Annotated in this window: 45 protein-coding genes (1 of these 45 running past the window's edge); 25 read left to right on the plus strand and 20 right to left on the minus strand. The window is 61.5% G+C overall.

Annotation, left to right across the window (positions count from 1 at the left end):
• On the minus strand, positions 1-327 hold a 327-nt coding region (locus VGL22_RS03580), incomplete at its 3' end, for a hypothetical protein (protein ID WP_465265511.1).
• Between the two features lie 627 nt (positions 328-954).
• Positions 955-2,349 (minus strand): nucleotide sugar dehydrogenase, encoded by a 1,395-nt coding sequence (locus VGL22_RS03585; protein WP_465265512.1) that lies wholly within the window; start codon positions 2,347-2,349, stop codon positions 955-957.
• 226 nt (positions 2,350-2,575) lie between these two features.
• On the opposite strand from VGL22_RS03585, the gene VGL22_RS03590 reads away from it, so the two are divergent.
• Positions 2,576-3,964, plus strand: a complete 1,389-nt coding sequence (locus VGL22_RS03590; protein ID WP_465265513.1) for a polysaccharide deacetylase family protein — start codon at positions 2,576-2,578, stop codon at positions 3,962-3,964.
• Between the two features lie 312 nt (positions 3,965-4,276).
• A complete protein-coding gene (locus tag VGL22_RS03595; protein WP_465265514.1) occupies positions 4,277-6,334 on the plus strand; it encodes a hypothetical protein in 2,058 nt (685 codons plus the stop codon).
• 84 nt (positions 6,335-6,418) lie between these two features.
• Here VGL22_RS03595 and VGL22_RS03600 read toward each other — a convergent pair whose 3' ends face one another.
• The gene (locus VGL22_RS03600) at positions 6,419-7,009 is read right to left on the minus strand and encodes a helix-turn-helix domain-containing protein (protein WP_465265515.1); all 591 of its coding nucleotides are present in this window, start codon (positions 7,007-7,009) and stop codon (positions 6,419-6,421) included.
• 252 nt (positions 7,010-7,261) lie between these two features.
• Here VGL22_RS03600 and VGL22_RS03605 point away from each other — a divergent pair, with 252 nt between their 5' ends.
• The 6 genes from VGL22_RS03605 (at position 7,262) to VGL22_RS03630 (ending at position 16,987) form a co-directional block, all read left to right on the plus strand.
• On the plus strand, positions 7,262-8,443 hold the full coding sequence (locus tag VGL22_RS03605; RefSeq protein WP_465265516.1) for a DUF481 domain-containing protein: 1,182 nt from the start codon (positions 7,262-7,264) through the stop codon (positions 8,441-8,443).
• Between the two features lie 467 nt (positions 8,444-8,910).
• Positions 8,911-10,578 (plus strand): winged helix-turn-helix domain-containing protein, encoded by a 1,668-nt coding sequence (locus VGL22_RS03610; protein WP_465265517.1) that lies wholly within the window; start codon positions 8,911-8,913, stop codon positions 10,576-10,578.
• 171 nt (positions 10,579-10,749) lie between these two features.
• Complete coding sequence (locus VGL22_RS03615) at positions 10,750-13,470, plus strand: glycoside hydrolase family 3 C-terminal domain-containing protein (protein WP_465265518.1); 2,721 nt, start codon at positions 10,750-10,752, stop codon at positions 13,468-13,470.
• Positions 13,471-13,887: 417 nt separating this feature from the next.
• Positions 13,888-15,036, plus strand: a complete 1,149-nt coding sequence (locus VGL22_RS03620) for an NAD(P) transhydrogenase subunit alpha (RefSeq protein WP_465265519.1) — start codon at positions 13,888-13,890, stop codon at positions 15,034-15,036.
• Positions 15,037-15,278: 242 nt separating this feature from the next.
• Positions 15,279-15,596, plus strand: a complete 318-nt coding sequence (locus VGL22_RS03625; protein WP_465265520.1) for an NAD(P) transhydrogenase subunit alpha part 2 — start codon at positions 15,279-15,281, stop codon at positions 15,594-15,596.
• Positions 15,593-16,987: an NAD(P)(+) transhydrogenase (Re/Si-specific) subunit beta gene (locus tag VGL22_RS03630; RefSeq protein WP_465265521.1), complete on the plus strand. Its 1,395-nt coding sequence runs from the start codon at positions 15,593-15,595 to the stop codon at positions 16,985-16,987. The genes VGL22_RS03625 and VGL22_RS03630 overlap by 4 nt, the downstream gene beginning before the upstream one ends.
• A gap of 302 nt (positions 16,988-17,289) precedes the next feature.
• Here VGL22_RS03630 and VGL22_RS03635 read toward each other — a convergent pair whose 3' ends face one another.
• The 5 genes from VGL22_RS03635 to VGL22_RS03655 all read right to left on the minus strand — a co-directional run bounded on the left by VGL22_RS03635 (position 17,290) and on the right by VGL22_RS03655 (position 21,594).
• Entirely contained in the window at positions 17,290-18,555 is a 1,266-nt protein-coding gene (locus VGL22_RS03635) for a flagellin N-terminal helical domain-containing protein (RefSeq protein ID WP_465265522.1), read from the minus strand.
• A gap of 392 nt (positions 18,556-18,947) precedes the next feature.
• A complete protein-coding gene (locus VGL22_RS03640; RefSeq protein ID WP_465265523.1) occupies positions 18,948-19,511 on the minus strand; it encodes a J domain-containing protein in 564 nt (187 codons plus the stop codon).
• Between the two features lie 329 nt (positions 19,512-19,840).
• Complete coding sequence (locus tag VGL22_RS03645; protein ID WP_465265524.1) at positions 19,841-20,446, minus strand: Spy/CpxP family protein refolding chaperone; 606 nt, start codon at positions 20,444-20,446, stop codon at positions 19,841-19,843.
• A gap of 177 nt (positions 20,447-20,623) precedes the next feature.
• Positions 20,624-21,037 (minus strand): hypothetical protein, encoded by a 414-nt coding sequence (locus VGL22_RS03650; protein WP_465265525.1) that lies wholly within the window; start codon positions 21,035-21,037, stop codon positions 20,624-20,626.
• 8 nt (positions 21,038-21,045) lie between these two features.
• Positions 21,046-21,594: an RNA polymerase sigma factor gene (locus VGL22_RS03655; RefSeq protein ID WP_465265526.1), complete on the minus strand. Its 549-nt coding sequence runs from the start codon at positions 21,592-21,594 to the stop codon at positions 21,046-21,048.
• A gap of 250 nt (positions 21,595-21,844) precedes the next feature.
• On the opposite strand from VGL22_RS03655, the gene VGL22_RS03660 reads away from it, so the two are divergent.
• The 4 genes from VGL22_RS03660 to VGL22_RS03675 all read left to right on the plus strand — a co-directional run bounded on the left by VGL22_RS03660 (position 21,845) and on the right by VGL22_RS03675 (position 28,330).
• Complete coding sequence (locus tag VGL22_RS03660; RefSeq protein WP_465265527.1) at positions 21,845-22,948, plus strand: AI-2E family transporter; 1,104 nt, start codon at positions 21,845-21,847, stop codon at positions 22,946-22,948.
• A gap of 51 nt (positions 22,949-22,999) precedes the next feature.
• Positions 23,000-23,710: an L-ribulose-5-phosphate 4-epimerase AraD gene (araD, locus tag VGL22_RS03665; RefSeq protein WP_465265528.1), complete on the plus strand. Its 711-nt coding sequence runs from the start codon at positions 23,000-23,002 to the stop codon at positions 23,708-23,710.
• Between the two features lie 293 nt (positions 23,711-24,003).
• Positions 24,004-26,898, plus strand: coding sequence for an ATP-binding protein (locus tag VGL22_RS03670; RefSeq protein WP_465265529.1), 2,895 nt, complete (start codon positions 24,004-24,006; stop codon positions 26,896-26,898).
• Positions 26,891-28,330, plus strand: coding sequence for a sigma-54-dependent transcriptional regulator (locus VGL22_RS03675; protein WP_465265530.1), 1,440 nt, complete (start codon positions 26,891-26,893; stop codon positions 28,328-28,330). The genes VGL22_RS03670 and VGL22_RS03675 overlap by 8 nt, the downstream gene beginning before the upstream one ends.
• Before the next feature lie 93 nt (positions 28,331-28,423).
• Here VGL22_RS03675 and otsB read toward each other — a convergent pair whose 3' ends face one another.
• Complete coding sequence (gene otsB, locus VGL22_RS03680; RefSeq protein WP_465265531.1) at positions 28,424-29,281, minus strand: trehalose-phosphatase; 858 nt, start codon at positions 29,279-29,281, stop codon at positions 28,424-28,426.
• Positions 29,282-29,332: 51 nt separating this feature from the next.
• Positions 29,333-31,636, minus strand: a complete 2,304-nt coding sequence (locus tag VGL22_RS03685; RefSeq protein WP_465265532.1) for an alpha,alpha-trehalose-phosphate synthase (UDP-forming) — start codon at positions 31,634-31,636, stop codon at positions 29,333-29,335.
• A 69-nt stretch (positions 31,637-31,705) separates the two neighbouring features.
• Between VGL22_RS03685 and VGL22_RS03690 the strand changes: the two genes are divergently transcribed.
• The 8 genes from VGL22_RS03690 to VGL22_RS03725 all read left to right on the plus strand — a co-directional run bounded on the left by VGL22_RS03690 (position 31,706) and on the right by VGL22_RS03725 (position 40,897).
• Positions 31,706-32,629 (plus strand): MlaE family ABC transporter permease, encoded by a 924-nt coding sequence (locus VGL22_RS03690; RefSeq protein WP_465265533.1) that lies wholly within the window; start codon positions 31,706-31,708, stop codon positions 32,627-32,629.
• Positions 32,626-33,459 (plus strand): ABC transporter ATP-binding protein, encoded by an 834-nt coding sequence (locus VGL22_RS03695; protein ID WP_465265534.1) that lies wholly within the window; start codon positions 32,626-32,628, stop codon positions 33,457-33,459. Before VGL22_RS03690 ends, VGL22_RS03695 begins: the two co-directional genes overlap by 4 nt.
• Positions 33,460-33,515: 56 nt before the next feature.
• Complete coding sequence (locus tag VGL22_RS03700) at positions 33,516-34,190, plus strand: alpha/beta hydrolase family protein (RefSeq protein ID WP_465265535.1); 675 nt, start codon at positions 33,516-33,518, stop codon at positions 34,188-34,190.
• 96 nt (positions 34,191-34,286) lie between these two features.
• Positions 34,287-35,357: a DNA topoisomerase IB gene (locus VGL22_RS03705; RefSeq protein ID WP_465265536.1), complete on the plus strand. Its 1,071-nt coding sequence runs from the start codon at positions 34,287-34,289 to the stop codon at positions 35,355-35,357.
• Between the two features lie 309 nt (positions 35,358-35,666).
• Positions 35,667-36,845, plus strand: a complete 1,179-nt coding sequence (locus VGL22_RS03710; protein ID WP_465265537.1) for an acyl-CoA dehydrogenase family protein — start codon at positions 35,667-35,669, stop codon at positions 36,843-36,845.
• A 213-nt stretch (positions 36,846-37,058) separates the two neighbouring features.
• Positions 37,059-38,822, plus strand: coding sequence for a CHASE3 domain-containing protein (locus VGL22_RS03715; RefSeq protein ID WP_465265538.1), 1,764 nt, complete (start codon positions 37,059-37,061; stop codon positions 38,820-38,822).
• A gap of 48 nt (positions 38,823-38,870) precedes the next feature.
• Entirely contained in the window at positions 38,871-40,190 is a 1,320-nt protein-coding gene (locus VGL22_RS03720; protein ID WP_465265539.1) for an amidohydrolase family protein, read from the plus strand.
• A 434-nt stretch (positions 40,191-40,624) separates the two neighbouring features.
• The gene (locus tag VGL22_RS03725; protein ID WP_465265540.1) at positions 40,625-40,897 is read left to right on the plus strand and encodes a hypothetical protein; all 273 of its coding nucleotides are present in this window, start codon (positions 40,625-40,627) and stop codon (positions 40,895-40,897) included.
• Here the strand turns inward: VGL22_RS03725 and VGL22_RS03730 are convergent.
• The 6 genes from VGL22_RS03730 to VGL22_RS03755 all read right to left on the minus strand — a co-directional run bounded on the left by VGL22_RS03730 (position 40,894) and on the right by VGL22_RS03755 (position 48,206).
• Positions 40,894-41,103, minus strand: a complete 210-nt coding sequence (locus tag VGL22_RS03730; RefSeq protein ID WP_465265541.1) for a hypothetical protein — start codon at positions 41,101-41,103, stop codon at positions 40,894-40,896. The genes VGL22_RS03725 and VGL22_RS03730 overlap by 4 nt on opposite strands.
• 15 nt (positions 41,104-41,118) lie before the next feature.
• Positions 41,119-42,267: an aminofutalosine synthase MqnE gene (mqnE, locus tag VGL22_RS03735; protein WP_465265542.1), complete on the minus strand. Its 1,149-nt coding sequence runs from the start codon at positions 42,265-42,267 to the stop codon at positions 41,119-41,121.
• 318 nt (positions 42,268-42,585) lie between these two features.
• Complete coding sequence (locus VGL22_RS03740; protein WP_465265543.1) at positions 42,586-44,538, minus strand: WD40/YVTN/BNR-like repeat-containing protein; 1,953 nt, start codon at positions 44,536-44,538, stop codon at positions 42,586-42,588.
• Positions 44,539-44,785: 247 nt separating this feature from the next.
• Positions 44,786-46,513, minus strand: a complete 1,728-nt coding sequence (locus VGL22_RS03745; RefSeq protein WP_465265544.1) for an OmpA family protein — start codon at positions 46,511-46,513, stop codon at positions 44,786-44,788.
• Between the two features lie 286 nt (positions 46,514-46,799).
• Positions 46,800-47,375, minus strand: coding sequence for an NADH-quinone oxidoreductase subunit B (locus VGL22_RS03750; RefSeq protein ID WP_465265545.1), 576 nt, complete (start codon positions 47,373-47,375; stop codon positions 46,800-46,802).
• 87 nt (positions 47,376-47,462) lie between these two features.
• Positions 47,463-48,206, minus strand: a complete 744-nt coding sequence (locus tag VGL22_RS03755; protein ID WP_465265546.1) for a hypothetical protein — start codon at positions 48,204-48,206, stop codon at positions 47,463-47,465.
• 396 nt (positions 48,207-48,602) lie between these two features.
• Here VGL22_RS03755 and VGL22_RS03760 point away from each other — a divergent pair, with 396 nt between their 5' ends.
• The 4 genes from VGL22_RS03760 to VGL22_RS03775 all read left to right on the plus strand — a co-directional run bounded on the left by VGL22_RS03760 (position 48,603) and on the right by VGL22_RS03775 (position 53,911).
• Entirely contained in the window at positions 48,603-49,970 is a 1,368-nt protein-coding gene (locus tag VGL22_RS03760) for an ammonium transporter (RefSeq protein WP_465265571.1), read from the plus strand.
• An 82-nt stretch (positions 49,971-50,052) separates the two neighbouring features.
• On the plus strand, positions 50,053-50,391 hold the full coding sequence (locus VGL22_RS03765) for a P-II family nitrogen regulator (RefSeq protein WP_465265547.1): 339 nt from the start codon (positions 50,053-50,055) through the stop codon (positions 50,389-50,391).
• A gap of 210 nt (positions 50,392-50,601) precedes the next feature.
• Positions 50,602-53,211 (plus strand): [protein-PII] uridylyltransferase family protein, encoded by a 2,610-nt coding sequence (locus tag VGL22_RS03770; protein ID WP_465265548.1) that lies wholly within the window; start codon positions 50,602-50,604, stop codon positions 53,209-53,211.
• Positions 53,212-53,398: 187 nt separating this feature from the next.
• Positions 53,399-53,911, plus strand: coding sequence for a YciE/YciF ferroxidase family protein (locus VGL22_RS03775; RefSeq protein ID WP_465265549.1), 513 nt, complete (start codon positions 53,399-53,401; stop codon positions 53,909-53,911).
• Between the two features lie 45 nt (positions 53,912-53,956).
• Here VGL22_RS03775 and VGL22_RS03780 read toward each other — a convergent pair whose 3' ends face one another.
• Together VGL22_RS03780 and VGL22_RS03785 are read right to left on the minus strand one after the other, a co-directional pair.
• Positions 53,957-54,235 (minus strand): hypothetical protein, encoded by a 279-nt coding sequence (locus tag VGL22_RS03780; RefSeq protein ID WP_465265550.1) that lies wholly within the window; start codon positions 54,233-54,235, stop codon positions 53,957-53,959.
• 98 nt (positions 54,236-54,333) lie between these two features.
• Entirely contained in the window at positions 54,334-55,560 is a 1,227-nt protein-coding gene (locus tag VGL22_RS03785) for a hypothetical protein (RefSeq protein ID WP_465265551.1), read from the minus strand.
• Between the two features lie 96 nt (positions 55,561-55,656).
• Here VGL22_RS03785 and VGL22_RS03790 point away from each other — a divergent pair, with 96 nt between their 5' ends.
• Positions 55,657-55,905 (plus strand): carbohydrate porin, encoded by a 249-nt coding sequence (locus tag VGL22_RS03790; protein WP_465265572.1) that lies wholly within the window; start codon positions 55,657-55,659, stop codon positions 55,903-55,905.
• A gap of 59 nt (positions 55,906-55,964) precedes the next feature.
• Here VGL22_RS03790 and VGL22_RS03795 read toward each other — a convergent pair whose 3' ends face one another.
• Together VGL22_RS03795 and VGL22_RS03800 are read right to left on the minus strand one after the other, a co-directional pair.
• On the minus strand, positions 55,965-56,360 hold the full coding sequence (locus VGL22_RS03795; protein ID WP_465265552.1) for an FtsB family cell division protein: 396 nt from the start codon (positions 56,358-56,360) through the stop codon (positions 55,965-55,967).
• A 36-nt stretch (positions 56,361-56,396) separates the two neighbouring features.
• Positions 56,397-57,671: the 3' portion of a phosphoglucomutase/phosphomannomutase family protein gene (locus VGL22_RS03800; protein ID WP_465265553.1), read on the minus strand. Its footprint extends 135 nt past the window's final position; only the last 1,275 of its 1,410 coding nucleotides appear in the window; its start codon lies off the right edge, out of view; it ends in the stop codon at positions 56,397-56,399.

The raw sequence follows: 57,671 nt of genomic DNA on the forward strand, positions 1-57,671 counted from the left end.
TTGGGCGCGGAGGGCTTCGGTGCGGGCGCGGCGGGAGCCGATGGCGGTCTGGGCGGCGTAGAGGAGTTTGGAGGTTTCGGCAGGGGTGAAGACTTCAAGGATCATGCCGTGGGTGACGCAGGCGATGAAGGCGTCGATGGCGTCGGGGTCAGATGTGAGGAAGGGCATGGCTTCGCGCCAGATCCAGCGTGTGCCTTGGAGCGATTCGGGGCTGTAGTCGTTGCGGGCGTCGTCGTGGGCGCAGGCCTTCAGGTAAGCGTCAAGGCAGCGTTGGACGGCGGATTCGGGGGTGGGGGTGGGGGTGGAGGTGGGTGTGGGGGTGGACATGAGGGGTTCCTTTCTTAGCGGGTTAGCGAGTTGGCGGGTTAGCAGGTTGGCGGGGCGTTAGCGGGTGCGCGGGGGTTCGTGGCGGAGTGGGGTTCCATCGCGCCCTGGGAGAGCCAGGACGGGGCATTCCAGCTTCCCCGCAGCTTCCGCGCGCCTGCCTGCGCCTGATTGAGAGGGCAAAAGGAAGGCCCGCCGGTTTTGGGCCGGCGGGCCGTGGTTTTTCTGGTTAATTCAAGTATGGCAGAATGCGTGAGTACTTTGACACGTTTTCTGGATTTATTTGGCGTTCATTCTGAAGGGGGTTAGGGCGGTTTTGGCGGGGGTGGGGGGCTTGACAGGTTTTTGGCTTGGGGACGAGAACAGCGGGTCCTTCGCCTGCGGCTCAGGATGACAAGTTGTGGGGATGGGAGGGTGGCGGAGAGCAGATTCCCTTCGGGGATGACCAGAAAGAGAAGCAAGGGCAGGAACAGAAAGAAAGTCGAGGGCAAGAGCAAAGCGGGTCCTTCGCCTGCGGCTCAGGATGACAAGTTGTGGGGAGGCGGAGAGTGGCGGAAAGCAGATTCCCTTCGGGAATGACAGAAAGAGAAGCAAGGGCAGGGACAGAAAGAGAAGCAAGGGCAAGAACTTTTAGCAGCGGACGATTTTGTCGGAATGGATGCCTTTGGTGGCGTTGCGGGTGTCGACGACGAGCTGGGCGCGGTTGACGATGTCCTTGTAGTCATAGGTGGAGTGGTCAGTAACGATGAGGACGGCGTCGAATTGCTCGATGTGGTCGAGGGGGGTGTTCACCATGTTGAGGTCGTAATGGCGGCCGTGGCCCACGCGGGGGAAGAAGGGGTCGTTATAGGAGACTTCAGCGCCCTTCTGGCGGAGCAGTTCGATGATGGTGAGCGAGGGCGACTCGCGGAGGTCGTCAATGTCCTTCTTATAGGAGAGGCCGAGGACGAGGATTTTTGAGCCGTTCATGGCTTTGCGCCGGTCGTTGAGGGCGGCGGCCGTCTGCTCCAGGACGAAGTAGGGCATGCCGATGTTGACTTCGCCGGCGAGCTCGATGAACTTCGTCCGGAAGTCGTATTCCTTGGCCTTCCAGGAGAGATAGAAGGGGTCGATGGGGATGCAGTGGCCGCCGAGACCGGGGCCTGGATAGAAGGCCTGGAAGCCGAAGGGCTTGGTTTTGGCGGCGTCGATGACCTCGTGCATGTCAATGCCCATGCGCATGCAGAGCTGTTTGAGCTCGTTGACCAGGGCGATGTTGACGCAGCGATAGATGTTTTCGAGGAGCTTGGTCATCTCAGCCACGGCGGGCGAGGAGACGGGCACGACACGGCGGAAGATGGAGCCATACATTGCGGAGGCGAGCTCGACGGCGACGGGATCGCAGGCGCCGACGACCTTGGGGATATCGTGGCGGGCGACGGTGTCGTTGCCGGGATCTTCGCGTTCGGGGGAGAAAGCGACGTGCAGTCCACCTGCGGTGGAGCCCACTGCGCCACCTGCGGTGGCGCCAACTGCGGCTTCGCCGCCATTCTCAGTGCGGAGGACCTTCAGGCCGGCGCGATTGCCTTTTTCGAGCAGGGGGACGACGATTTCTTCGGTGGTGCCGGGGTAGGTGGTGCTTTCGAGGACGATGAGCTGGCCGTCGTGGACGTGCGGAGCGATGGACTGGACGGTGCCGGTGACGTAGCTCAGATCGGGCTCATGGTACTCGTTGAGCGGGGTGGGGACGCAGATGATGACGGCGTCCATGTTGGCGATTTCTGAGTAGTCGGCGGTAGCGCGGAAGCCGGCTTTGCGGGCTTCCTGAATTTCTTCCGGAGAGATGCGAACGATGTAGGATCCACCGGCATTGAGGGTCTCGACTTTGCTCTGGGCGATGTCAAAGCCGGTGATGCGGAAGCGCTCATTGGAGAAGAGCAGGGCGAGGGGCAAGCCGACATAACCCATGCCGACGATGCCAATGCGGGCTTCGCGAGACTCAATGCGCTGCTTGAGGTCAGGCAGCGAGGAGATGGTGGTGGACATAGCGATATTGTAAATCGTGTTGAATTACGCGGTGATCACGCTTTGGTGGGAGTGGGGGGAGATTAGAGTGGGACTGATGGGCGAGGGGTGGAGCGGGGACGCGGGAACAGCGGATTCCCTTCGGGAGAGACCGAGAGGATCGCAAGAGAAGAGCAGGTCTTTGGCTCCGCTCAGGATGACAAGTTTGCAGGTGCGGAAGGCGCCCCGGGTTTGTGGTGAGGCGAGGATGGGATTGACGGTTTCAGGGGAGGCGCGGCGGTATGGGTTGGAGGAGCTGTGCCGGCGGGCGGGGCTGCGCGCGGCCGACTGGCGGCGGTGGCGGATTGAGGCGCGGGCGGATGGGCTGGAGCTGCGGCGGCTGGAAGGAGGAGGAAGGATTGTCTTTCCCGCGGCGAAGGGCGCGTTGTGCCAGGACCGGATGGTGCGCAAGGGATGGCTTGGGCAGGGGCCGGCTACGGCGAACGGGGCGGTGACGGATTTTGTGGTGCCGTTCGCTACCGGGGACTCGGCGGAAGGCGAGCCGTTGTTTGTGGAGACGGCGCTGAGGGAGTATCGCTGCACGGAGGATCTGGCGGCGAGCGCGGTGCTGGTGCTGTCGCGCTATGAGGAGATGGGGAGCGAGCTCCGGGATGAGCATGGGCGGTTTCCCGCGGACGCGAGCGTGGCGGTGCGCGATGGATATATGGAGCGGCCCATCGTGGATGAATGGGGGCTGGCGCTGGAGCAGGTGATCGCAGCGCTGGAGCCGGGGTTCCGGGCAGAGCGCCGGCTGCGGGTGATGGTGAGTCACGACATCGACGTGATCGGGATTCCATTTGGGCTGCGGGAGCCGGCGGTGCAGTTGATGAAGCATCGTAAGGCAGGCGTAGCGATGCGGGATTTGCTGAGCGGCTTTACGGGGGTGCTGCCGGGTTCGCTGGGGCAGGTGATGGAGATTTGCCGGGAGACGGCGGCGCGGGGACTGAAGTCGGCGGTGTACTGGAAGGCTTCAGCAAAGACGCGGTTTGACAGCGGGTATGACATTGGCGATGCGCGGGTGGCGCGGGTGATGGACTGGGTGCGGTCAGAAGGCGGGGAGATGGGCGTGCACCCGGGGTACTACACGTTTGGAAATTTTGCGGAGCTGGCGGCGGAGGTGGAACGCTGCCGGGAGGCGATGGGGGAGCGGTATGTGGGCGGGCGGCAGCATTATTTGCGCTGGCGGCCGGAGACCTGGGAGGAGTGGGAGCGGCTGGGGCTGGCGTATGACAGCTCGGTGGGGTTTGCGGGTCGAGTAGGATTTCGCGCGGGCACGTGCTGGCCGTATGCGCCGTGGCTATGGAAGGAGAACCGGCGGGCGCGGCTGCTGGAGATTCCGCTGATTGCGATGGAGGGGTCGATGATCAGTCCGTTGTATATGGGGCTGGAGCCCGACGCCGCGGTGGCGGCGGTGCGGGATCTGCTGCGGAAGTGTGCGCAGGCAGGGGGCGTGTTTACGCTGCTGTGGCATAACAACCGGTTTGGAAGGCCGTATGAGGCGTATCTGGGGCGGATCTTTAATGAGCTGGCGGGGATGGGGAATTATGAGTGGCGGGATGAGGTGGCGGGGTGGCCGGGTGGAGAAGTGGCCGGGTGATCAGGTGAGTGAGTGAGTGAGTGAGTGAGTGAGTGAACAAAAGCGGGTTCTTCGCTTCGCTCAGAATGACAAGTTTGTTTGGTTGGGAAACGTGTTTCGGTGCTTCGATATTTACTCTTTTGCTGCTCGCTGTTTCACTATTTTGTCTTCGTTGCTCCGTGTTTCGGCCGTTCCCTGTTTCACTCCTTTACCGCTCGCATGGGGGCGGGGAGGATGGGAGGGCGACTGGTGAAAGTTCGAGTGCCTGGTGGGGTGGAAAGCTGAGAGGCTTTTCTTTTAGAGCTGTGCGATGGCCGCGATGAGGTGGCCGCGATGAGCGTTTCAGAGGCTGTGCGCAGCCGGGATCTCGTCCTGGGCTCGTTTGCCGCGGAGGTTCGCACGGACTCCGCGGTGCAGTCGCTCGCGCAGGGGATGGGGAGATTCCTGGACGCAAAGGAGCTGACTGAGCGGCTGGATGGCTTTGCCGCGCTGGCGGCGTGGATTGCAAGCGGCGGGCGGATGCCGGGGGCGGGAGACGGGTCGCGGCTGCACGGATTTCTGACGCTGCTTGAAGGCAACGCGGAGCTGCGGACGGCGGTCCATGCGGCGGTGCGCCAGGTTTTCGGCCAGATGCGTTCGGTGGAGTTGTTTGCCGAGGCGGGGCTGCAGCCGCGCGGGGGTCTTGGGTCAGAGGCGATCCGGAGAATCACGCAGAGGATTTTGCCATCGGCGCGCAGGGAATCCGATCTGGGCGGGCTGATTGCGAGGCTGTATCCGGATTCGAAGGCGATTGACCGGTTGCTGAACGTGCCTGACGAGGAATTTGAGCGACTGGCGAGGGCGCTGTGTCCGGTAGAGGATGCGGGGGCGTGGACGACGCAGCGGTCAGATTTGCGGCAGGCGTTTCAGCTGCTGGCGGTGCATGTGGCGGGGATCGGGTTGTCGCCGGGAATGCGCGAGCGCAGTTTTCCGAATGCGATCGAGGATTCGCCGTATTACCGGCTGCAGCAGGCGACGGCGGAGGTGGTGGGGCGGGATGGGGACGCGGAGGCACGGGCTGCGTGGCGAGAGCAGATCCACCGTATCCGCACGGAGCTGGAGCACGCGCATCTACGCATGGAAGATGCGGGGGTGAGCACGGCGCTGGTTTTCGACCTGCTGACGATTGAGCGCGCCATCAACCGCATGGTGTGCATTGCGGTGGTGCTGTTTGTGGCGGAGGCGCACGAGTCGATTGCGGCGGTGAAGCTGCTTTTGGACGACGTGATGAACGCGCGCCGCGACGAGATGAGCGTACGCGGGTTGTTCCGCGAGAACACGGGGCTGCTGGCGCGGAAGATTGTGGAGCGCACGGGGAAGGCCGGCGAACACTACATTGCAAATTCGCGGAAGGAATATCGGGGGATCTGGTGGGCGTCTCTGGGCGGCGGGCTGCTGACGGTGATGACGGCGGCGATCAAGATGCGGATCGCGGAGGCTCATCTGCCGCCTTTTGTGGAGTTCATGGCTGCGGGGACGAATTATGCAGTGAGCTTTATCGCGCTGCAGCACTTGCACCTGGCGCTGGCGACCAAGCAGCCCTCGGTGACGGCCGCGACTTTCGCGGGGATTGTGCGCACGTCGCGAGGCAAGGAGCGCGAGGACCGGGTGGCGGATTTTGTCAGCCGCATCACGCGGAGCCAGCTGGCCTCAGCGGCGGCCAACCTGATTGCGGTGGGGGCGGGGTGCGTGGGGTTCGCGGAGCTGTGGTTCTGGTTGTTTTCGCGGCCGTACCTGGAAGTTCAAAGCGCGGAGCATGTCTACCAGACGCTGGATCCGGTGGCGTCAGGAACGATTATTTACGCGATCCTGACGGGTGTGATCCTTTGGGTTTCGGCGCTGGCGGGGGGATGGGTGGAGAACTTCTCGACGTTTAATTCGATACCGCTGGCGATTGCGCAGCATCCGCTGGGGCACACGGTGGGGCAGGAGCGGATGAAGCGGCTGGCGAACTTTGTGGACGCGAATATCTCGGGATGGGTGACGTGCATTGTGCTGGGATACCTGCTGGGGTTTGTGCCGGCGCTGGGAAAGTTTTTCGGAGTGCCGCTGGATGTGCGGCACGTGACTCTGTCGACGGGAACGCTGGCGCTGGCGGCGGCGAGTTTTGGGCGCGACTGGCTGTATCGGGGATGGTTTGTGCACACGATGTACGGCATTGCGGTGACGTTTGTGCTGAATCTCACGGTGAGTTTTTCGATTGCGGCATCGGTGGCGCTGCGGGCGTATGGAGTGATGCGGCAGGATCAGTTGAAGCTGCTGCGGTATACGCTGAAGAGCTTTGTGCGCTCGCCGCGGAGATTTTTGTTTCCTCCGCGTGAGGAAGCGCTGGACGCGGGGCGGGTGCTGTAGGGCGTGGGCGCTGCTTCGCAGCGTGGCGGGTTAGCAAGTTAGCCCGGCGATGCAGTCCGCAGGAGGTTCTGACCGCGAGGTCTGTCAGGCGGGATTGTCGCCGGGGCGCACGACGAGGATGCGGGAGGGGGATTTGCCGTCGGAGGCCCAGGCCAGGGACATGGTGCTTTCGAGGTAGGCGCAGTCCCCTGCATCGAGAACCTCTTCCATGCCTCCGGCGGAGAGGTGGAGGCGACCGTCGATGACGTAGTAGAGGGCGCAGGTTTCGTCGTTCGGCTCGGTGAGGGCAACGGGCGCGGCGGCGGTGACTTCAATCATTTCGGCGCGCAGCCGAATGCCTTTGCCGGGGGTGGTGAGGGGAATGACGCGGGCCTGCTCGGCGTGGCGAGTGGTTCCTTCAAGATGTGCTTTGCGGGTGATGGAGAGGGTGTGGCGCTCCGGCTCGCAGAAGAAATAACTGAGGCCGACGCCATAGACGCGGCAGATGGTGGCGAGCGTGGGCAGAGTGGGAATCATGCGATCGGTTTCGAGCTTGGAGAGCAGAGCCGTGGACATGCCTGTTTCCGCCGCGAGCCGCGAGAGGGTGAGCTTTTTTTTGGTTCTGAGAGCGCGCAGTTTCATGCCCAGGGCGTAGTGCTGGAGCAGCCATGCCGCATAGGAAACGGATTTGGGCATATCGGCAGGCGCCTCCGCGTGAATCGAGCATGCACTGAAAGCGGGGGGAAATTCTGGAGGAAAGCCGGAAGAATGTCTGCGCATCCTGACAGTTCTCCTTTAGCCGGCCGGATTGCGAACTTAGAATCAGGGAAAGCGGGCCGCAGCCGGAGCGAAGCCGTGGATTGCAACGGCTGCGCGCTGGTGATGCATCCAACTGGACGTATCCATTCGTCCCTAAATTTTCTTTATGGTCTTGTGAGGAGTACGCCTATGAATTCCCCGTTCAAGGTTTGCAGTGCCGGCAGTGTCTCGAAGGCAGTGATGGTGCTGCTGGGTGCGGTTGTGTTGTCGGTTGCATGCAGGGGCGCAGAGCCCGCGCCTGCGGCCGCAGCGAGCGATGTGCTGGTGTTGAGCAACGGCGACACGCTGCACGGCACGCTGGTGAAGGCCGGCGGCGGCAAGCTCACGTTTCACACCGACGCCCTGGGCGACGTGGATGTGAGCTGGGACCACGTGAAGGAGCTGCACGCGGCGGAGAGCTTTGGGGTTCTCAAGAATGGCCTGAAGATGAGCAAGAAAGAGGCGGTGGCGCAGATCCCGGTGGGTCCGGTGGAGATGTCGGAGCAATCGCTCACGGTGAAGAGCGTGAATGCCGCGCCCGCGGTGGTGCCGTTGAAGGAAACGGCCTACGTGGTGGATGCGGCCACGCTGGACAAGCAGCTCCACCGTCGGCCGGGGTTTTTTGCGGGCTGGAATGGAGCCGCGACGGCGGGAGCGACGCTGGTGCAGGCGACCCAGAATCAGTACACCGTTGCAGCCGGGCTGGCGCTGGTGCGAGTGGTGCCGACCGTGCCGTGGCTCGATCCCCGCAACCGCACCATGGCGGACTTCACCGGATCGTATGGAAAGATCACGGAGCCGGGCGTGGCCACCACCAAGTCGTCGATCTTTCACGCCGATGCGGAGCGCGATGAGTACTTTTCGCCGCGCGTTTACGCGCTTGCGCAGATCGCTTACGATCACAACTTTGCGCAGAACCTGCAGCTGCAGCAGATTTATGGCGGCGGCCTGGGGTGGACGGTGTTCAGTACGCCGCGCCAGGAGTTCGACGTGAAGGGCACAGCGCAATACGAGAGACAGCAGTTCATCGCGGGCACATCCGGCACCACTCTCAACCTGATCGGTTCGACGTTTGCAGCCAGTTACATCCTGCACACCAAACCGTTCACCTATTCGCAGGAGCTGGCTTATATTCCGGCGTACAACGAGCCGCGCGCCTATTCTGCGAACGAGACGAACACGGTAGCGTTCACGGCGTATAAAAACTTTGGTTTTTCATTTGGGACACTGGATAGTTACCTGAATAACCCGCCGGCTACGGTACCTGCGACTAAGCGCAACTCGTTCCAGTTCACGATGGGACTTACTTACGCGATCAAGTCTAAGTACTGAAGGTAACTTCGGCGGAATAACTTGATCGACGAAGTGATATAGATCACCCATCCAGATACCCTTTAAGTCATGAGGGTATCTGGACGTGATCTTAGTCACGCCTCATCGAATCAATTTTCATAGCGCTGATACCCGCATGTTATGGTGTTGATCCGGGACATTGCATGCGGAGAAAATTACTCCCGTGATGCTTGATTTCATCTGAAGTGGATCATAATAGCAGCGCGACAGACATGGGTCCGACGCGCAGCTTGAATTTGGGGGAGGTGCGTGGCCAGGGCCCTCAGCCAAAAGGTTTGCCAGCGATTCAGCACGATTTCGTTCCGAGGTGATGGAGCGACCTCAATCGCGGGAGTGGATCTTTGGAATGCGTGATTGGAATGAATGCGTCTGCGGTGAATTCTGCGCTGCCCCGCGGCCGGAAGTTGAGGTTCGGGGAATATCTACTGGAACCTGACGGCACACTATTGCACCATCAGAAGAGTGTCCACCTGGCGGCCAAGGAACTGGCTGCCCTGCGCCTGCTGCTGGAGAATGCGGGGCGCATCGTTACGGCGCAACAACTCAAGGATGCGTTGTGGGGGAATGTGCATGTGACCTCCGACAGCGTGCCGAGGTGCATCTCGTCGTTGCGCGCGCGGCTGGAGAATGACGAATGCATTCAGACTGTCTACAAGCAGGGATACCGGCTGACGTCGGCGGTGGCGTATGACGTGGAGACACCGGCGGCACGACTGCCGCGGCTGGCGATTGTGCCGTTCCGTTGCGGGCCGTACGTGGCGGAGCACATGGGGAGCGCGGTGGCCGAGGATGCAACGTCTCGATTGACGGCCGCGCGGCCGCCGATTTTCTCAATGCTGGCGAGGGACTCAGCTTTTGCGTTGACGGCGCGGGGCAACAGCGCGCACGAGGTGGGCAAGGCACTGGCCGCGGATCTGGTAATGACAGGCGCGGTGCAGCGGGTGGGAGCGCAATACCGGCTGCGGGTAGAGATGATCCGCGTGGAGGATGGAACACAGATTTGGGTAGAGGATTGGATGGTGCCGCAGGAGCGCGCGGCGGCGCTGCAGGCCAAGGTGGTGGAGCGGCTTGCCTTCAGGATGGGAGTGGGTCCGGGGCGTGGGGAAGACGAGGGAATGACCACGGACGCGCGGGCGTTTGACGCGTTTTTGCGCGGCCGCCACGAGTGGCAGTCGCTGGAGCGGCATCGCATGCAAGACGGTGTCCGGCTTCTGCACCAGGCGGCGGAAGCGCAGCCGGCGTGGGTGCAGGCACGCGAGCACGCCGTTCGGGCCACCGTGGCGCAGGAGCTGCTGGGGTACATCGCACCGGGTACGGCTGCGGACGAGGTGCGGCGGGTTGCAGCGATGACGGAGGGGCAGACGGAGGCGGCCCGAGTGATTCTGCCGGCGCTGGGATGGATGAAGTTCCACGTGGACCGCGACCTGGCGGAGGCGCAAACGACGCTGGAGGACGTGGAGGGAGAGCCGCTGGACCCGTGGCTTACGCGGCTGCGCGCGTTATTCGCGGCGAGCCGCCATCGTTTTGACGAGGCAGCGCAATTGCTGCGAACGGGGATGGAGAGGGACCCCTACTCGCCCTGGATGAATGCAGCGCTGGCGTGGACCTATCATCTGGCCGGCGAGCGGGAGCAGAGCGCGCAGCAGGTGGAACGGTACCTGGAGCTGATTCCCGATCATCCGGCGACGCGGCTGTTTGGAGGAATGATTCTGGCCTACCAGGGCGAGTTGGATCGCGCACTTGCGTTGACGGGCGAACTGGTACAGGAGAGGCCCTATTTCGATCTGGGGAGCGCTGCCCATGCGTATGCGCTGGCATGCCGGGGCGACCGGGAGCGCGCGGAGGAGTTTTTGGAGCGGCTGCAGTGGGCGGGGCGGGAGCGGTATGTGGCGCGGTCATTTACGGCGGCGGCCTATGTGGCACTGGGGAACGCGGAGGCGGCGATGGCGGAACTGAGGGCCGCCGACGAGGACCGGTGCCCGTGGTTCTTCGAGACGCTGGCGGATCCACGGCTCGAGGATTTGCGCGCAATGCCGGAGTTTGAGGCAATGGGGGCGAGGCTCGGGGAGATGGAGGCTGCGGCCGTGCAGGGCCCCAACCCGGCTCTCAATTGAAGTAAAGCGATAAAGCTAGTCAGAAACAAGCTCGTTCCGGTAGAGTTCTGAGGTCTGCCCTTCGCACATGGGAGACGCGGCTGGTCCGCGCGGGTAAGCTCATGGGCGCGGAGGGACGACTTGCAGGTCCGCTGCAGCTCCCGAACCTAGGAAAAAACAGGAAGGATTCCAATGTCACATCGCCCCTGGCTGTGTGTAGTGCCTATTGTGTTGTGCCTGGCGGCCGGGAGTTTGCCGGCCCAGGAAGTGAAGGACAAGCCATGGCTGGACAGCAAGCTCTCAGCCCAGCAGCGCGCGCATGCGCTGGTGAGCCAGATGACGCTGGAAGAGAAGGCCGAGCAGCTGGAGGACTGGGCGACGGCGATCCCGCGGCTGGGGGTGCCTGACTACCAGACGTGGAACGAGTCTCTGCATGGAGTGGCGCGGGCGGGGTATGCCACGGTGTTTCCGCAGGCGATTGGGATGGCGGCGACGTGGGACACCAGCATGGTGCAGCAGATGGGACACGTGATCAGCGAAGAGGCGCGGTCGAAGTACAACGAGGCGCAGCGGGAGGGCAACCATCGCATTTTTTATGGGCTGACGTTCTGGTCGCCGAACATCAACATCTTTCGCGATCCGCGGTGGGGACGGGGGCAGGAGACGTACGGGGAGGATCCTTTCCTGACGGGGCGGCTGGGGATTGCCTTCATCGGCGGCGTGCAGGGCGATGACCTGAATCATCTGCGGGCGGTGGCGACGAGCAAGCACTTCGCAGTGCATTCGGGGCCGGAAAGTCTGCGCCATGGGTTCAACGTGGACCCGAGCAACCATGATCTCGAAGACACGTTTCTGCCGGCGTTCCGGGCGACGGTGACGGAGGGCCACGTGCAGAGCGTGATGTGCGCGTATAACTCGATTGACAAAGCCGCGGCCTGCACGAACGAGATGCTGCTGAAGGAGCATCTGCGCGATGCCTGGGGGTTCAAGGGGTTTGTGGTTTCAGACTGCGGCGCGATTGTGGATGTGTTTCAAGGACACAAGCAGCAGGCGGATATCGAGCATGCTTCAGCGGCTTCACTGAAGGCGGGGACGGATCTGTCATGCAGCATCTGGACGCCGGGGTTCAATTCGCTGGCCAAGGCAGTGAAGGATGGGCTGGTGAGCGAGGACCTGGTGACGCAGGCGGCGGAGCGGCTGTACACGGCGCGGGTGCAACTGGGGCTTTTCGATCCGCAGGGCGCGAACCCGCTGGACAAGATTCCGTTTTCGGAGACGGGCAGTGAGGCGAACCGCACGGCGGCACGGAAGGCGGCGGAAGAAAGCATCGTGCTGCTGAAGAACGCGGGCGTACTGCCGTTGAAGAAACCGATGGGGCACATCGCGGTGGTGGGGCCGACGGCCGATTCCCTGCCCTCGATTCTGGGCAACTATGTGGGAACGCCGGTGCGGCCGGTGACGCCGCTGGAGGGGATTGCGCAGCAGTTCAAGACGACGCCGATTGTGTATGCGCAGGGTTCGACGCTGGCGGAGGGTGTGGGGGTGCCGGTGCCGCGGACGGCGTTCCGTATGGACAAGGGATTGAAGGCGGAGTTTTTTGCGACTTCCGACTGGACGGGACGGCCGGTGGCAACGAAGACCGAACCGCTGATCCAGGCGGACTGGGAGAATGCGCTGCCGGTGCCCGAGGTGCAGACGACGAACTATTCGGTGCGCTGGACGGGGACGATTGCGGCGCCGGCGGCTGGGCATTACGTGTTCAGCGTGGAGGCGGCGGACAGCTTTCCGTACTCGCCGGCCGAGAGCTACAGGATGATTGTGGACGGCAAGGTGCTGGGCGAAGGCAGCCTGCGCAAGGGGCATGACCTGGCGCAGATGGGGAACTTCCATGCAGCTCCGGGGGCTTCTCCTACGGCCCCGCCGGTGGAGACGTTTGCGCAGACGCCGAAGATCGAGTTTGATTTTGCGGATACGAATCCGCATGAGTTCACGTTTGAGTATGCGCACTCGGCCGATCGGGCGGGTGGAGGGGTGACGCTGAAGTGGGTGGCTCCGGCGCAGGCGCAGTTGGATGAGGCGGTGGCGCGGGCGAAGGAAGCCGATGTGGTGGTGGCGTTCGTGGGTTTGTCGCCGCAGCTTGAGGGCGAGGAGATGCCGATCAAGATTCCCGGGTTCAACGGCGGCGACCGGACGAGCCTGGATCTTCCGGCGCCGCAGCAGAAGCTGCTGGAGGCGGTGGCCGCCACGGGCAAGCCGCTGATTGTGGTTCTGCAGAGCGGCAGCGCGGTGGCGCTGAACTGGGCCAACGAGCATGCAGGGGCGGTTCTGGAGGCGTGGTATCCGGGAGTGGAGGGCGGAACGGCGATTGCGCGCACGCTGGCGGGGGAGAACAATCCCGCGGGACGGCTGCCGGTGACGTTCTATGCGGGCACAGATGGGCTGCCGGACTTTACGGACTACAGCATGAAGAACCGGACGTATCGGTACTTCACGGGCAAGCCGCTGTGGGGATTTGGGTACGGACTGAGCTACACGAAGTTCAAGTATGGGGCGGTGAAGTTGTCGGCACAGTCTTTGAAAGCCGGAGACCCGATTACGGCGACTGTGACGGTGACGAACGCGGGGGCGGTGGCGGGCGATGAGGTTGTCGAGGCTTATGTGAAGTCACCGGCGGAGGGGGCTCCGATCCAGGCGCTGGCGGGGTTTGAGCGCGTGCACCTGGCGGCGGGAGCGAGCAAGGAAGTGACGCTGAAGATTGCGGCGCGGTCGCTGTCGGTGGTGGATGCGGATGGGAACCGGTCGATTGGGCCGGGGAAATATTCGCTGACGCTGGGGGGTGCGCAGCCGCAGGAGACCGAGGCGAAGGCAGAGGCTGGGTTCACGGTGACGGGGACGGAGAAGCTGCCGAAGTAAGTCTGAAGGGCGAATCGGAGTGCGCATGTTTCGGATCGAGGCGTGCGCACTCCCTCTCAGACTGGTGTTCTCCTGAATGCAGAGCGTGTCCCGCCGTTTGCCGGCATCGATCGCCATCGCGCCATTTTTCACACAGAGCAGCGTGCGGTCGTGCCTGTCGACTGGTTATTTCCGCCGCAGCAATGGTGCCCTGACACAAAACTGTTCGAAGTTGGCGATGACCGCCAAGGATGACCGCCCGGCGCGAAGCAAGCCGATCGCCTGCGCTTCTCTCCTTCTTGCTACGCGGTGACCAACATCACACCTGCGGCGGCGTGCGCTGCTCAATAATTCGTGTAAACAATCATGGACATTGCCCCCTGGTGGTGGTAACTGTCTGTACATTCCTCATTTCCCGGTTCGTTGTGGAGGCCACAAGTGCTTTTGGGGATTCTGAAGGAGACATCTCCCGGGGAGACACGTGTCGCACTGCTGCCTGAGAGCCTGAAAGGGCTGCTGGCGCAGGGGATAGAGATTGCCGTGGAGGCGGGCGCGGGCGTGGCTGCGGGCGCTCCCGATGCGGCCTACGAAGAGGTGGGCGCACGGGTTGCTGCGGACCGCGATGGGCTGCTGGCGAGCGCCGATGTGCTGCCTATGGTGAGCACGCTGGATGCGGCCGACCAGGCGCGGCTGAAGACGGGCGCGGTGGTGATCGGTTTCATGCGGCCGCTGGATGCGCCTGCGGCGCTGCTGCCGGCGATCGAGCGCGGGGCGACGCTGTTCAGCATGGAGATTGTGCCGCGGATCACGCGGGCGCAGTCGATGGATGCGCTGTCGTCAATGGCGACGGTGGCGGGGTACAAGGCTGTGATCATGGCGGCGGACCGGCTGCCAAGGCTGTTTCCCATGCTGATGACGGCGGCGGGGACGATTCCGCCGGCGCGGGTGTTTGTGATTGGCGCGGGGGTGGCGGGGCTGCAGGCGATTGCCACGGCGCGGCGGCTGGGCGCGGTGGTGGAAGCCTATGACGTGCGCGCGGCGGCGGGCGAGCAGGTGCGGTCATTGGGCGCGAAGTTTCTGGATGTGGACCTGGGCGGGATCAATACCGAAGGCGGCGGCGGGTATGCGGCGGAACTCACGGAAGAGGCGCTCGACCGCGGACGCGATCTGATCACGAAGACGGCGGCACATTCCGACGTGATTGTAACGACGGCACAGGTGCCGGGGCGGCCGGCGCCAAGGCTGATCCGGCGCGACGCAGTGGAGGCAATGCGGCCGGGATCGGTGCTGGTGGATTTGGCTGCGCCGGCGGGCGGGAACTGTGAGCTGACCAAGGCCGGTGTGACGCAGCAGATTAACGGCGTGACGTTGCTGGCTCCGCTGAATCTGCCGGCGGAGGTGCCGGTGGATGCGAGCAAGCTGTATGCGCGGAATGTGTTGAATTTTCTGGGACTGATTGTGAAGAAGGGCGAGTTGACGCTGGACCTCGGCGATGAGGTGCTGGCGGGGGCTTGTGTGGCGCACCAGGGGAAGCCGGTGAATCCGCGGGTTGCGAAGTTGCTGGAGGGTGTGGGTGTGGCGGGGTGAGGTCTATGCCGCTGCAGGATGGGGTTCGTGGTTTCCCGCCCCAGGCGCAAAAGCAAATACGCGCCGAGGGTGGGGCACCTGTGGCTGTGGTGGAACGCGGCGGGTGAGAAGCGGGTCCTTCCGGTTCGCTTCACTCAGCATCAGGATGACAAGATTTGATCGCGCGAGATTTGGTTGCGCGAGATTTGGTCGCGCAAGGTTTGGTCGCTCAGGATGACAAACCAATAAGGAATTGAACCGACATGATGAATCCTGCTGTGTTGATCGCTTCTGTTTATGTGTTTGCGCTGGCGGCGTTTCTGGGGTACCAGGTGATCAGCCGTGTGCCCCCGCTGCTGCACACTCCGCTGATGTCGGCCACCAATGCGATCTCGGGCATCTCGCTGATTGGGTCGCTGGTGCTGGCGGGTGCTAAGGGGTATCCGCTGCCCGCGCACATTCTGGGGTTTGTGGCGGTGACGACGGCGACGATCAACGTGGTGGGCGGGTTCGGCATCACGGATCGGATGCTGAAGATGTTCCGGAAGAAGCCCGTTGAAGCCAAGCAGGAGGCGAAATGAACATCGTCCCCTACAGCGCTTCGATGTATTTCATGGAAGCGACGTACCTGATTGCGTCGATTCTGTTCATTCTTTCGTTGAAGATGATGTCGCATCCGGACACGGCGCGGCGGGGGATGTTTCTGGCCGAGGGCGGAATGTTCGCGGCGATTGTGGGCACGCTGGCCGGCACGCAGATTGTGACGTGGACGTGGCTGATTGCGGGGCTTGCGATCGGATCGATCATTGGCGCGTGGATGGCGGTGAGTGTGCCGATGACGGCCATGCCGCAGCGGACCGCGCTGTCGCATGCGTTTGGCGCACTGGCCGCGGCGCTGGTAGGCATTGGCGAGTTCATGGTCAACATCAATGAGCTGGGGCCGATCAAGCGCGGGGCGCTGGGATTCGAGATTATTCTGGGCGCGCTGACGACCACGGGATCACTGATCGCAGCGGGTAAGCTGCAGGGCGTGATTCCGGGCAAGCCGATTCAGTTCAAGGGCCAGAATTTTGTGAATCTGGCGATGGCTTTGGCGATGGCGGGGTGCTTCTTCTACTTCTGGTTCAACCCGGACGCCAGCGTGGTTTTCTACACGATGCTCGGCATTGCGTTCGTGTTCGGCGTGATGCTGGTGATTCCAATTGGCTCGGCGGACATGCCGGTGGTGATGTCGCTGTTGAACTCGTATGCAGGATTGGCCGCTGCCGCTACGGGATTCGTGCTGGGCAATAATGTGCTGATCATCGCCGGAACGCTAGACGGGTTTTCGGGATTCATCCTTTCGGTACTGATGTGCAAGGCGATGAACCGGTCGATCACGAACGTGTTGTTTGGAGGATTCGGAAGCGTGGTGGCGGAGGCGCAGGCGACGTCGGGCGGGGTGATGCGCGAGATTTCGCTGGAGGATGCGGCGATGCAACTAGCGTTTGCGAATCGGGTGATCTTTGTGCCGGGGTATGGGCTGGCGACGGCGCAGGCGCAGCACGCGGTGCGCGAGCTGGCGGACACGCTGGTGGAGCGCGGGGTGACGGTGAAGTACGCGATTCATCCGGTGGCGGGACGCATGCCGGGTCATATGAACGTGCTGCTGGCCGAGGCCAACGTGCCGTACTCGTCGCTGTATGAGATGGAGCAGATCAATCCGGAGTTTCCCTCGACGGATGTGGCGGTGGTGATTGGCGCGAACGACGTGGTGAACCCCGATGCACGCGACAATCCGAAGTCGCTGATTGCGGGGATGCCGATTCTCGAAGTGGATCGCGCGCGGAGCGTGATTGTGCTGAAGCGGGGGCAGGGACGGGGGTTTTCGGGGCTGGAGAATCCGCTGTTTTTCAAGTCGTGCACGGCGATGTTGTATGGCGATGCGAAGTCGAGCCTGGCGCACCTGGTGCAGGCGGTGCAGCATGTTTGAGGCAGGGAGCAGGGAGTAGAAAGACAGAGTGATCAGGTGAATACAAGCAGATTCGCTTCGGGAATGACAGAGAGAAAAGCAAGGACGAGGCCGGGTTCAGATTTGGCTTGAGTGAATTTGTGGCAGGGTCTACTCCCTCTTCCCTACTTCCTATTCCCTGCTCCCTATTCCCTGCTCCCTATTCCCTGCCAAAAAAGATGGGCGGCAGGTTTTGCCTGCCGCCGCCCTGTCCCTGGGTTTTCTTGAGGATGCTTCAGTGCTGCTTGACTGCGAAACCTGTGGCGGGCCGAACGGCCCGCGGTTTACTGCAGGAGCTTGGTGACTTCCTGCTGCGCGCTGTTGGCCTGGGCGAGCGCGGCGATGCCGGTCTGGCTCAGGATCTGGTACTTCGACATGGCTGATGTGGCGGAAGCGTAGTCGGTGGCCTGGATGGCGTTCTGCGCGGAGACGATGTTCTCCTGCTGCGTGCTCATGACCTGGCTGATGGCGTTGAGGGTGTTGATCTGTGCACCGATGTATCCGTCCTGCGAGGAGACGTCGGCCACCGCGGCATTCAGCATCAGCAGGGCAGACTGAGCGTCGGATGTGCTCAGCAGGTCGGTTGCATTCAGGTTCGCAGAACTATCGCCTCCCGCGGCGAATTTATAGCTGATGGCTGTGGTGGAAGCGGTGTTGGCATTCAGGGAAGCCACGGTAGAGGTGGTGTCCGCGAGGGCGGCGTTGACGATCGCCACATTGGGATTGGTGTTGGTGATCTGAATGCCCGCGTCGGCTGACGCAACTCCGTTGACTCCGACGGCGCCGGCCGTGACCCAGGTTGCCGTCACTCCGGGGAAGTTTTTGGCGTTGATCTCCGCCATGAGGGCACCGGCGTTTGTGGAGGTGGTGGTGTACGAGTTCTGGGCGCCGGTGGGGCCGGTGACGGTGAATTTCAGGCCGCCGGTGAGGGTATCGGTGGTCTTACCGAGGGTTGAAACGGAGCCGGCCAGATCTTTTGTGAGGTCGACGAAGAGGCCGTTGCGGTTCTGCTGGATGGAGCCGCCGGTGTCGCCAAGGCTGGACGAACTCAGGGTCGCGAAGAACAGGCTGCTGATGGAAGCTCCGACCGAAGAGGAATCGCCGGTGTAGATAGCGACTCCGGCGACCGAGCCGGTGAAGACCTGGTTCTGGTTATAGGTGGTGGTGGAACCGATGTTATTGATCTCGGAAAGAATGGATTGGTATTCCTGATCGGCGGCAACGGCCTGGGAGGCATTGAGGGTTCCGTTGGAAGCCTCAGTGGCCAGGGTGATGGCGCGGTTGAGCAGGTTGGTGACCTGGGAGAGAGCGCCGTCGGCTACCTGCAGAAGGCCTACGCCTTCCATCGCATTGGTGGCGGATTGGGTGAGGGCTTTGGAGTTGGCGCCCAGGCCGTTGACCAGGGAAAGGCCGGCGGCGTCGTCTGCGCCCGAGTTAATCCTTGAACCCGAGGAGAGCTGCTGGAGGACGTTCTGCAGGCTCGCATTCGTGTTGTTCAGATTGTGCTCTGCATAGATCGCTGAGAGGTTATTCAAGACACCGAGGGCCATGGAAGATTACTCCTTTTCCTGATGCACGTTTGAAGCGCGGGCTTACCGCTGTAGCCGTTGGCTATCGAGTTTCGATCCGGTTTCGATCGAGTTTCGATGAGGGCCTTGGGCTCGACTGCATCCACCCCTTTCATCGGAGCGGGCCGGAATAACTTTAGTCATGGCGAGAGATTGTTTTTGAAACACTGTGTCGCGGGTCTGGACAGAAGTGCGTCGAAGGCGGGCAGGTAGTGTTTCTTTTTGTTACAGCGAGTGTGCCGGAAGGCGGCAGCATTGTCTGAAAGTCAGACAGTACGGTGCGGATGCGGGATAACAGAAGGGGGTATGGGGGGCGGGGATGCCAGGCGGGGATGCCAGGCCGGGATGTCAGGCCGGGATGTCAGGCCGGGATGTCAGGCAGGGGTGTAGGCGGACGGCTTTGCGCCGCTGGTCAGGAGCTTGTGCAGGATGGGGAGGCGGGCGCGCTGGGTTTCGACGAAATCAACGCCGTCGGCGGTCAGGGTGAAGGCGGAGTTGTCGGCGCGAAGGATGTAGCCCTTTTTCTGCAGGTACCAGACGGTGAACTCGAGGTAGTCCCGGGGGAACCCCATGCGCGCTTCGACGTCCATGAGGGAGACTTCCGGCATGTAAGGGGAGATGCGGCGCTGGATATAAAGGAGGGCCAGGACTGCCAGCCTTCGGTTCAGCTCGCCCTCGAGGTCATCCATGAAGTCGAGCGCGGAGGAAAGGGGAGGCTCTTCGGGTTTTTCCTGACTGGCGGCGTCGTATGCAGCGCGCGTATCGGGGTCAGAGAGCACCTGGAAGGCTTCTTTGAGGAGATAGAACTTGTCCAGGTCGGCGGTATGCGGATTGTCGGGATGGTAGCGAGCGGCAAGAAAGCGGAAGACGCGATGGATCGTCTCCTGTTCCGCGTTCGGGCTGATCTGGAGGAACTCGTAATAGTTTGGGGTACTCATAGCCGGCTTTGAGGAAAGTAATGCATTCTTCACAATAAGCAGCCGGCCTCGCGCGGTAAACGCAACCATTGTGTTAGTCGTCACCCGGCGAGTAATGGCCGCACTGTTACTGAGAGTTGTAACTGGAGGCGGGAGAGCCAGTTGAGACGAGTGGCTGGGGGAGCCAGGGCGAAGTAAAAAAACGGCGGCGAGTTGTTCAACCCGCCGCCACCGGTTTTTGGCTTCAACCGTATTTTGCTCTCTGCCTATACCATCTGATGCAAAAAATTGCGTATGGATGGCATGCATTGATGAAAGCCGGTTGAGTTTCGCTGGGTAGTTAGTGCAACCTATTCGTCCACCGAGTTTTGCGGTCCGGGTCCGCCTGGCGGAGGTGTTGAAGGAGCGCCGGGAGCGCCGTCAGGGGAACCGCGATGGCGCATGGGACGGCCGTCCGGGCCCTGCGGGTGACGATCCTCACGCATAGTCTGCAGTTGCTTCCACTGGTCGGGAGTGAGCTTGGCGCGCAGGGCCAGCAGGAAGCGCGCGTTGGCTTTTTCAAGTTCGGCGCGGGCCTGGGCGATCTTGTCGATCTGCGCCAGCACGGCAGACTCGTTGGGCTGGTCTTCGCTCAGGAGCGGCTGCATGGCGAGCTCGGTCTTGTCGACGCTGGCATGCAGGTCGATCAGCTTTTCGCGGTGCTTCTGGAGGATATCGTCCATGGCTTTGCGCTGATCGTCGTTGAGATTGAGCTTCTGGATAACGTCGGGATCGTTCCACCAGCGTCCGTGGGCGCCACGAGGACCGAGCATCCGTTCCATGGGGGGGCGGTGCTCGCCGAAGCCGGGGCCTAATCCACCGGGGCCGCCGGAGCCGGGCTGGGCAACCGCCAGCGCTCCGCTGACCACTAGCGCCGCGGCCAGGATGCTTGATTTGACTAGATTGTGTACCTTCATTTCTCTCTCCTCAAACTGTGTGATTGCTGTTTTGTTTGTGATTGCGTCTCGCTGCGGCCGCGCTCGCGAGGGCAAACCTCTATCTGCTCCCGGAAAGGGGAGTTTCAAACCTGATGGCGATGCCAGCCGCGGTCAGCCAGGGATCGGCGGCAACGTGCCCTGTACAGAAAAGGGACGTCAGCGGCTATCGTCTGTCATGAGCGAGGCAAGGGGCTCCATGGCGGAGGGCACCTGACGGGAGATATCGCTATCGATATTCGCCATCAGTTCTTCGGTTTCCTTTTCGCGCTGCTGGGCCAGAATGCGTTGCCGCTCCATCTCCTGCTGATGCTGCTGCTCGCGGGCCACGACCGCTCTGTGGTGATGCTCATACGCTGCGGTGCCCACCATGGCAAAGGAGAGCGTAAGGCTCAGCACCCAGGCCGCGGAGCGGCGCCAGGCAGTACGGTGCGGGGCGGACGCGAGAACCGGACGGGGGCGGTTAAAGGCAGCCTCGCTCCACGCGTGCACGCTGCCTCGGAAGTCGCGCATGGCCTGCTGCAGCATGGGATCGTTCAGATCCGTATCCACCGGGCTGTTTTTCCTGTTCATCTCACTGGTCATTTCCGTCCCCCCAACTGCTCCCGTACTTTTGCCGTTGCCCGCGAAAGGTGCGCCTTGACTGTTCCCTCACTGAGGCTGGTGGTTTCAGCGATGTCGCCGATGTCCATCTCTTCCACGAAGCGTAGAAGAAACACTGTTTTCTGACGTCCGCTCAACTTCTCTACGGCTCGCCATACATCCTTGATTCGTTCGCGCGCCAGCACCTGCTGTTCGGGCGAGCTTTCGTTGCTGGGCAGCCAATCGCCGGCTTCGTCCACGTCAACCGCGTTGGTGCGCGTGGTGCGCCAGAACTGCAGGCGGCGATTGCGCCAGTGGTCCTTCTGCAGGTTGATGGCGATGCGCATCAGCCAAGTGAGGGCGCTGGACTCGCCACGGAAGCCGGACCAGTTGCGATACGCCTTGAGGAAGCAGTCCTGCGTCAGAGTTTCGGCCATGTCCACGTCGCGCGTGGAGGCGAGCAGAAACCGGAAGATCTGCTGACGGTGTTTAGCGACGACCTCTGAGAACTCCAGAGAGGCGATCTCCTGGGCCGCGTCCATCGACATTGGTAAAGTCCCGGCTGCCATCACTCTGGTAGACGGCGAGGCTGCAAGCGAGTTTACAGGGCGGCGCGAAGTATCAGGAACCGGGGCCAGCTGCGGGCGGTGATCGGAGCGGAGCATGGCATTGACGGCAGCCTTTGAGGCTGGCAGCTGGGCCGGCAGTTTTTGGGGCTAGCAGTTTTGGCAGTCGCTTGGGGCTTGGTGGCCTGTTGTGCTGATGGCAGGCGCTTCGGCCCGAAGGAGGACTCTTGCGATGACGCGTTTTTTGGTTGAGGGGGACGAACCGATGGCGCGGGCAAGGGAGATTTTCATTCGTCTGTGCCTGCTGACGGCGCTGACGGCCGGGTGCGTGGTGCTGCTGCAGCCTTTTTTAAAGATCATGGCGATGGCAGTCATCATTGTGATTGCGATTTTCCCGGCATACCGGAAGGTGACCAGGCTGCTGGGCGGCAGGGATAATCTGGCGGCGGCGGTATGCAGCCTGGCGCTGGCCGCGGTGCTGGTTGTGCCCTGCGTGCTGTTGACGGGAACGCTGGTGCAAGGGGTTGCATCGCTGGCCAGCCACATTCAGGATGGCCGTCTCGATCTTGCCCTTCCGCCGGCGGTGGCGAAGGTGCCGGTGGTGGGTCCCAAGCTGGAAGCGCGCTGGAACGCGGTTTCGGTCAACCTGCCGCAGGCGGTGGAACGCGTGATGCCGCAGATCAAGAGCAGTGCCCCTGCTTTGCTGACGGCGTCGGCGGGCATAGGCGGGGTGCTGCTGCAGATCCTGATCGCAATCGTGCTGGGCGGATTTCTGCTGGCCAAGAGCGATGGAAGCGCACGCTTTGCGGACCAGGTGTTCAGGCGAATCTTCGGGGAGCGTGGGCAGGAGTTCGAGGACGTGGTGGCTTCGACCGTGCGCAGCGTGACAAATGGAATTGTGGGCGTGGCGGTGATCCAGACGCTGTTCGCCAGCCTCGGGTTCTGGCTGGTGGGGCTTCCCGGAGCGGGATTGTGGGCGATCGTGTTTCTGATTGCGGCTGTGCTGCAGGTGGGTGCGCTGGTGATGATTCCGGCGGTGGTGTTTGCCTTCAGCATCACCAGCACGACCTACGCCGTCGTCTTCCTGTGCTGGTGCATTGTGGTGGGTCTGATGGACAACGTGCTGAAGCCGATACTGCTGGGGCGCGGCAGCAAGGTGCCGATGCTGGTGGTGTTCCTGGGCGTGCTGGGCGGATTCGCGTCGATGAACATCATCGGTCTGTTCGTGGGGGCGGTGGTGCTTTCGGTCGGGTACATGCTGTTTATGGCGTGGCTTGGGAACGGGGTTGGGGAAGCGAAGCCTGTGGAGGAAGAGGAGCGGGCGGTAACGGTTTGAAGGCTGGAGGGGTGGTAGGCTACAGTAAACGCTTTCCGCATGAGGCACACCATGATGCTTGCTGCTCTTCGCGCAGAGGTTCTGAAGGCAAACCAGGAGATCTCCCAACGCGGGCTGGCTCCCCATACGTTTGGCAATGTGAGCGGCGTCGACCGCTCAGGCGCCGAGCCGCTGGTGGTGATCAAGCCGAGCGGGGTGGACTACGCGACGATGAAGGCTGAAGACCTGGTGGTGACCGACCTGAACGGCCGGGTGGTGGAAGGCACGCTGCGGCCATCGAGCGACCTGGACACCCACACGCTGCTCTACCGGGAGTTCCCGCAGATCGGAGGTGTGGTGCATACGCATTCCGAGTTTGCCACCGCGTGGGCGCAGGCTTGCCGACCGATTCCCTGCCTGGGCACTACGCACGCCGATTACTTTCATGGGCCGGTGCCGGTGACGGAGCCGCTGACGCAGGCCGAGGTGGAGGAGGCATACGTGCGGAACACGGGCGCTGTGATCGCCCGGCGTTTCAAGCAAGGCGGACTGGACCCGGTGGCGGTGCCCGGGGTGCTGGTGGCGGGCCATGCTCCGTTTGCGTGGGGCAAGTCTCCCATGGCTGCGGTGGAGCACGCGGACGTGCTGGAGTATATAGCCCGGCTGGCGTTCAAGAGCGTACTGTTGGGAGCGCCGGAATCAGGACTGCCGGCGTATGTGGGACGGCATCATTATCTGCGGAAGCACGGCCCGAAGGCGACATACGGTCAGAAGCAGGTTTGACATGCGACATACGGAAAGTGGAATCTACGCGAGGAAGATCCGGCTAAGCGCTAGAGCGCAAAGGCGCTATCATATTGCATAGCCGGTTGTGGTTTTCCGTAGACCGCTTCCATATTTCTGCATATTTCGCAGAGTTCCACCGGATCAAGGCTGGCGTACTGAGAGCATTGGCGTATCTATCATGATTGTTCTCAGTGGCATGGGCAGAAATCCGCATTGCCGGAAACGGCTCGTGAAGCTTGGCAAGATACGTGCAACTACCTGGGAGCCAGGTCTGATTCAGGCGCACACCCATGGAGACGAACTTTTCCAATCGCCTGCAAGCCACGCTCCTCGCCGTAATGACGGTGGGGCTGGTTTTGCTTGCGGTGTGGAACCTGATGCAGGACGCGGAGAGCCGGAACCAGCAGCCGCAGGACGGCGTGTGGTGGGCGGAGTCTTCAACCGGCAACGGACTGGTGGCCCAGAAGGTACTCTCAGGAGGTCCTGGGGAACGTTACGGTCTTAAGCCGAACGACCTGCTGACGGACATAAACGATGCGCCGGTGCATCGGCTGGCCGACCTGGAACGGGCGCTTTACCGCACCGGGGTTTACGGGAATGCGCGGTATTCGATCATCCGGGACGGCATCCGGCTGGAATCGCCGTTTGTGATCATCCCCGAGCCTGTGGACCGCAGCCTGGCGATGGCGCTGCGGGTAATCGGGCTTATTTATCTGGCGATTGGAATCTACGTGCTGTTCCGACGCTGGACGGCGCCCCGGGCCACGCATTTCTATCTTTTCTGTCTTGTTTCTTTCGGCCTGTACGCCCTGCGGTATACGGGGAAACTGGATGCGGTGGATTGGGCGGTGCTGTGGTGCAACGTACTCGCAGAGTCATTGCAACCGGCTTTGTTTGTGCACTTTGCGCTCACTTTCCCAGAAGAACGTTTAAGGAATGTGGCACGCCGCTGGCTGCTGCCGGTGATCTATGCGCCGGGGGCGGCGCTGCTGGGGCTGTGGATCTGGTCCATCACACAATGGCAGGCCACCGGGCTGCTGATGCACCGGCTTGACCAGGCCGGGGTGGCATACGAGGCCTTCTTCTATCTGATTGCGACGGGGCTGTTCCTGCGCAGCTACGCGCGCGCCAACACGCCATTGCAGCGGCAGCAGTTGAAGTGGCTGACGCGCGGCACGCTACTGGCTATCTTGCCGTTCACGGCGCTGAGCGCGATTCCCTTTCTTTTTGATCTGCACATGCCGGAGGCGCTGACCAAGCTGGCCGGGCTGTCGCTGATTTTTCTGCCGCTGACCTTCAGCTGGGCGATTGTGCGCTACCGGCTGATGGATACGGACCTTATCTTCAAGCGGGGCGTGGCCTATACGCTGGCGACGGGGCTGATTCTGGGGGGATATTTCGGATCGATTGCGCTGGCCGCGGACCTGGTGCACAAGCGGCTTCCGGAGTCGGTGCGCGACTGGGGCGGCGGCATCGCCATCATCCTGGTGGCGGCGTTTTTCGAACCGCTGAAGCGGCGGATTCAGAGCTGGGTGGACCGGGTCTTCGATCGGCACAAGTATGACTACCGCAAGACGCTGATCGAATTTGGCCGCGGGCTGAGCTCAGAGACTGACCTGAATGCGCTGCTGGATTCGATTGTGGAGAGGCTACCGCGCACGCTGCTGGTGTCGCGGGTGGCGGTGTTCCTGGCTGGGAATGACGGGCGGCTGCGGCTGGCTTCGGGGCACGGGCTGCAAGTCGAGGTGCGGGCCCACGACCGGGTTGGGGCAGATGGTCTGCAGCTCGGGTTTTTGAACTTCGATCAGAACGATGGGCACTCGCATATTTTCCTGGAGAACGCGCAACAGGCGCTGCACCTGCCGGAGGGCGAGCGGAGGACGGCGGCGCTGCTGGATCTCAACTACTACCTGCCGTGCCGGGTGCAGGACGGGACAGCGCAGGAGAAGGCGCGAACGCGCACGATTGCGGTGATCGGTCTGGGGCGCACCGTGGGCGGCGATTTCCTGTCGAGCGAAGATGTTGAGCTGCTGGAATCGCTGGCGGGCTACATCGGGATTGCGCTGCAGAACGCCAGCCTCTACTCGCGGCTGGAGTCAAAGATCAGCGAATTCGAGCGGCTGAAGGAGTTCAACGAGAACATCGTCGAGTCGATCAACGTGGGCATTCTAGCTGTGGATCTGAACGATCGCGTGGAGAGCTGGAATGCGCAGATGGAAGCCATGTACGCGCTGAGCCGCGGTGAGGTGCTGGGCCAACCTCTGCGGGAGGTGTTCCCCGCGCAATTCTGTGACGCACTGGACTCGTTCAAGGGTGAATCGGGCGTGCATCATCTCTACAAGTTCCGGCTGACTACGCGGGCCGGCGAGCAGCGCTCCGCCAACATCGCGGTGGCCCCGCTGCTGTCGCGCGAGTTTGTGCCGGTGGGCCGCATTGTGCTGGTGGATGACATCACGGAACGGGTGTCGCTGGAAGCGCAACTGGCGCAGGCGGACAAACTGAGCTCGATTGGTTTGCTGGCTGCGGGCGTGGCGCACGAAATCAACACGCCGCTGGCGGTGATTTCAAGCTATGCGCAGATGCTGACCAAGCAGATGCGCGGCGATGCGCGGTTGACGCCGGTGCTGGAGAAGATCACGCAGCAGAGCTTCAGGGCGGCAGAGATTGCGAACGGGCTGCTGAACTTCTCGCGGACATCGACCACGGAGATGAAGGCGACAAATCTGAACCAGGTGATCCGCGACACGCTTTCGCTGCTGGAGCACCAGTTCAAGACGGCCCAGATTCATGTGGATTTGGAGCTGACGCAGGAGCTGCCGTCGATCTACGGCAACGCCGGCAAGCTGCAGCAGGTGTTTCTGAATTTGTTGCTGAACGCGAAGGAAGCCATGCCGGACGGCGGCCGCCTGCGGGTGTCCACAGTATTCAACGGGCATGTGGAAGCGGTGGTCAGCGATTCCGGATCGGGGATCGCACCGGAGCACATGAAGCGCATCTACGATCCATTCTTTACGACCAAGACAATTCCGGCACCGGGCGGAAAGCGTGGAACGGGGCTGGGGCTCAGCGTGTCCTATGGAATCATTCAGGAGCACGCGGGCAAGATCCACGTGGAGAGCGCAGTGGGTGCGGGTACGACATTTCATCTTGAATTTCCCCTTCTGAGGAACTCGGTACATGCCTGAGGTTGATCTTCCCTTGAACGTTTCGGCGCCTGCGTCGAATGGCAACACCACAGCGGCGAGCATTTTGGTGATCGACGACGAGGCGGGCATCCGCGACTCGCTTGAGGTGTTGCTGACCTTTGAAGGCTATGCCGTGAAGATGGCATCGGATGGCGAGCAGGGACTGCGGATCCTGGAGTTGGAGAACTTTGACCTGGTGCTGCTGGACCTGGCGCTGCCGGGGAAGAGCGGCCTGGAGCTGCTGCCGATGATCAAGGATCGGCAGCCGGAGACGCCGGTGATCATGATCACGGCGTACGGCACGGTGGACAACGTGGTGGAGGCGATCCGCACGGGCGCGGAGAACTTTGTCCAGAAGCCGTGGGACAACGAGAAGCTGCTGGCGGATATCCGCTCGGCGATTGCGCGGCACAAGGCTGAAGAGGAGAATCTGCAGCTCAAGCGCACGCTGAAGCAGCGCTACAACTTCACCAACATCGTGGGCAAGAGCGAGGCGATGCTGCGGGTGTTCGACCTGGTGGCGCAGGTGGCGCCGAGCCGGTCAACGGTTCTGATCCAGGGCGAGAGCGGCACCGGCAAGGAGCTGATCGCGAAGGCGATTCATGCCAACTCGCCGCGCCGGGACAAGCCGTTTGTGCCGATCAATACGGGAGCGATGCCGTCGGAGCTGCTGGAGTCGACGCTGTTCGGACACGTGAAGGGCGCGTTCACTTCAGCGGTGGCCTCGAAAAAGGGGCTGTTCGAAGTGGCGAACGGCGGGACGCTGTTTCTGGACGAGATTGCGACGATGGGAATGGACACGCAGGCGAAGATCCTGCGCGTGCTGCAGGACAGGCGCTTTATGCATCTGGGGGGCATCCAGGAGATCCAGGTAGACGTGCGCATTATCGCGGCGACCAATGTGGATCTGCGTCAGGCAGTCCGGGACGGGCGCTTCCGGGAAGACCTGTTTTATCGGTTGAACGTGATTACCGTGGATCTGCCGCCGCTGCGAGGCCGCCGCGAGGACATTCCGCCGCTGGTACAGCATTTCCTCGAGTTTTATTGCAACGAGAACGGGATGCCGCCTCGCAAGCTGTCTCCCGACGCCATGCGCGCGCTGATGGATCACGACTGGCCGGGCAATGTGCGCGAGCTGGAAAACTGCATTGAGCGCGGGGTGGTGCTGTCGTCAGGACCGGTGATTGGAAGCGACCTGCTGCCGGGACAAATCAGCGGGCGCAGCTTTCAGGACGCACTTCTGGAGCACAATCCCAATGCTTCGCTGTTCGACATTCTCGAGGATATCGAGCGGCGGATCATCGTGGAGAAGCTGGAGCGCTGCAATTGGAACCAGACGGAAGCGGCGGAGCAGTTCCGCATCCCCCTGTCGACGCTGAATCAGAAGATCAAGCGGCTGAACGTGGAGATTCGTAAGCGGGGACGGGAGTAAGAGGCGGGGAAAAAGGGATAGAGGGAAAAAGGGAAAAGGCATTGCAGAAAATAAAGGGGCGCAGGGGCGCCCCTTTTTGTGGCCTGTATGTGGCTACGCGACTTTGCGGCGGCCTGTTTCGTGCTGGACGGCTTTGTGCCACCGCTTGAGGAAACCGCGGAGACCGGAGGGCGGACGCAGCCAGAGACTGGCGGCGGTCTCGCGCTCCTCGGGGCGCATGAGTACGCTCAGGTGTGGCTCTTGGATCTGATTGAGCGCTTTGAATGCAGCCTCGTCGGTTAGATCGTCACCGACGTAGGCAACCGGGGTACCGGCGGGCATTTCGCCGACGAGGGTGCGAATGGCCGCGCCTTTGTCGCGCCCGACGCGCAGTTCAAGGCCGCCTTCAAACTCGAGCAGCATCAGTCCTTCGAGGCGCGAGATGGGTTCAAAAAGCTCGCGGGTGCGCATCTCAATGAATTTTGCGGTACGCGGCGAAGCGCCACGCCAGTGCATCACGGCCGCGTTGGGCTTGTCTTCAAATTCGCCGCCGAGATTGTTGTGGCGAAGGTACTCGCGGAGTTCATCGAGACGGCGCTGGGTTGCGTGGGGAGCTTCTTCCAGTTCGCGGCGTCCATCGGCGTGCAAGCGTTCTGAGCCATGCAGTCCCCAGACCTCAATGGGCTGATCGATGATGGGCGGGTAGCCGCGCAGCAGTGGACCGATCTCGCGGGCGGGGCGGCCGGTGATGATGACCAGGCGTGTCTGTCCTTGGTGGATGATTTTCGCGAGGGCTTCGCGAACCCCGGTGTAGGGGCGGGCTTTGGCGCGGTCGACGCGGAAAGGGGCCAGGGTGCCATCGTAGTCCAGCAACAAAAGGGGTCTGATTCCGGGAGTAAAAGAACTGAAGAAAGTCTGCAGCGTCTGTATGGCTTGTTCAGTCACTGGATTCGCCTCTAGGAGTATGCTCATTGGGTTCACTTTCCTTTACTTCAGGCCGGGGGTGCGGGCCTCTCTATAGATCTATGCGCGTTTGCGTTGCGGGCCTTCGGCCCTGTGGACCAGGACTGCTTCCGGCCGGACATCCACGGTTTCGATGCGCAGTTCGCGGAGATCGCCGAGGACATTGGCTGCCCAGCGATACACGTTGTGCTCCATCACCTGCCGCCGCATGCGATGCATGCGCAGGCGGCGGTCCGTGGCGTTCATCTCAAGCCCGCGGTGGATTGCGTCTGCTACGCCATCTGTGTCATACGGATTGACGATGAGCGCATCGCGGAGTTCGACCGCGGCGCCCGTGAATTTGCTCAGCACAAGTACGCCGTCTTCGTCATCGCGTGCGGCCAGATATTCCTTGGCGACGAGATTCATGCCGTCGTGCAGCGACGTGACCAGGCAAATGTCCGACGCTCGATACCAGTTGGTGACTTCTTCGTGACTGCACTGGCGCTCGATGAGGATCACGGGGCGCCAGTCCGGTGTTTCGAACCGCGTGTTGATCTGCTCCACCGTGGCTTCAACGCGGCGACGCAGGTCAGCATAGCTGGGGATACGGGTGCGGCTGGGTGCGGCGATCTGCACCATGGTGACGCGCTCGCGATGCCAGGGATGTTCTTCGAGGAGCCGCTCGTAAGCCTGAAGGCGCTCGACGATGCCCTTGGTATAGTCCATGCGGTCAACACCGAGGATGACCTTGTCCGCTTTGATGTTGAAGTCGCGCAGGACCTCATCACCGGACTTGTTCCAGACAACGCGCTCAGTGACGGTTGGGTCGATGGCCACGCTTACGGGATAGGGGCGGATGGTGGTGGTGTGACCGCGGCGGCGGGCCGTCATGTGTTCGCGATCGGTGCGCGACTCGAGTACGCGGTCCACGGTGTCAAGAAAGTTGTTGCAGTGCAGGGGAATGTGGAAGCCGATCAGGTCTGCGCCGAGCAGGCCGTCGAGAAGTTCAGCCTGCCAGGGGCAGATGCCAAACGCCTCTGGATTCGGCCAGGGTATGTGCCAGAAGATGGCGACACGTGCGTCAGGACGGACCGCCTTGAGCATGCGCGGCAGCAGGGCGAAGTGATAGTCCTGCACGAAGACCACGGGCTCGGGGCAATCTTCCATCTCATGAAGCAGCGCCTGGGCAAATTTGCGATTGACGGTCTGATAGCACTCCCAGTCAGAGGCGCGGAAGATGGGGCGGGTGTGGGCGATGTGGCAGAGGGGCCAGAGGCCTTCGTTGGCGAATCCGTCGTAGTAGCCGGACTCCTCTTCAGAGGAGAGCCAGACACGGCGCAGGGTGTACCTGGGGTCTTCCGGCGGAACGCGCAGGCGATCGTGGCTATCGACGAAGAGGCGGTCTTCACTCCCGCTTCCCTGCGCCACCCACATGCCGTCGCAGGCGCGCAGGACGGGCTCGACGGCGGTGACCAGGCCGCTGGGCGGCACAACGCAAACTGTCTCCTTGCCCTGGCGGACGTGCATGTAGGGCTCGCGATTGGAGACGACGAAGATGCGTCCGGCGCCGGCGTGCTGGCGCACATGGACAGTGAGGCGCTCGGCGGTCCACAGGTTTTCGCCGGCCTCGCGCAGGCGCGCTTCAGCGGCCGCGGCGGCGCGCGCTTCCATCAGGCTTTCAGTGATGTTTTCGACTTCACGTGCGATGGGCGTGAAGAGGCTCAGGTCGTCGACTTCGTCGAGGATGCCGTGCTCGGGATTACCCATGCGCAGCAGGCGCAGACGCTCGGCCAGACGGGTAATAGGCCGCATCAGGAACCAGCGAATCATCAGCACAGTGACGCCGACGATGAGGATGACGGAGAAGACGATGCGCAGGAAGGTCTGGCGCCAGACTTCAGATGCCTCGCCGCGGATATAGCCGGCGTCTTCAAGCAGGACAAGCGCGCCGGCGAGCTGACCATTGACATGCAGGGGTGTGGCTTCTACCAGCCAGTCCTGGCCATCGGTGTGGCCAAACTGGTTGGAACTCGCGCCCGTCTTGAGGGCTTGGCGGACCGCGTTGGGCGGAAGGGCTCTGATCAGTGTGGCGGGCCCGTCGAAGATGGTGAGTTTTCCACTCGTGTCGTAAATCGCAAGACCGAGGGCCTCTTCGTGTTTGCGCATTTCCTGCGAGACAGCCGTGATCTGAGGCGTGGAACCCGAGGCCAGAGCCTCTTCCATGTAGGGTTGATGACTCGCAGCCAGGATCTCAGTCCGGCGCAGTAACTCACTCCGCAAAACATGCTTGCGCGCGAGCACTTCAAAGTAAGTGGAGGCCAGGGAAAGCACGGTGATCCCCACGATCAGGGCGAGAATCAACCGCATGCGGAAGTGACGCATCCCTATACCTCATCCTTTCAGTCGAGTATCGACACTTCACCCGATGCGCGATACGGGCCAGATAGTAAGATGCTGAAAACCGGCGGCTCGGCCAGTTTAAGTCTCAATCTGCGGGAGAAGCGAGCATATTCGTTGTTAAGCGGGATTGATGCGGCGCATGCGCTATTCTGTCGTGGAGAGCACAGGCCGTATTCCGCAGACGAACGGGGTTCGATGGCGTTAGACAGGATCGAAAAAACCGTCAAGCAATTGGTGTTTACGGTGCAGGATTACACCCTGTTTGCAATCAGGGCTGTTCTTAATCTTTTCACTCCGCCTGTCTACTGGTCCGATTTTATCCTGCAGGGCGACATTGTCGGGGTAGGCTCGACCACGATTGTGCTCTTCGCGGGATTTTTTACCGGGGGTGTTCTGGCCGTGCAGTCGGCGGCGACGCTGGCGGCCTTCGGCGCTACCGCGGTGACGGGCCGTTTTGTCAGCCTATCCATGATCCGCGAACTGGGCGCGGTGCTCACCGGCATTATGGTGTCGGGGCGTAACGCGTCGTCGATGGCGAGCGAACTTGGGTCAATGGTGGTGACCGAGCAGATTGATGCAATGCGGGCCCTGGGCGTGGACCCGATGCGGAAGCTAGTTACTCCGCGCATCTATGCAACGGTTGTGACGTTGTTCTTCCTGACCATTGTGGCGGACTTCTGCGGGATCCTGGGCGGTGCGGCCGTGACGGTGTTTATGAGCCACCAGAACGGCGCGCAGTATTTCAATCAGGCTTACCAGTTTCTGGCGTTCCCCGATATTCTGCAGGGCCTGATCAAGCCGGTGTGCTTCGGGTTCATTATCGCATCGGTGGGGTGCTTCTACGGCATGCGCACCACAGGTGGAACGCAGGGTGTGGGGCAGTCCACCATTAAAGCCGTCGTGATTGCGTCGGTTTCTATCATCTTTATCGATCTGCTCATCAGCACATTCATGGTGGGAATCTTCAGCCGATGAACGAAGCGCCCGCAGCAGCGATGGCACCCGAGAGCACGGCCGCGCAGCCGGTACTGTCGTTTCAGGATGTGCGTGTCTCGTTCGACGGTCCGGCAGTGCTGGACGACGTCAGCTTTTCGGTGGGTCCGCGCGAGACACGGATTCTGCTGGGGCCGGCCGGGGTTGGGAAGAGCGTCCTGCTGAAGACCGCCAATGGACTGATCCGCCCGGATGGTGGCTGCGTTTTCCTCTTCGGGGAGGACATCTGCCATATGGCTGAGCGGAACCTTCTGCCTCTGCGGCTGCGGACCGGGATGGTGTTCCAGGAGGGCGCGCTGTTTGACTCGCTGACGGTCCGAGACAACGTGGCATACCAGTTGATTCAGGAGAGGATCCCCGATGACCAGATCGACACGCGGGTGCTGGAGGCGCTGCGGTTTGTGGGGTTGGAACAGACGTTCTCGCTGTTCCCTGGCAGCCTGTCAGGCGGCATGCGACGGCGGGTGGCCATCGCGCGAGCGCTGATCCGCCAGCCTGAATTGCTGCTCTACGATTCGCCCACAGGGGGGCTGGATCCGGTGACCTCGACGACGATCATCGAGTTGATTGTGAAACAGCGGGACTTCTATCGCACACCGTCTATTTTGGTGACGCACCGCCTGCAGGATGCGTTCACCATGTGCACGCACCGTTTTGACTCGGAGACCGGTGGGATGTTGAAGCTGCCGGAGGGCGAAGTGGATGCGAACACGACGTTTCTGATGATGGACGAGGGCCGGATTCTCTTTGACGGATCGCTGCACGACCTGGTGCATTCAGAGGATCCATTCGTGCGTGAATTTCTGGAATAACGCGCCCCGGGCGCCGTGACGCTTCCTAATGGGCGCCGCGCGCATCTGTTGTTCTCATGGCACGCTATATTAGTGGGACCCACAATATACAAATAGATCAGTTTGAGCCGGAGCAGAACGGCAGGCACTCCGCCTTGCTGGTGCTGCACGGATCGGGGGGCGCGGCCGAGTACTGGATGGGTCGGTTTGCGCCTACGTTGCGCGAAGCCGGCGTTGCCATCTATGCGCCGCACTACTTCGAACAGACGGGCACCAGCCGCGCCACCATGGCTATGATCCTCGACGGGCGGCATTTCATCGCGTGGCTTACGGCTGTACAGGATGCGGTGACTTATGTCGCCGAGCGGTCATGCGTGGATGCTTCCCGCATCGGCGTGCTGGGTATCTCACTGGGCGGTTACCTGGCGGTGGCGCTGGGGATTGAGGACAAGCGCATACGCACGGTGGTGGAACTCTCCGGAGGCGTGCCGCTGGGGTGGGAAGACCGGATGACGCAGGGCATGCCGCCGACGCTGGTGATGCATGGCGACCACGACGATGTGGTTCCGGTGGCGGAGGCGTACAAGCTGCAGACGCTTCTGGAGCAACATAAGGTGCCGCATGAACTGAAGATTTTCCCGCACCAGACACACTGGTTCAGCGGCGCGGCGCAGATGCAGTTGCTGATGACCTGTGCGGGATTTATCGACCGCCATCTGTTCGGCCGGCAGGCGCTGCGCAGAGCAGGATGAAGGCGATGCGAACCGCGGACCCATCTTGCACCGCGGGTGCAGCATCCAAAATGTTCAGTTGAGTTTTGGAAAGCTTATTGAGAGTCAGCAGGGACCATGGCCAAGCTGGAGATCATTACAGACCCGGTACAGAGCTCCAGACAGGCGGGGCTGCGGTATGTCACCGATGCGAAGCCCGGCATCACGCGCAAGAAGCGCGGCAAAAGCTTCCAGTACTTTGACGCGGACGGCAAACGAATCACAGATGAAGACGCGCTGGGGCGCATCAAGTCTCTGGTGATACCGCCGGCGTGGACGGATGTGTGGATCTGTCCGATAGCGAACGGACACCTGCAGGCCACGGGCCGCGATGCGCGCGGGCGCAAGCAGAGCCGCTATCACCCCCGCTGGCGCGCCACGCGCGACGAGACCAAGTACGAGCGTATGAAGCTGTTTGGAGCGGCGTTGCCAAAGATTCGCGCGCACGTGGAGCGCGACCTGGCGCTGCCGGGTCTGCCGCGGGAGAAGGTGCTGGCGACGATCGTGCGCCTTCTGGAGACGACGTTCATCCGCATTGGCAATGAGGAGTACGCGCGTGAGAACCAGTCCTACGGGCTGACCACGCTGCGCGACAAGCACGTGGAAATCGAGGGGTCGCAGGTGCACTTCAAGTTCAAGGGCAAGAGCGGCAAGGTGCATTCGATCGATCTGAATGACCGGAAGTTGGCGCGCATTGTGAAGAAGTGCCAGGATGTGCCAGGGTACGAGCTGTTTCAGTACCTGGATGAAGAGGGGGAGCACCGCTCGGTGGACGCATCGGATGTGAACGAGTATCTGGGCACCATCACTGATGAAGGGTTTACGGCGAAGGATTTTCGCACCTGGGCGGGCACGGTGCTGGCCTGTTCGCTGCTGCGGCAGTTTGAGAGCTGCGACACGCAGACGCAGGCCAAGAAGAATGTGGTGGAGGCCGTCAAGTCCGTCGCTGAACGGCTGGGCAACACGCCTTCCGTGTGCCGCAAGTGCTACGTGCATCCCCAGGTGATTGAGAGCTATATGAACGGCGGCATGATGAAGGCGTTCGAGAAAGAGGTTCTCAAAGAGGTGGAGAAGGCTCCACACGCGCTGCGCAAAGAGGAGCTGGACCTGCTGCATCTACTGGAGGAGAAGGCGAAGCTGGCGGCTTAGACGGTCATCAGGCAGACAAGCGCCGAACGGGTCCTCTGCCGCGGCAAGGCGCTGGTCGCTGTTCCGGCCTCTTGTTGAGCAATGCGGAGAGCATACAGACCTTGCAAGTTGAGCCAGAACTCCGGGCTCGTTCCGAGCAAGGGCGCAAGGCGCAGAGCGGTGTCGCCCGTGCTGGAGCGCTGCCCTTTTTAAATTGCGGTGAACCGGTTTGGCGGCACGCGCAGATGCCGGATCAACAAGAACCGAGGATGTCGCATAAATGTGCTACCCTTGCTGGTTTGGGCAGAGACCCGGATCGGCAGGTACGACATGGGATTCAAATTTAGCGGCTTCGATTTTCTTCATCTCGACTCAATATTCAGCGAAGACGAATTGATGGTGCGCAAAACCGCGCGCGATTTTGTTGAGGACAACCTCATCCCGATTATCGAATCCTGCTTTCGGGAGGGACGCTTCCCGCGCGAGCTGGTGAAGCCGATGGGCGAGTTGGGTTTCTTTGGCGCCAACCTTGAAGGCTACGGCTGCGCGGGCATGTCAAACGTGGAGTACGGGCTGGTGATGCAGGAACTGGAGCGCGGCGACTCAGGGTTCCGCAGTTTTGTGAGCGTGCAGTCGGCGCTGGTGATGTATCCCATCTACACGTTTGGCTCTGATGAGCAGAAGAACACATGGCTGCCGGCGCTGGCCACGGGTGAGAAACTGGGCTGCTTTGGGCTCACCGAGCCCGAGTATGGTTCAAACCCCGGCGGCATGAAGACCACGGCGCGCAAGTCCGGCGACGGCTACGTGCTGAACGGCGAGAAGATGTGGATTACGTCGGGGCACATCTCTGACGTGGCCGTGATCTGGGCCAAGGTGGAGGACGAGGACAACCGCGTGCGCGGGTTCCTGGTGGAGACGGACCGGCCGGGGTTCCGCGCCTATGACGTGCACGGGAAGTGGTCTCTGCGCGCCTCGGCGACCAGCGGACTCTCGCTCCAGGACGTGCATGTTCCGGCCACGAACCTGATGCCGGGGACGGGCGGATTGAAGAGTCCGCTGATGTGCTTGAACCAGGCGCGATATGGCATCGGCTGGGGCGCTCTGGGGGCAGCGATGTCATGCTTCGACACGGCTCTGCAGTATTCCAAGACGCGCAAGCAGTTCCACAACATGCCGATTGCCGGTCATCAGCTGGTGCAGGAGAAGCTGGTGTGGATGGCCAATGAGATTGCGAAGGGGCAGTTGCTGAGCCTGCACGTGGGGCGCATGAAAGACGGCGGAACCGTAGGCCACGAGCACATCTCGATGGCCAAGCGCAACAACGTGTGGATGGCGCTGGAGTGCGCGCGCATGGCACGGGATGTGCTGGGCGCCAACGGCATCACGGAGGATTACCCGATCATGCGGCACATGATGAACCTCGAATCGGTGAAGACCTACGAGGGCACGCATGATATCCACACACTGATTCTGGGTCATCACCTGACAGGGATCGGGGCCTATTGACTCTCCCGTCGGCAGCACTTGATTTTCCAGCGTCATGGTTGTAATTCTGGCTCAAGCAGGCGGTCTTAGCGCGGGCAGATCTCGCGTTGGCCCAGAGGAGTTCACTCCGGGATCAACTGGGGTGCTGTCTCACGTGAGAACACGTCTGTTTCTGAAACTTTGCAACTGACATTCGTATCGGAGATCAAGGACTGCTTCCCTATGCAGGTGTATTTGAAGCGCTTTAGCGTTGTCGCGGGATTCTCTGTTCTGATCCTGGTGTTGGTCGCTGGGGCTTTTTTCGTTCATGAACAGATTCGGCAGCAGGTCAGTGCCCAGTTCTGGGTGAACCATACGCGGCGGGTTCTGCTGCAGCTGGAAACAACGGAGTCGCTACTCAAAGATGCCGAGACCGGGCAGCGCGGACTTCTGCTCACGTCCGACGAGCTCTATCTGCAGCCCTACAACTCCGCGCGCGCCCAGCTCTCGTCTCACATCGACAATTTGGCTGCGCTGGTTGCAGACGACCCTGTCAACGAGAGCTCGGTGGCCGAACTGCGCAACCTGGCCACAGAGAAGATGGCGGAGTTGCAACAGACAGTCGACCTGTTCCACAGTGGCCGCTCTGCGGACGCGAAGGAAGTAGTTCTGTCGGATCGGGGCAAAGTCATCATGGATCAGATCCGTGTCCTGGTCGCCCAGATGCGCGCAGAGGAGCAGAGTCTGCAGGCCACTCGCGATGACGACTACGCCCGCAGCATACGGATTACCCGCACGTCCGTGTTTCTTCTGGCGGGCATCGGCATCGTCGGCCTGTTTGGTCTGGCTTTCGTTATTTTGCGGGATATTCGGAGAACCGAATTGCACGCCCGGGAGATTCGCGCACGCGAGGAGTGGTTTCGCGTCACCCTCACCAGCATTGGCGACGCCGTGATTGCCACCGATCGCAATGGGCGGGTGACCTTCCTGAATCCCGTAGCGGAGAAGCTTACCGGCCGCGGGCTTGGCGAGGTCGCGGGCACCCCGATTGTGGAGGTGTTCCCCATCTACAACGAGTTCACGGGCGCAAAGTCTGAGAACCCGGTCCAAAGCGTCTTGGAAAACGGCCATGTGGTCGGGCTGGCCAATCACACCGTCCTTGAAGACGTGGATGGCAAGCGCATTCCCATCGAAGACAGCGCCGCTCCCATCCGGGACGACGGGAACAATCTCATTGGGGTTGTGCTTGTGTTTCGAGATGTGACTCACGAACGCAAGTCACAGGAACTGCTGCGCCGCACCGAAAAGCTCTCCGCAGCGGCGCGCCTCTCTGCGACGGTAGCGCACGAGATCAACAATCCTCTGGAGGCCGTTTCCAACCTGATTTATCTCGCCAAAATAACCCCTGGAGCCTCATCGGAGCTGATCGGGCAGCTTACCCTGGCGGAACAGGAACTGGCTCGAGTGGCTCACATAACGCGCCAGACTCTGGGTTTTTATCGCGAGAGCAACGACCCGCGTCCGATGGAAATCGCGCCGGTCATCGACTCGGTGCTGGACCTTTACGCCAACAAGCTCCGAACCAAAGAGATCACGGTGGATCGCCGCTACGAGCAGTGCCCCCCGATCATCGGCGTTCCCGGCGAGATCCGCCAGGCCATCTCCAACCTGCTCTCGAATGCAGTGGACGCTGTCAGCGAACGCGGCAATATCGTGCTCAGCCTTTCATGCCTCGACCAGCCGGGCGACAAATATGTTCACATCGCGTTTGAAGATGATGGTCCAGGCATCTCCGCGGAGAACGTGGACCGCATTTTCGAGCCTTTCTTCACCACCAAGCGCAACGTGGGCACAGGGCTGGGTCTCTATGTCACCCGCGAAATCGTAGAGCGGCACGGGGGCACGCTGGAGGTGCGGCAGAACGGACATCATCGTGTTCTCAGCGGAGCCTGCTTCCTGCTGCGGCTACCGTGCGATCCCGACCCGCGCGCGCTCGAATCGCTGGTTCCACCGGCTTGATGCGGGCGCCATCGACAAGCTGAGGCGAACTGCGGCATAGTCGTATTCATGCCAGGATTTCGTAATGGATTTGCTTTCTTCAGCCGCGCCGGTGTGTGCGCGGGATTCGCTCTGAGCCTCATGCACGGCATCGCAGTTGCGCAGGCGCCGACTGGGCCCGTGTCTGGGCCCCTCGTGCTTCATGCGGCGCGGCTGCTGGATGTGCGCGGCGGGACCGTGATTGAACCGGGCGAAGTGCTTGTCGAAGGTGAGCGCATTCGTGCCGTTGGGAAGTCCGTCGACCATCCGCAAGGTGCACGGCTGATCGACCTGGGCGGTACCACGCTGATGCCGGGACTGATTGACGCGCACGTTCACCTGTTTCTGCATCCCGGCGCGGAGGACCTGCAGACGGTGGAGGAGTCAGTGCCGTGGCGCGTGATCCTGGCAGAGCAGGCTGCGAAGGCGGACCTGCTGGGGGGCTTTACCGCGGAGCGCGATATGGGGACCGAGGGCGCGGGCTCGGCGGACAGTTCGATCCGCAATGCGATCGACAAAGGGATGATTCCAGGGCCGAGACTGCGGGTGAGCGGCAACGCCATCGATATCCTGGGCGGGCATGAGGACGCCAACCGGTATAACCCCGCCCAGCACGTGCTGTCGAACGCCGATTACGCCAACAGTGCCGAGCAGCTTGTGGAGGTGATGCGGGAGCAGCACAAGGAAGGGTCGGACTTCGCGAAGATCTACGAGACCGGCAAGGACAGGATGGTCGACGGCGTTCTCCGAACAGGCTATCAATACACGGCGGACCAGCTGAGGGCCGCGGTAACTGAAGCCAAGCGCCTGGATACGGTGGTTGCCGTGCACGCGATGGGTGAGCCGGGCACGCTGTATGCAGCGCAAGCTGGCGTGGCGTCGATTGACCACGCGACGCAGTTGAGCGATGAGACGATCCGGCTGATGAAGGAGAAGGGCATCTTCGCGGTGCCCACCTTCGCGATCTTCGAGTACTTCTCCAAACATCGCGAGTCGCAGGACCAGGCGGCGGCCGAGTCGGAGATGCTGGAGTACAAGATCAAGGAGTTCAAGAAACAGGTGGCGGCGGGTGTGCAGTTCGCTGTTGGGTCAGATGTGGGTCCGTTCCCGCATGGCACGCAGGCGCGCGAGTTGGAACTGATGGTGCAGTACGGCATGAAGCCTGCCGCGGTGCTGCAGGCCGATCTGATCAATGGGGCCAAGCTGCTGGGGTGGGAAGGCCAGATCGGCGAGTTGAAGGCGGGGTTTCTGGCGGATGTAATCGCGGTGGAGGGCAATCCGCTGGAGGACATCTCGGCGACGACGCGGGTGAGTTTTGTGATGAAGGGCGGCGTGGTGCTCCACAAGTAAGTAGAAGGAGCGGAGCCGCACCGCGAGAGGCCAGGTTAGTTTGCCCTGCGGAGGGCATTGCGAGGGGCGCACCGAGGTTATCGTCTGGCAGCGCTAATTCGAAGGTGCCCCGAGTTCCTGGTCACTGCCAATCCGGGTAACGAGCACGATTCTGGATTTCTTGGTGCTTTTGGCGATGCCCCCACCGGTCCGCGAAGGCACGTAAGGTCTTCAACGATCATCTCCAGAAGCTGCAGGCTGCAGCGGTCACAAACACGACAGCCCTTGAACATTTCCTCCCAGAAAATGATGCCGCATGGAAGACCGCGCGAAATCGATTCACCTCTGACGCGGATGAGGCGATTACCGCGGCGTTGGCGAGCGAATCGGGTAAGTCGGAAGCCGACCTGGCATTGGATATTTAAAAGATTCTGGCGAAGACCTTCGATGCCGATTTGGCGGGATCAATTAATGCCGATGCTACGCGCCCCGACAACGTGGTAAAAGATTTTCTGTCTGTGCTCCCCGAGTACATCGCCGCAATGAAACGGATCCAGGATGCCCTCACCGACCTAACCAAGAAGAGCGTCGGTTCCCTGATTTACAACTACCAGAAGCCCACGAACGCGAGCGCCTATCATGAGGCGGGAATGACTTTCGCGGGCTCACCCACTCTCCGCGCTGCTCAAGCCGTGACTATCAAGCACAAAGGCCGCGGATCGCTCTAGCGATTCGCGGCTTTTTTCTGGTGCTTGGCCCGGATCTTTTCGAGAGCTTTGCTGTAATGCTCGGGTTGAGGCCGGGCAAGCGAATCTTTCACAGCCTTGCGGTAACCGCCCAGGTAGATGGAATACATCACGGCAAGCGAGCAGCCAATGCCCCACATGAAGCCGAAGATGAGGCCGAGGATGGCTGCGGGGCCGAATGCGTTCACTTCCCTGCCCTCTTTCTAAACCGCGACGACGAAGCTGTCTTCCGTGCGCGTGACGGGATGATAAAGGGTGTCGCGCTCCACCGGCACCCGGCCGGCTTCAGTGATGAGACGGCAAAGCTCCTTGCGCGTCATGCCCTGCGGCGTGGTAGCGCCGGCATCGTGGTAGATCTTCTCCTCGATGACGGTACCGTCGAGGTCGTCCGCGCCAAAGCGCAAAGCGATCTGCGCAATCTTGGGTGTCAGCATCTGCCAATAGGCCTTGATGTGCGCGAAGTTGTCGAGCAGCAGGCGGCTGACGGCGATCTGCCGGATATCTGTGAGGCCCGTCGTGACCGGCAGGTGATCGAGCGGCGTGTTCTCCGGGTGGAAGGCGAGGGGGATGAAAGTCTGGAAGCCGCCGGTCTCGTCCTGCACGGCACGCAGCTTGAGCAAATGGTCGACGCGGTCCTCATCGTTCTCAATGTGGCCGTAGAGCATGGTGGCATTGGATCGGAAGCCCATCTTGTGTGCGAGTCGCGCCGTGTCAAGCCATTCGTTGCCATCGATCTTGTGATCGCAGATGATGGAGCGCACACGGGCGGAGAATATCTCCGCGCCTCCGCCGGGCATGGAGTCGACGCCGGCTTCGCGCAGCTTGAGCAGGGTCTGCTCGATGGTGAGCTTGGCCCGACGGGCGAGGAAGGCCACCTCCACCATGGTGAAGGCCTTGATGTGGACCTTGGGGAAGCGCTGCTTGAGCCCGCGAACGAGGTCGAGGAAGTATTCGAGCGGCAGGTCAGGGTGCAGACCGCCGACGATGTGGAATTCCGTAACCGCTTCAGAGTAGCCGGATGCGGCGGTCTCCCACGCCTCTTCAAGCGCCATGGTGTAGCCGGCGGGGTCGCCCTTTTTGCGGCCGAACGCGCAGAGCTTGCAGGCGGCGACGCAGACGTTTGTAGGGTTTATGTGGCGATTCACGTTGAAGAAAGTGATGTCGCCGTGCAGGCGCTCGCGCACGTGATTGGCCAGCCAGCCCACTGCCAGGACGTCGCTGGTGCCGTAGAGCGTCAGTCCGTCAGCAAAGTCAAGCCGCTGACCGGCAAGGACTTTCTCCGCGATGCATTCAAGGCGCGGATCGTGACTGCGAAACGGGTGCGTGCCGGGGGTCGGGGTGGGAGCCTGCATACCTCAATGATACGTCGGGGAGCGAACTGATACCACAGGCAGGCGGCTTCATTCAGTGGGACCAGCAACTTCGAGGCAATCCTCCTCGACCCAGATGGAGTGAATGCAAGCGGCCTTGCCGAGTACTTCGTCTACGTGAAGCTCCACCATCCGAATCGGAAATCCTGCAGGCACATTGAAGGCCGCTATCGGGAACGGCCGCCCAAGGGAGAGCTCGAACAATCTGTGGGTTTCAGTATCCTGAAGCTCCGCAAGCTTCGGAGGGATCCGCGTGAGTCTGACGAAATCGCCAATGTTCATAGGGACAAGGCAAGCGGATCAGCGCTGGCCGGTCTGGGTCTCGGACGCCCTGGGCTCGACCAGGACTCCGTCGTCCAGTGACGCGGCGAGGAGGCGGTCGCCGGCAGCCCGAACCAGGTACAGGTGGAAGCCGGTCTGGTACCACTTCCAGTCGAGGCTCTGGTCATCGATGGCATAGATAAAATCGCTGCCGCGCGAGCTGACCAGCACCTTGTTCGTCTTCGAGTCGTAGTAGAGGTCGCTCACGTCAACCAGCGGCAGGCGATGCACCCACATCCACGTCTTGCCCTTGTCTCGGGTGAAGTAGACGCCTTCGCGCGAGCCGAGCCAGAGAGTGCCATCGTTGGCGAAGGCCACTCGGTGAATGCGCGTAACGGCGGTGGGAACGCCCATGGGCCACCACGTTGCGCCGGCATCATTGGAGAGGACGATGCCCGTGGGTCGCGACGCTGCCATGGTGACGCCGTGCACCGTGATAGACGTGAAGTCCGCGCCCTGTCCTGGGCCACCCTGCCAGCTGGCGGCTTTGTCCTTGCTGGTGTAGAGGCCTCCGCTGGTGGCAGCCGCCCACACATCGCCGGAGAGGTCGAGAGCGAAGACGCGTCCGTCGAACTGACGAGTTGGCTCCTTGACGTTCTTTTCGACCGTGATCTTCTTACCCTTTACGACCGCTGGGGTGGCTTTCGCAACGGTATTGGCTATGGTGTTGCGCGGCGCCCATGCACCCTTCTCCAGCGCGAAAATACCGCTGTTGGTGCCGGCGAGCAAGCTACCGTCCGCCGACTGAGCGAGCGAGAACACATCGCGCCCCTCCAGTCCTTCAGCAACCTGACTCCAGCGGACGCCGCCGTCTTCTGACAGGAAAGCCCCGCCATAAGTTTTGTCATTCACCACGCCGGCGTAGACGCGCGAGGGCTCTTTGGGATCGACGGTGAGGGCCTGGACCTTGCGCGCCGAGAATCCGTGATTGGACGCCACGAACTTCACTGCCGCGTCACTGCTGGTGAGCACGCCGCTGCGGTCGGTGGCGAGCAGAACACGATCGGGATCGGACGTATCGACGTACACGTCGTTCACGATGACGTCAGGGCCAGTCATGCGCTGGAACGTGTGACCCGCATTCGTCGTCTTGTAAAGCCCTTCCGTGGTCCCCGCGTAGACGGTATCGCGGTGAACGGGATCTTGCTTGAGCACCCGCGTGCGCCGCGCGGTAGCGGGGATTCCCTGGATTTTGCGGAACTGTGCGCCGCCGTTCTCGCTCTTGTAGATGCCGCTGCAAGCGCTCATGTAAACGATGTTTGCCTGCTCGGGATCGATGATGATGGAGAATACGTCGGAATCGTCGATCACGCCCTGCTTGATGTTGTTCCAGTGCGCACCGCCGTCGGTGGTCTTCCACGCAAGGTGCCAGGTACCGGCGTAAACAATGTTTGGATCGCGAGGGTCGATGGCGAGAGACTCGACTTCGTGAATTTCCGTGCTGCCCGCGGGACTGATCTGATTCCACGTCTCGCCTGCATCATTGGACCGAAAGACTCCCTGCAGGGTTCCGGCAAACAGCATGTGATGGTCGGAAGGCGCTTGGGCAAAGGCGCGAATGGACTGTCCATGCAGCCCTTTCAACTCCTGCCAGGTTTTGCCGGCATCGCGGCTCACCCACAGGCTGCCCTCGGGGCGATCGAACTTCCACGCCGCGGCGTAGATGAGCGACGGAGTCGATGTGTCCACCAGGATGTGGTCGATGACCAGATCGTCGGTCGAATCGAGCTTGGCCAGACGGTGCCAATTGGCTCCCTGGTCGGTCGATTCATAGAGGAGGCTATTGGTAGTGCCCAGGTAGAGATGAGCCGGTTTTCCGGGAACCGAGGAGAGAACACGCGCATCGCCGCCGTCGGGACCCACGGGATTCCAGGAGGCCTGTTGCCCAGTCACGGGTACGGCCGACACAAACACCAGAAGCGGCAAGGACACGAGCGCTCCGCCACGGAGCGCCCTGAAGAGGTGCAAAAGAAGGCGCAAGTAAACCATCCGGCAGTAGGAGGATGCAGGGACAGCGGGAGATGTCTCCCGCCGGAAAGATGGCGGGGAAGCGAAGAGGCTGACCGGCATACTGCCGGTCAACCTCGAGACTTGCAGGAGGATGTTTTGAACCCGAGCCGGCCGGAGTCCACAAGGGACTCCGGCCGGGCTGGCTGATTGAAAGGAGCCACCGCCCTGGTTACTTGGCGGCCTTCTTACCATGGTGGCGCTCGGGAAGCGCTTTGCGCTTCTGAGCCTTCACCGTGGACTCATCGACCGGGTTGGTTCCGGTGATGTCGGAGTTGAAGTTGGCACCCGAGGGAACAAGGTAGTTCTCGACCTTCTGGTCATCGCCGGTGCCGGTGGCCACGGTGATGCGGGAAGGATCGATGCCCTTGTCGGTTACCAGGTAGTCCTTTGTGTTGACCGCACGCTGGGCAGCGAGGTTCTCGACGGGCTTGGCTTTCTTGCGGCGGCTGGCAGCCGTCTGAGCCTTGTCGTAAGCTGCCTTCTCCTTAGCGTTCAACTCGCCGACCACCACGGCCTTGGCGTCAGACTGACGCTGCAGGTCGAGGGCGACTTCGTCGAGGCAAGCCTTGGCTTCGTTGTCCACACGGCCCGGACGCTTGGTGTCCTTGGAGAACGTGATGGAGCAGAGAGCCTGGGTCTTGGGCTGCGGCGGCGGCGGCGGCGCTTCGATTGTGACCGTCGTGCTGCCGGAGGCGTTGTGCCCCTTGTCGTCAGCCACGTTGCAGGTGATGGTCACCGGGCCGGTAGGAGCACCCGTTGAAGAGAAGGTGGCGCTGGTGGCGTTGCCGTTTACCGTTCCGCCGCTGGCCGAGTAGGTATAGGTGAGCGGACGGTTCTGCGGGCTCATGCCCGTGGCAGTGATGGTGGAGCTGTCACCGGGCTTGATCGTGGTGGGGTTTGCGGAGCAGCTGATGGTCGGCGGCTCGAATTCCTTCACGGTGAACGATGCGGTGGTGGGCTGAGCCACTTGCCAGGGCTTCATGCCTTCCTTGCCGGCTTTACCTTCCTTGGCGTTGCAGGTAACGGTGTGCTGGCCAGGCGTAAGCGAGGCCGTGTTCACCGTGGCGGTAGCGCCGTTGCCGCTGACACCGTCGCCGGTGATGGCCACGATCACATTGGCCTTGGGATCCTGCGAGCCCGCGGTGGCGGTCGCGGTGACCGGATCACCCGGGAAGACCGAGGTCGGATTCACTGCGCAGGCAACCGTCAACTGAGCCGGGGGCGCGATGCTGCCAACATGGAACACCAGGCCGCCGCTGAGGCGAGCGGCATCGATATTGGCGCGGCCGGCCCAAACGCCGGGGCCCCAATTGATGTGCATGTACTCGTAGTCAGCCTGAAACAGGCGGATGGCCAGGTGATGGTTGAAGGCGGGAGTCTCGATGTCCATGCCGCCGCCAGCCGTCAACGCCGGACCCCACTTGTACGGCTCGTGCTCTGGACCCCCGCCGCGGGAAGCACCGACGAGGCCGTGCACGAACGGAGTTATTTCAGCTGTCGGGAAGCGGAAGATCAGACCGCCCGACGTCGTGAGGAACCCGGAGTTGCTGCTGCTGCTGTTGGTCCAGAGATCATGAGCGCCGATCTCACCCTGCAGGCCGACGTACTTGTTGAAGTAGTAAGCACCGCTTCCAAGCACGCCCCAGGTGTTTGCCTTGTACTGCACGGGCAAGGTAGTCGTGCCGTCCCTCTGAAGCACGTCGACAGTGTCGTGAGGCGCAAGATAGCTGTATCCCGCGAAGATGTCCCAGCGGGATGGAGCGTCGCCGTAGGTCACGGCTGGTTTCGGGGCATTGGGTGGATTGGGAGCGTTCTGAGCGGCCAGCGCAACTGGCGCTGCAGCAAGGGCCGCCAAAAGGGCAACCCGGCTCGCAGACTTCAGGACGTGTGATTGCATGCTGTATCCTCCGCAAATCAAGCTAAAAAAGCGTTCAGTTTGAACGTCTACGCATGTGTGGCTCCGACTATGGAAGCTCTGTGCACATGGGCACTACCGACAAATTACGGCATTAATAAACGTACCATAGCTCGGAAGCCACAGAGCACAATTCTTCAATGAGATGGCCCCAAGTTAGGCACCTCTCGTTGTGCAGAATCTGCTTGCAAATACTGCAAAAACTCCGTACCGCACCGTTCAAAACTTACCACAGCGACGAACGTGGACTCGCGCAGTTCAGCGGGTTTTATCCGACGTTCAGCGTTTTGAGGAAACTGCGCGGTTCGCGCTGGATCTTTTCCTGCAGCAATGTGATGGCATAGATCAGCTGTTCGGGTCGGGGTGGACAGCCCGGCACGTAAATGTCGACTGGGATAATCTGATTCACGCCCTGCACCAGAGCGTAATTTTGAAACACGCCGCCGGAAGTGGCGCAGGCGCCCATTGAGATCACCCATTTGGGCTCAGGCATCTGGTCATAAAGGCGGCGAATCACGGGCGCCATCTTCTGCGATACGCGCCCGGCGATGACCATGAGGTCCGATTGCCGCGGCGAGGGACGGAAGACTTCCGCGCCGAATCGTGCGATGTCGAAACGCGACGCGCCCATCGACATCATTTCAATCGCACAGCACGCAAGACCGAAGGTCATGGGCCACACGGAGCTCTTGCGGATCCAGTTCACGGCAAAATCGAGCGTAGTCAGGAACACGCCTTCAGGCTGTTCGTAGCCGTAACTCGCTTCCTGAACCTTGGCGCGGTTCACAGCACTGCTTTCCAGATTTCCGAACAAATATCGGTCACGCTCCGCCGTTTCTGCCATGCATCCATCATAACTCCCACGGTAGGCGGTCCAACCGGTGAAAGTAGCAGGCGATCAAGGAGCGAAAGACAAAGCAAACACAGATAACTAGCCTCCGCAACGTGTGCGCGAAGCGTGCAGATCACGAGGAACCCTCCATCCCGAGGGCAGCCATAGAGTCAGTTCGAAGCGCATCCAGCGCAACGCGCCCCGCGCGGAAGAGTGATTGGCGGCATCCGATTCGACGTGATAGCCGGTGCGAGATGCAGCCTGCGTCCAAGCCTGAGCAAAGGGAGCCGGGTCGGAAGTTCCAGGCACCAGGCCGGCGTCGAGGATGCGCAGTTCGCCCGCTGCGGCGCTCTTCTGCAAATCGAGCAGGCGCGCAGCAGCGCCCGCATCTTCAGTTGGGCCGGGCACATTTCGGAATGCAGACCGATACAGAGCCTGCGCTTCCGTCAGTGCTTTCGGGTCGATGAGAAACCGGAAGCTGCGTGGATTCCATCCGACGGCATCCTGTGCCCGCACGCCATAGGTGGTGGCGATCTCGCGCTGATTGATGGAGCCGTACGGCGGCGTGGCCATATAAAGCGCGTCGGGAAAGCCGACTGGTTGATCTCGATCGACCACAAGATCCCACCCGCTATAGCCCGCCTGCAGCGGCGGAACAGGCACAACGCGGAACACCCAGCCTTGGCCCAGGACTGACTTCCACTCCTGCCCCGCAGTCACTTCTCCCGTGATAATCACGTTTTCACACTGGGTGGAGGCCGCAGCCCAGGCGGCCGCGGATGCACACACAGTCAGAGCCGCAAAAATACCCTTTCGAATACGGCGCAGCGAACGTAAAGACATGAATGCTCCGGTTGGCGTAACCATCATGAACGATGAGAGCGCAGGTGCGACAGCGCCCAAGGCGCCGATCGCTGCGCGATTGCCATATTTTGCATGAGTTTTCCAGTGGGAATATCAGGTTTCCTCATGCGGTCCTTATGTCTGACGTGCGATTCTGCGTGCATACGAACCCTCCAGCGGCAGCAGCGCGTCCGTGCCCGCGGTCCAGCCGAGGTTTCGTGTTTGGAATGGCGCTCGCCCGAGGTTGCGCAGTCAAAGGTGCGACTTGCAGGCGCTGCCGATGATCGCCGTACACTTCAACTGAATTTCAATCCTTGCCCAGGCAGGAGGTATATGGGTCGCAAAGCAGTGTGTGGGGTCCTCTTTGCCGTATTCCTTTTCAGTCCAATCGCGTTGATGGCGCAGGCCCAGGCGGCGAATGCCGGGCCAGCTGCGCAATCCGCCCCCGCCACGCAGGCGCAGATTGAAGCCCTGCAGCAGGCTGTGCAGAATGCGCAGACCTCGGGCGACAACGCGTGGATGCTGGTTTCCGCAGCGCTGGTGCTGATGATGACGGGGCCGGGACTGGCGCTGTTCTACGGCGGCCTCGTGCGCCGGAAGAACATCCTGGCGACCATGATGCAGAGCTTCGCCATGATGGGTCTGGTCACGATTCTCTGGGCCATCCTCGGCTACTCGCTGGCCTTCGGACATGGCAACACATTCATCGGCGGATTCGATCACTTGTTCCTGCGCGGTGTGAGCCTGGCGCCCAATCCGGATTACGCCAAGACGATTCCCGAGCAGACCTTCATGGTTTATCAGCTCATGTTCGCCATCATCACCCCGGCGCTGATCACCGGCGCCTTCGCGGAACGGATGAAGTTCAGCGCCATGGCCCTCTTTCTGTCGCTCTGGTCGCTCATCATTTACTGCCCCATGGCGCACATGGTGTGGGGCGTGGGCGGGCTGCTGAACGCAGCCGGAAATCACATACCTTCGCTCGATTTTGCGGGCGGCACAGTGGTGCATGTGACTTCAGGCGTGTCGGCGCTGGTGACGGCGCTCTATCTTGGCAAGCGCTTGGGTTATCCAAAAACAGCCATGCCACCGCACTCCATGGTGCTCAGTTTTATTGGAGCTTGCCTGCTGTGGGTGGGCTGGTTCGGATTCAACGCAGGAAGCGCGCTGAACGCCGGGCCACTGGCTACGAGCGCCTTCATCAACACCCACTTTGCGGCGGCCACCGCGGCGCTGGGATGGACCATCGCCGAGTGGATTCACAATGGCAAACCTACGGCGCTGGGAGCCATTTCAGGCGCGGTCGCGGGCCTGGTGGCTATCACACCTGCATCAGGATTCGTACAGCCCATGGCTGCCCTGCTCATCGGCCTTCTGGCCGGCTTGTTCTGCTTCTTCATGGTCTTTCAGGTCAAGGCACGTTTTGGGTACGACGACTCACTCGACGCCTTCGGCGTGCACGGCGCAGGTGGGACTCTGGGCGCGATACTCACCGGCATCTTCGCTGTGAGCGCCATCAATCCGGCCTTCGGCGCCGATGCTTCCGGAAAACCCGTGGCAACGGGCGGGATCGAGGGGCACTGGGGCCAGGTATTGAACCAGATTGGCGGGGTTGCCATTGCATGGGCAATCTCCGCAGTGGGATCGCTGGTTCTGCTGTTCCTCGTCGACAAGCTCATCGGGTTGCGGGTAACAGCGGAGGAGGAGAGCCAGGGACTGGACCTGTCGCAGCATGGCGAAGAGGGTTACGATTTCAACTCTTGATGCGTCTTTATGGGATTCTGATGTGCGGGGGTGGCCAGTCTTCACCTCCGGTTTGTTAGGCTAACAATCCGAGGCAATTTGCATGGTCAAGATCGAGGCAGTGATCCAGCCTTCCAAGCTGGATGCCGTGAAAGATGCGCTGCTGGACGCGGGCATCGAGGGAATGACGATTCTGGAAGCGCGCGGCCACGGCCGGCAGAAGGGCCACACAGAGTTCTACCGCGGCCGCGAATATACCGTTGACCTTCTTCCCAAGGTGAAGATCGAGATGGTGGTTCAGGACGAGCGCAAGGAGAAGGCCATTCAGGCCATCATCGGCGCCGCTCGCACCGGACGCATTGGGGATGGCAAAATCTTTGTCAGTCACATCGATGACGCCATCCGCATCCGCAACGACGAGCGCGGCGAGACTGCGCTCTAACCAGCCAAGAGCTCTCCGGTATTTCACAATACAAAACATCACGGCCCGCGTGACCACCTTCTCAGTTCAACGCGGGCCGCTCTGTCTACCGCTCTTTCGCCAGGGCCTACCACCGGAGCTTTCCTTAGCCGCTCCTCATTCCAACATCGCTGTAAATCGCTTATTCTGGAAGAACATCCGTTTCGAATTGGAAACAAGCCCTGAAGACACATGGACCCAGTCGCAATCGCCGTTGACGATTTACGGGAGCAGTATCACCGGGAGATGAAACTGGTGCGCGAAACCTTTGAGCGCACCGGGGACGGCACCGCGGCGATTCGCCGCCGCTCGGCCATTGTGGACCGCATCCTCATCGAAATGTGGCGTCGCGCGTTCACCGGCAATCCCGGTTACAACGTCTCGCTGCTGGCCATGGGCGGATATGGCCGCAAAGACCTGTTTCCCTGCTCCGATATCGATGTGCTCTTCGCCTTTGCCGATACCAGGGCAGAGGAGCAGGCCCGCGAGCCCGTGCGTGCCATCGTGCAGGCCATGTGGGACATCGGCCTGCGCGCCAGCCCAGCTTCGCGAACGGTCAAAGAGGCCGGACGCTTCGATCCGGACAATCTCGAGTTCACACTGGCCACGCTCGATCGCCGCTTTCTTGCGGGGCAGTTCCCGCTTTACCAGCAGTTGCATCAGACAGTGCTTCCGGGGCTGGTGCTGAGCGATTGGAATGCGATCACCCAGAAGCTGGGCGAAATCGCCCGCGCGCGGCACGCCAAATATGGCAACACCATCTTTCATCTCGAACCGAACCTGAAGGACTGCCCGGGCGGCCTGCGCGACTACCATCTCGCGGTTTGGTTCGCGCTGTTGTTCCATCTGAAGGAAACGCGCGAATGGCCCCGGCAGCGCGGCGGCGTCTTTCAGAGCGCCCGCGGCGACGCCGAGGCGGCGTTTGATTTTCTTGCTGCGGCGCGATGTTTTCTGCACTTTCGGCACGGGCGCGACGACAACAACCTCGGCTGGCAATCGCAGGACGAAGCAGCGGCAAACTCCATCGGCCTCGAAACGCGGGGCACCGCCGATCCCGCCTACTGGATGCGCACCTACTATCGGCATGCGCGCGTTATCTACCGCCGTGCCGTTCTGTTGATGGAGAATCTTCCGGCGCCTGTCAGCTTTTACAAGCAGTTCCGCCGCCGGCGAACTCCCATAGCAGGCACCGACTTCCTTCTCGACCAGGGCCGCATCGACATCCTTCCCGGCGCGCAATTTTCTGACACATCCGCAATCCTCCGCATCTTCTCGCTCATGGCCACGCATGGCTATACCCTGTCGCAGGCCGCCGAAGACCGGATCACCGATGCGCTTCCCGCATTGGCCATCCACATCCCTGAAGGACCGTATCTCTGGAACGCCCTGCGCGAAGTGCTGCTCGGCCCCCACGCCGCGCATGCGCTGCGTACCATGCACGCGCTCGGCGTGCTGGAGATGCTGATTCCCGAATTCCACGGCATCGACGCTTTGGTGATTCGCGACAGCTATCACCGCTACACCGTCGACGAGCACACCTTCCTCACGATCGCCAACGTTCACGGCCTGCGTACGCCCCACCAGGAATACGAACAGCGGCTAGGGCAATTGCTGCCTGAGATCGATCGCCTCGACCTCTTCCTTCTTTCGCTTCTGCTTCACGACACGGGCAAAGCGCGGCGAGACGAGGAACACACCGGCGGGTCCGTCGAGCTTGCCGATAGCTTCATGGCGCGCCTCGACTTTGACGCCGAAGAACGCGAGACCGTCATCCGCCTCATCAAGCAGCATCTTGAAATGTCGAACGCTCTGCGCCGCGACATCTTCGACCCTGAGAACATCCGCAGCTTCGCCGACAAGATCGGGTCGCCTTCGCTGCTGAAGATGCTCACGCTGCTCACCTATGCGGATATCAAGGCGGTCAATCCCGATGCACTAACGCCATGGAAGGCCGAGAACCTGTGGCAGCTTTATATGACCACGGCCAACTTCATGGACCGCAGCGTCGACGAGATCCGCTATCACGCCGCCATCGATCCCACGCTGCTCAATCGCCTGCGTGCCATGGTGGCGCCGGCGCAATATGAACCACTGGGCCGCTTCCTTGAGGGTCTGCCGCAACGCTATCTGCAGACGCGCCTGCCCGAGCACATCCGCAATCATTTCCTGCTGGCGGTCAACCTTGAGCACGACCCTGTGCAACTGGACTTGCGTTCGTTGCGCCAGCTCTTTGATCTCACCGTAATTGCCGAGGACCGCACCCGGCTGTTTGCCGACGTCGCCGGCGCGCTCGCAGCCTGGGGCATGAACATCGTCAAGGCGGGCGCCTTCTCCAACGATCAAGGCGTCATCGTCGACAGCTTCCAGTTCTCTGACGTGTTCCGCACCCTCGAGCTGAACCCCAGCGAAAAGGAACGCTTCCTTAAATTCCTTCACGATGTCGTGGCGCAAAAGGTAGCAGTACAGCAACTACTCGACGGCCGCCGGCACAGCACGCACGCGACCAGCATCAAGGTGGAAGTGCCTACGCGGCTGCAGTTCGATTCGCTCTCATCCACGCACTCGACGTTGCTGCAGGTGATCGCGCAGGACGGTCCGGGGCTGCTGCGCCAGATCGCCTTGGTGCTCAGCTCTCATGAGTGCAACATAGAAGTAGCTCTAATTGACACCGAAGGCGAGACCGCCATTGACGTTTTCTATCTCACACATGAAGGCACAAAGCTGAACGACGGGTTACAGCAAACGCTGACCGATGATTTGACTGCGGCCCTTGAGAAGCTGCGCGCTCCCGCGGGCGCCTGATCGATTTTGTTGGTCGTGCAACTTACATAGCCACTCCCTCATATCCCCCTCTCAGGCAGGTTCAAGGGCGCATACCCTTACCCGTCGAATATGCGTCGTGCAAGCAGTCGTACCACCGTGCAACGGAATTTCCCTCCGCCCCTTCCAAGTCAACGGCACGACGAATGCAAATTCAACGAGGTATTTCATGGGACTGATCACGCCCAACGATTTTCCGAATCTGCGAGAGCTCTATACCGCACAGCTCCGCTACCTGTTGTCCACTGAGAAACAGATTGTCAAGGGCCTGCCGGCCATGATCGAGCACGCCGACGACGCGCAACTGAAACAGGCGTTCCAGTCGCACCTTCAGGAAACCGAAGTACACGTCACCAGAATTGAAGGCCTGCTGCAGGAGTTGATGGGCGACGCAGACGACAAGAAGGACCCCATCCTGACGGCGATCGTGAGCTCGGGCGAAAACATCGCCAAGGAAACTGATTCCGGTCCGGTGCGCGATGCCGGCCTGATTGCGACGGCGCAGAAGGTTGAGCATTACGAGATCGCGTCGTACGGCAGCGCGCGGGACTGGGCCAAGCAACTCGGCCTCACCAACCACGTGTCGACCTTGCAGAAAACTCTGGATGAGGAGAAGCACGCCGATCATCTGCTGACCGAAATCTCGCAGCGCACCAACTCTTCGGCGTCCAAAGCCGCCTAGCGAAACATCCGGTCCGGATCACACGATTCGGACCGGATTTCCCTTTCAGGAGGCCTGACCTTCTTCGTCCTGCGCCTCGCTGGTCTGTCGTGAAGGGCCGCCACGATCGGCGTCGACATTCGACTGCTGGCTCAAATTTCCCTGACCACCGGAACGATTGCCGCCCTGGTCCGGACGACCTTTTGCGCCGCCGTCAGGACCGCTTTTGTCGCCGGTTTTCATCTGGGTGTTCCCAACATTACTCGATCCCTGGTTGCTGCTTTGGGCTGTGCTGTCGGCAGGCACGTTCCTGTCATTACCGCGCGCTTCAGAATTGTTAGCCATCTGGATTTCTCCCTGTTGCCGCGTCATAATCTTCACGCAAGCGCAACGTGGGATGCCCTCGCGCGGCAGGGCAGTTGTTCCGCAGTGATTTTCACCGCCTACTTTCCGAGCTGTAACTTCAGAAAAGGCGCTACTCCCCAGGGGTGCTGTCCATAGTGCTGCATCAGGGACGAAGGCGTCGTGTACGTGGTGAACTGCGCGCCAAGTTCCACCGCGCCAAAGCTCCACGAATGCAGCGAGTAGGCATATCCACCCGTGTAGGCCTGCACGCGTCCCACAACGTACTCTGCCTCCGGCGCAGCATTGCCGAGCAGATCGGACGTGCGATCCGCGTTCTCCATGCGTGTCCAGAGCGCGTGTTTGCTGCGCATGTGCAGCGTTGCTTCCAGCAGATAGGCATTCCAGTTCTGGGCCGCTCCCACGGTGTGATTGCGCCCCCACACCGCGCCTGCATCGAGCGTATTGTGTTTCCCGAAGTGAGCCGCAATCGATGCAGTCTGGCGGAGGATGTCTTCCTCCGGATGCACGGCCTCGGGCGAGTGCAGCCGTCCCACCGAATACTGGCCTAGCCAATTGCGCCCGGGAACAATGGTCAGCCTCCCATCCCACGAGTCAATGGGGCCGGCCTGCATGTGCCAGCGGTTCTCATCCGGCTCGCGCCCGTGAAAACCCGAACCCTCCAAGTGCGCGCCATGAGCGCCTCCCGCAGACACACCTGCGGTGATCACGTCATACGAGATATGCGTCGAGTCCTCAAGGTGATGCCCGAGCGTCGCCAGGGGGTCTTCACTGGCCGAAGCGCGGTGCGGGTACGCGACCGGCCCGATTGCCGGATCCCCAACCGGCGCCGCGTACACCGTGAGCAACGCTTTCTCGGCCAATTTGAAATCGTAGATGCCCGCGATCTCCATGAACAGATTGTGCGGATGCTGACCGTCAACAATGGGCCGGCCGTAGGCCGTCTCGCCCTGCTGAAACAGCTCAGGATAGTATTGCCCGGTGATCGTCGCGGGCTCCAGGCTCAGCATGCTGCGCAGCGTCAACTGCGAGCGCCCGAAGCTGCGCTGCGCCATGGGCATGAACCAGTTCACGGCGAAGAATTTGTCGTGGCCGCGTGCGCCGGACTGCTGCTGCTCCACCAGGAAGGCCTCGCCATGCACCATCAGCATCCATTTTTGCTTCATGCTCATGAGCATGGGAGGCTCTATCGTGCCGGGCTCAAGACTTGTTCCCGATGCGGAATGCCGCAGAACATTGGCAGCGAGGGTGGTGGCCACGCCGCCCATCGGCATGGGCATTGTGCTGGTATGCCCAGGAATTTGCATCTGCATCGCACCAGCGGGCGCGATTGCGGCTAAAACCAAAATGCAAATCATCGGCATGTGTCGTAGCATCATCCAGATTCCAGTCTCACATTCGGCATCACCGGCGTCTCTAACGCAATCAAGCGCGACCACCAGGATTATCTGCGACTGGGCGGGCTCGGTTTTCTACTCGGTGACAGCAACCTGAACTACGGCCGTGAAAATGTTGTGGAGAGCTACTATTCCTGGCACTTCTGGCGCGGCATGTTCTACTCACTCGACATACAGCACATCAACAACCCGGGCTACAACCGCGACCGCGGCCCCGCATGGGTGGGCTCCGTCCGCGTCCACGTGGATTTCTAATTCTCGCTTGTCTTCCTGAGCCGCAGGCCAAGGATCTGTTTTGCGATTCCGAGTTCGCCTTAGCGCGGCGACTGCCCCGCCGGCGGCTTCACCTCATTCGACAGATCCACGATCACTTCGCCCTGTTTGGCATAGCGAAGCTTCTCCCGCGCCTCATGTTCAATCTCATCCGGATCGGTCTTCAGCTTGTCCACACGCACGCGGAGCCGCTGATTGTCCTGCTGAAGGTCGGTAATCTCCTTCTGCAGTTGCTTGTCCGCCACCCGCATCTGCTCCCAGACGGAAAGCCCGTGCCTGCCGTTTACCACGTGCCATCCCAGGAGCAAGGCCAGTGCCACGACCACCACAGTTCCGGCCGAGCGCCACGCCCGCACCGCCCAGCTGAGCGCGCGATGAGCCACCGGCGCCGGAGCAGATTGCTTCTGGCCCGGCTCCGCTGCCGGAGGCGCAAACATGTCTGGTGTTTCTTGTTCCCGCATGGATCCCCAGTTCTAAGACATAACGAACTTTTCGGCCGCGACCTTGAGCGACTCCATATCTTTCTCGCTCCGCGCCTCGGTATACGCGCGTACCACCGGTTCCGTGCCGGATAGCCGGTAGCACACCCACGAGCCGTCATCCAGAATGAGCTTGAGACCGTCGGTCCTGACAACCTCTTTCACCTTGCGCCCGCTCAGCTCCGTTGGATCGGCCTTCAACTTCTCAGTGAACCGGGCCTTTACCTCCGAGGTCAAGCGGAAGTTCTCGCGAACCGGGTAATAGGAACCAACCTTGGCAAACAGTTCCCGAAGCTGCACGCCCAGACTCTTGCCCCGGACCGCCACCATCTCCGTCACCAGCAGGCCGGCGATGATGCCGTCCTTCTCCGGAACGTGCCCGCGGATGGTAAGCCCGGCTGACTCTTCCCCGCCGATGGCGATTTTGTCTTCGATGATCAGCTCGCCAATGTACTTGAAACCTACCGGAGTTTCGTAGAGCGGCACGTTGTGATGCTCGGCCAGGGCATTCACCAGGTTTGTAGTGGCCACGCTCTTGGCTACGCCGTTCCGCCATCCGCGCGTCTCCACCAGGTAGTCAAACAGCAGCGCTATTACGTAATTCGGCTGGATGAAGGTCCCATCCTCGTCCACGATTCCGAAGCGGTCCGCGTCGCCGTCGGTTGCGATGACGATCTTCGCACCGATCTGCCGCATCTTCTCCCTGGCCTTGTCGAGCAGGTGATCGTCCGGTTCCGGCGCATGCCCACCGAACAGCACATCGCGATAATCGTGCACCGTCTCCACGCTCACGCCCGCCTGCCGCAGGAGACGGCAGCTGTAGCCGCGCCCCGCACCCCAGAACGGGTCATACACCACCTTCATTCCTGACTTCGCGATGGCGTTCACATCCACCAGTTCGCCCAGCCGCTTGAGGAACGACTCCTTCACGTCGACCGTCTCGAAGCCGCCCGCCGGCGCGCTGCCCATGTGAACCTTCCCGCCGCTATCAACGATACGGTTCACCGCGGCTTCAATCTGTTGGGTCACTTCCGGCAGAGCCGGCGCGCCATCCGGGCTCGAATACTTGATGCCGTTGTACTCCGGCGGATTGTGCGACGCCGTGAAGTTGATGGAACCGACCGTCTTGAGCGTGCGCACGGCATGCGCGATCGCCGGCGTGGGAGCGGGATCAGGAATAATCACCGGAGTGATTCCGGCGCCAGCCAGCACACGCGCCGCCACGTCCACAAAGTTCTCGCCCAGGAAACGCGGGTCGCGCCCCACCAG

The sequence above is a fragment of the Occallatibacter sp. genome, assembly GCF_036502485.1.
GTDB lineage: Bacteria > Acidobacteriota > Terriglobia > Terriglobales > Acidobacteriaceae > Telmatobacter.

Coding starts and splice junctions, on each gene's coding strand:
- VGL22_RS03585 (WP_465265512.1), bottom strand. CDS start 2,349: ATGTCCACCACCATCTCCTCGCTGCCTGACCTCAAGCAGCGCATTGAG.
- VGL22_RS03590 (WP_465265513.1), top strand. CDS start 2,576: ATGGGATTGACGGTTTCAGGGGAGGCGCGGCGGTATGGGTTGGAGGAG.
- VGL22_RS03595 (WP_465265514.1), top strand. CDS start 4,277: ATGAGCGTTTCAGAGGCTGTGCGCAGCCGGGATCTCGTCCTGGGCTCG.
- VGL22_RS03600 (WP_465265515.1), bottom strand. CDS start 7,009: ATGCCCAAATCCGTTTCCTATGCGGCATGGCTGCTCCAGCACTACGCC.
- VGL22_RS03605 (WP_465265516.1), top strand. CDS start 7,262: ATGAATTCCCCGTTCAAGGTTTGCAGTGCCGGCAGTGTCTCGAAGGCA.
- VGL22_RS03615 (WP_465265518.1), top strand. CDS start 10,750: ATGTCACATCGCCCCTGGCTGTGTGTAGTGCCTATTGTGTTGTGCCTG.
- VGL22_RS03625 (WP_465265520.1), top strand. CDS start 15,279: ATGATGAATCCTGCTGTGTTGATCGCTTCTGTTTATGTGTTTGCGCTG.
- VGL22_RS03630 (WP_465265521.1), top strand. CDS start 15,593: ATGAACATCGTCCCCTACAGCGCTTCGATGTATTTCATGGAAGCGACG.
- VGL22_RS03635 (WP_465265522.1), bottom strand. CDS start 18,555: ATGGCCCTCGGTGTCTTGAATAACCTCTCAGCGATCTATGCAGAGCAC.
- VGL22_RS03640 (WP_465265523.1), bottom strand. CDS start 19,511: ATGAGTACCCCAAACTATTACGAGTTCCTCCAGATCAGCCCGAACGCG.
- VGL22_RS03645 (WP_465265524.1), bottom strand. CDS start 20,446: ATGAAGGTACACAATCTAGTCAAATCAAGCATCCTGGCCGCGGCGCTA.
- VGL22_RS03650 (WP_465265525.1), bottom strand. CDS start 21,037: ATGAACAGGAAAAACAGCCCGGTGGATACGGATCTGAACGATCCCATG.
- VGL22_RS03655 (WP_465265526.1), bottom strand. CDS start 21,594: ATGTCGATGGACGCGGCCCAGGAGATCGCCTCTCTGGAGTTCTCAGAG.
- VGL22_RS03660 (WP_465265527.1), top strand. CDS start 21,845: ATGACGCGTTTTTTGGTTGAGGGGGACGAACCGATGGCGCGGGCAAGG.
- araD (WP_465265528.1), top strand. CDS start 23,000: ATGATGCTTGCTGCTCTTCGCGCAGAGGTTCTGAAGGCAAACCAGGAG.
- VGL22_RS03670 (WP_465265529.1), top strand. CDS start 24,004: ATGGAGACGAACTTTTCCAATCGCCTGCAAGCCACGCTCCTCGCCGTA.
- VGL22_RS03675 (WP_465265530.1), top strand. CDS start 26,891: ATGCCTGAGGTTGATCTTCCCTTGAACGTTTCGGCGCCTGCGTCGAAT.
- otsB (WP_465265531.1), bottom strand. CDS start 29,281: ATGAGCATACTCCTAGAGGCGAATCCAGTGACTGAACAAGCCATACAG.
- VGL22_RS03685 (WP_465265532.1), bottom strand. CDS start 31,636: ATGCGTCACTTCCGCATGCGGTTGATTCTCGCCCTGATCGTGGGGATC.
- VGL22_RS03690 (WP_465265533.1), top strand. CDS start 31,706: ATGCTGAAAACCGGCGGCTCGGCCAGTTTAAGTCTCAATCTGCGGGAG.
- VGL22_RS03695 (WP_465265534.1), top strand. CDS start 32,626: ATGAACGAAGCGCCCGCAGCAGCGATGGCACCCGAGAGCACGGCCGCG.
- VGL22_RS03700 (WP_465265535.1), top strand. CDS start 33,516: ATGGCACGCTATATTAGTGGGACCCACAATATACAAATAGATCAGTTT.
- VGL22_RS03705 (WP_465265536.1), top strand. CDS start 34,287: ATGGCCAAGCTGGAGATCATTACAGACCCGGTACAGAGCTCCAGACAG.
- VGL22_RS03710 (WP_465265537.1), top strand. CDS start 35,667: ATGGGATTCAAATTTAGCGGCTTCGATTTTCTTCATCTCGACTCAATA.
- VGL22_RS03720 (WP_465265539.1), top strand. CDS start 38,871: ATGCCAGGATTTCGTAATGGATTTGCTTTCTTCAGCCGCGCCGGTGTG.
- mqnE (WP_465265542.1), bottom strand. CDS start 42,267: ATGCAGGCTCCCACCCCGACCCCCGGCACGCACCCGTTTCGCAGTCAC.
- VGL22_RS03745 (WP_465265544.1), bottom strand. CDS start 46,513: ATGCAATCACACGTCCTGAAGTCTGCGAGCCGGGTTGCCCTTTTGGCG.
- VGL22_RS03750 (WP_465265545.1), bottom strand. CDS start 47,375: ATGGCAGAAACGGCGGAGCGTGACCGATATTTGTTCGGAAATCTGGAA.
- VGL22_RS03755 (WP_465265546.1), bottom strand. CDS start 48,206: ATGTCTTTACGTTCGCTGCGCCGTATTCGAAAGGGTATTTTTGCGGCT.
- VGL22_RS03760 (WP_465265571.1), top strand. CDS start 48,603: ATGGCGCAGGCCCAGGCGGCGAATGCCGGGCCAGCTGCGCAATCCGCC.
- VGL22_RS03765 (WP_465265547.1), top strand. CDS start 50,053: ATGGTCAAGATCGAGGCAGTGATCCAGCCTTCCAAGCTGGATGCCGTG.
- VGL22_RS03770 (WP_465265548.1), top strand. CDS start 50,602: ATGGACCCAGTCGCAATCGCCGTTGACGATTTACGGGAGCAGTATCAC.
- VGL22_RS03775 (WP_465265549.1), top strand. CDS start 53,399: ATGGGACTGATCACGCCCAACGATTTTCCGAATCTGCGAGAGCTCTAT.
- VGL22_RS03780 (WP_465265550.1), bottom strand. CDS start 54,235: ATGGCTAACAATTCTGAAGCGCGCGGTAATGACAGGAACGTGCCTGCC.
- VGL22_RS03785 (WP_465265551.1), bottom strand. CDS start 55,560: ATGCAAATTCCTGGGCATACCAGCACAATGCCCATGCCGATGGGCGGC.
- VGL22_RS03795 (WP_465265552.1), bottom strand. CDS start 56,360: ATGTTTGCGCCTCCGGCAGCGGAGCCGGGCCAGAAGCAATCTGCTCCG.